Here is a 56,428-nt window from a genome sequence, read left to right as displayed (position 1 = left end):
GTGGGCCTGCGGTTCGCAAGCGGACAACAGATTAAGGATGACAACAACCAACAAGCAACAATCAACAACTAACAAGCACCACCCCATGCAATCCGAATTCTATAACGTGGAGCTGGACCGGCTGCGCTATTCGCTGGTGTGGGAAGGCAGCGCTACGCTCTACCAGGCCCTGCAGCTCCAGCCTACCGACCACGCCCTGATTATCTGCGGGGCCGGCTGCAACGTGCTCAATACCCTGCTGCAGGCCCCGGCCAGCGTCACGGCCATTGACCTGAACCCGGCTCAGAGTCGCCTGCTCCAGCTGAAGCAGCACGTTATTCAGCACCATGCCCACCCGGTTTTTCGCGGACTGATAGGCTTTGATGGCCCCGACGCCGCCCGGCAGGCCTGGGCGGAGGTGCGCGCTACGCTGGGGGCCGAAGAGCAGCCGTACTGGGAGTCGTTTTTCGCCAGCCACCCGGGCGGCATCCTCACTGCGGGCCGGCTGGAAAGCTTTATTACTAACTTCTTTGCTACTCTCGACGCCGCCGCTCAGGCCCGGCTTCGCCACCTGCTGTCGTTCGACAACGAGGAGGCTCAGCACCGCTACTTTGTCTCTGAGGTGGAGCCCACCGACTTCCGCCGGCAGTTCATCGATTACTTCGACGAGGCTAACCTGAGCAAGGGCCGGGACCCGAAGCTGTTCAAGTACGCGGAAGAATCGGGCGGGGAAGCCTTCTTTGCCCGCCTGCGCCGCCACCTGGGCACTCAGCTGGCCCGGGACAACTTCTTTCTGCGCTTCTTCTTCTTCGGCCCCGAACTGCCCGACCACGTACTGCCACCCTGCTACCAGGCTGCCCACTACGAAACGCTCCGCCGCCAGCTGCCGACGCTCCGGATTGAAACCGGCGAAGCCATCGACTTCCTGCTCTCGGAGGAAGGCCGGATCATTACCAAGGCCAGCCTGTCCAACATCTTTGAGTACGTGAGTCCAGCCGAATTTGAGCGGGTCTGCCAGGCCCTGGGCCAGCGCGGGGTTCCACTCCGGGTGGTATTCTGGAACCTGCTCCTGAGCCAGGCCGAGGCGCGCACTGCAACTATTCCGCTGCTGGCCGCCGAGTCCGCAAAGCTGTCGGCTCACGAGGCCTGCTTTTACTTCCGCAACGTGCGGGTGCTGAGCTGGGAGCCCAGCGGCGACTAACGCCCGCCTACCGGGCTGCTTCGCCTGCTGCGGACAGTCGGCATCAACGAAAAAATACTGCTCAATAGGCGAATAAGCCTGTGTTTTTTTCGGCTTGAAAAGTCTGATTTTCTGGTAGGTGAATGAGGGTATAAACGCACGCAGAAACTTTATTTCGGTTTGCTGGCAACGAATCCAGGCCAGTTGATATCCTCTCTGAAAAGTCCCTGAAAATCAGAAATTGGTATCGACAGTGGCGGACCGAAGCACTAATCTTCGGAAAGTTTCAACGGCTACCCTTTCCAACCCTACTGCCATGTTCCTTTCCGACTACCTCAGCCCCGCCTTCCTCGAAACCATTATGCAGGAGCACGCCCCTCACCGCCGCATCCGGGTGGAGCAGGTGGAGCTGCTGCCCGTCGACAACTCCTCCAGCATCCTGACCATCCTGACTGCCGGGCAAACCGAAAAGCCGGTCGGCCACTTCGGGCTGTCGGTGACCATGCAGGTGGACGGCACCCGCCATACCAAGCGGCTGGTGCTGAAGCTCAAACCCAACGGCCGGGAAATCTCGGCCATGCTCGGCGGTCTGGCCCAGGCCTGCGGCGGCGTGGTAGCCGCTACGTATCCGGCGTACGAGGCCCTGACCGGCTTTGAGCACACCCATTGGCGGGAGCTGCGGGCCTATGAGGAAACCAGCGCCCTGCTGCCCGAGGTGTGGGCCACTCACGCCAACGAAGCCGACCAGACCTACGTGGTGCTGATGGAGTACTTAGAAGACGTGGAGCTGCTGAACTCGGTAATGGCTCCCGAGCAGTGGACCGACGAGCATATCCGCACGGCCCTCACTCAGCTGGCCGACTGGCACGCCGACCATCTGGTAGCCGGCTACCTTCGCCTCAAGTACTACGGTGAGGATGTTCCGTCCGGGGAGTTTATGCAGCGCATGGCCCCGCTCTGGACGGCCTTGCTCACCAACGCCGCTACCCACCTGCCCACCCAGTACGGCCCCGAGCGGGAAATCCTGCTGCGCCGGGCCATTGCGGGTATCCCCACGTACTGGTCGGAGCTGGAAGACATGCCCAAGACGCTTATTCACAACGATCTGAACCCCCGCAACACTTGCTTTAAGCGCAACGCCGCCGGGGAGCTGCAGTTCTGCGCCTATGACTGGGAGCTGGCCACCTACCACGTACCCCAGTACGACGTAGCGGAGCTGCTGTGCTTTGTGCTGGACGCCGACCGGTACCACCTGCGCCCGGTGTACCTGGAGCACTACCGCCAGGCCCTGCACGCCCGCACCGGCCAGTTTGCCGACCAGGCCGCTTTCCGCCGCGGCTTCGACCTGGCTACCGTTGACTTTGGCCTGCACCGCCTGGGCATGTACCTGATGGCCCACTCCCTGAGCCCCTATCCCTACCTGCCCCGGGTAATTGAAAGCTTCTTTAACTCCCTGGAGCAGGGGCAGGCCGAGCAAAGCTTTCAGCCCAAAGAATACCAGATGGCCGGCTAACGGTGGCTGCAAATAAGGTGAGTGAGTTAGAGCTATCCGAATCTATAGACTACCTGGATATTCGATTTAGAAGCGAATCATTACCTGCGAATAGCTATGCATTATGCGGAAAAGCAGCCCCTTGGTGAGAGAGGGGCTGCTTTTTTAGTTAGCCGGCGCGGGAATTCGCGCGGTGAACACTGGATAGCGACAGGAGCCTAAGCAGCTCCAGTTTTATCAGCACTGCCTGCAACGCTTTTTCACTTGTATAACTCTGTCAGCAGATGAACTATCGATATGTGATTATCTGCCCGGCGCTGCTGGCACTACCCGGGTGCGTTGCGCTAAACTCTCACCAGACGGGCCGGACGCTGGGAAAAGACGCGTACCTGGCCACCGCCAGCCTGAATGCCGGCAAGCTGGATGCACATGCTTACAGCTTATCGTCCGATTCGTCAAAGACTTCCTATTTCGTCGTGGGTGAAGCGTCGGCAAAGTATGGCGTAAATGAAAGGGTGGATGTCGGGGTCCGGGTGAATACTTCTACCCAGCTCACCCTGACAGGCAAAGCGCAGATAGCGGGAACCCAGCACTCCCGGTTTGCTTCGAGCGTTGGCCTAGAGGCAGGGGCCAGCCCGGTTGCCCTGTTAATGCTGCAGACCTTGAGCTATAGCGGGTCCGTTGCATCTTTTTCTTCCGTGCACATGAATGAGAAGCTGACGTTTACCTTTTCTCCCCGCTATACCTTTTTGAGGTTTTCCAATCTTACCCGGCAGTATGGATTCACCGAATCCAGCCATATCTATGGCTACTCAGTAGGCGTAATTTGGGGGCGGCAGCATCAGTTCAGTGCCGAATTCTCGCAATACACCAGCAACCAACGCTTCTCGTTTGCGCAGCACCCTCAGATCAGCATTGCGTACCTGCTCAACGGCACCGACTAGGCGGAGCGTCCGCTGACGCACGAGGCTAAGGCTACATCAGCTCTTTCCTAAACAGCGCATAATGCGCCTTTTCCACCGGCAGGCTCTGGGTGAAGTGCAGGGAAAAGTTGTCGGAGCGCATCAGACAGAACAGTACGTCCTGGTAGTAGTCGCGGAAGGCCTGCATGGCATACGCCGCGAGCAGCGACATCAGGCCCTGCTGCCGAAAGTTGGGGTGGACGCCCACCGTCTTGGCCAGCAGGGTCTGGTGAGTTAGCTGCGGGTAGTCGCGCTCGAAGACCGGGTGCTGATGGGCCGCAAGATTCAGGGCCGTGTAGTTGGGGTGGCAAAGGCTGAGGGCAGCCAGCCGCCCAGTTTTCTGGTCGCGAAACAGCACCGAGGAGTGAGGGCACAGCCGTTCGGCGTACTGCCGGTTATACAGCAGCCGGAACTGGGGTTTGGTGACCGGCTTGTAAGCAGGGTTAGCCCCGAAGATCTGCTCAATCAGCTCGAACAGCTCGTCTTCCAGCACGTCCCAGTTGTGGTGGGTGACGGGGATGAAGTCGAACGGAATGCTGTGGAGGGCTTCGAGGATCTGATTTTTCTGCTCGTAGGTCAGCTCCACGTCCCGGGAGCGAAGCAGGCGGCTTTCGAAGGTGATGCTCGGCCGGAAGCCCAGCCCGTGCAGCAGCGCTTCGTAGTAAGTCGGGTTGACCGGCTCCCGGTCGAACTGCTGCCAGGAGGGTGCCGGGCCCAGGCGCAGGCGGTAGCGGTGGTAGGTGTTGAAGTGGTAGGGGCCGGTGAGGCTGGTCTTGCCCAGGCGGCGGGCTTCTTCTTCCAGCAGACGAAAGGCCGCGGCGTTATCGACGGCGTTATCGGCCGTTTCCCAGAATCCAAAATAGGCCTCGGTGCCGGCGTACGGAAAGATGCCCACCAGTCGCACCGTGCGGTGGTTGGTGTACAGCACGATGACGTGGCTGCCGGCCTGCTGGCGCAGCAGCTCCTGGATTAGCTCGGCGCTTTCCTCCGGCCGGTAAGGCAGCCCCTCATATACAGCGGCGGGCAGCGTGAAAAACGAGTCGGGCAATTCGCTGGGGTAGGCAATACGCTCCATTGCTTGAGGTTCTGATTGGTACGTTAACGTTCTACCGGCGTGACTGGGGCCGGCTTATTGTACAACCTCACTGTTTCACTACCTCGCCGGTAGCGCCGTCCATCATGACCTGGTCGCCGGAATGGAGCTGGGTGGGAAGGCCGGGGATGTTGATGATGGTGGGAATGCCCAGCTCCCGCAGCAAAATAACCGAGTGCGACAGCGCCGAGCCCCGCTCGATAAGCACGCCGCGGCAGGAGGGAAACAGGCCCGCCCAGCCCGGGTCGGTGCGGGGCGCCACCACGATCTTGCCGGTTACGGCCAAGCTGTCGTCGGGGCCGTTGATAACCAGCACCTCCCCGGTTACCCGGCCCGGAAAGCAGCCGGTGCCTTTCCAGTGCCCTGGAATGGCCAAGCTGGGCGCGGCGGCCGGCGGCCGGCTTGGTACCATCAGGCGGGAAGGCGCGTCTTCGCGCTGATACTGCTCGAACTCCGCCCGGCGGCTGGCTGCCAGCTCAACCCAGTTGCCTGGGCAGCCAGGCTTCCCGACGGCCTGGGCTATTTCGTTTTCAGTCAGGTAAAACACGTCCTCTGGGGATTGTAACACCTGAGTGCCTGCCAGGCGCTGGCCGAGCTGCCGGTACAGCGCCCGGTACATGCCAAACAGGCGGGTGCGCTCCAGCCGCAGCTCTTCCCGCCGGCTCACGGCCTGCTGGAGCCGCTGCAGCCGACGGTGGGTGCTCCTTTTAAACCAGACTGGCCGGCTTTTCAGATGATCTGCCAGCTCGGCTTCGGCCGATTCGCGCAGGCTGGTGCCCAAAGGCTTAGCAGTGGTTGCCGCGGTTCCTTCGGCCGGCAGGTAATTCGCCAGGTAGCGGTAAAACAGCTGGGGGTCCGTACGCAGGGTAGCCGTTTCCAGCTTCAGCTCCCCGATGCTCCGGTCCCCATACGCATCGAGGTAGCGGGCCACGGCCTGAGCAAAGGCGGGCGCCTCGCTGGCAACCAGGGCCGGCAGCTCGGGCGTGGGCCGGCGCAGCAGGGGCAGCAGGGCCGGAAACTCCTGAATAACCCGCTGGGCCAGGGCCTGGAGCTCGTAGGCCGGCCGGGCGCTGGCCAGCTGCTGGTCGCCGGACAGGTAGCGGCTCAGAAACTCCTCGGGGTCGTTAATTCCGATACTTTTCAGCCGGCGCTGAGCCGCGCCATTCGTCATCATTACCCGAAAGTCGTTGATGATGGGTGTGGTCCAGTTGAGCAGCAGGCCCTGGTCAAGCCGTTCCTTTTCGGCCAGCAGCTCAACGGCGCTGAGTTGGTCCAGGGGCAGCTGGTAAAACCGGGTGTAGTGCTGGCGAAAGTGCGCGTGAAAGGCGGCGGTGCGGCGCGGCAGCTGCCCGAACGCCCAGAGCAGGCGGCTCAGGTTAAGCACGAGGCGGGGCAGTAGCCGGACTTTCTGGGCAAGGCTCGTTTCGGTGCTCTGCACGAAGTCGACCGGCTCTTCCAGGCCCATCATCCGCTCCATATCGGCTTTGTTCTGCCGAAACGAGGGAAGCAGCTGCAGGCCCTGGTACCAGTGGTTGATGTGGTAGTAGACGCGGCCGCGCACGAGGCCCAGCAGCTGCGTCACCACCGGCTCGTGCGTGGCTACAGTGGCCGCCGGCAAACCCAGCACCTGCATGGTCTGCCGGTACACGGTGGCGTAGGCGCGCTGGGCAAAGCTGAACGTGAGCGGCGTCGTGACCCCGCAGTAGCTTTCCTGGATGTTGGCGTTGTCGTATACTACTACCTCAGGAATAGCCTGGGTGATGGGCCGGGTCTGCACCACCCAGAGTTTATCCGGAGTAGCTACGAATTCCACGTCCTGGGGCGTGCCGGTAGCCTGTTCCAGCTCTCCGGCCAGGTGGACCAGCTCAGTAAGCTGGTCAGCTGTCAGGCAGGGCTGGCTTTGCTGCGCGGCCGGCACGGCTCCGGTTCCGGTGCCACCTTCCGTCAGGGCCATGATCTGCCGGGGCTTGTCGGCTACTTTGTGGTGGGTGGACGCGCCGGTTTTCTTATCAAAGTAAAACTCATCGGGCTCCAGGAACCCGCTCACGAGTCCTTCCCCGAAACCCCAGACGGCGTGAATAGCCAGCTCCTGCGGAAACTCGGGAAACGTAGTGAACAGCACCCCGGCCGCGGTGGGCGTTACCTGGCGCTGCACCACGATGGCGGGGCGGGCGGCCAGGGTCAGGCCGTGCTGGCGGCGGTACGCCAGGGCCCGGTCGGAGTAGGCGCTGGCGGCACATTCGGCAATGGCGGCCAGCACGGCGGGCAGGGACGTCAGATGCAGCCGGGAGTCCATCAGTCCGGGGAAAGCGGCCCGCTGCCCGTCCTCATCGGCCACCGACGAGCGCACCACCACCGGTAGCCTCGGAAAGTCCCAGGCGGCGAGCTGCTGGCTGAGCTGCCCGGTCAGGCTTTCGGATAAGGTAAACTGCCGCAGCTGAGTCCGGCGCTGGTTGAGTCCGGCTTCGGTGACCGGCCGGCCCGTCAGTACGGCGTCGAACACTTCGGCGGGAATTACCACGAAGTCAGGGACGGGCAGGCGCAGGGCGCGCAGGCGGAACAGGCCGGCAGCCTTGCCGCCGACGGTTGCGCCGGCGGGTGCCGGGACCGCGCCGGAAACAAGCTGGCTAGCGGCCGGAAGTGAGCTGGATTTCGACAAGGAGAAAAAGGTAGCTGCTCAGAATGAAAAGGGAAACCAGTAGTTCAGCCCGGCGCAGGGTTGCTTCCCGGGGCTTGCTCAGGCCCAAGCCATACACGGCGACGGTGGCCAGGTACAGGGCGGTCAGCACCCCAAAGGCCCAGGCCCCGGCCTGTACGCGGGTCAGCAGCCAGCCCTGCACGAGGCAGCCGGTCAGCAGCACGAGCAGAATCACCAGGATGGCGCGGCGGAAGCCCATGACAGAGGAGTAGGACGGCCACCCGGCGCGCTCGGCCTCGGGCACGTGAATCTTGCGGGCCAGCTCAAACGCAAAGCCGCCCAGCAAGCTCAGCAGCATCAGCAATAAAAGCAGGGGAGAGCCCAGGGGCTGGTAGGCCAGCCAGATCCACAAAATAATCAGAGGCATGATGAGCAGGTGGGACACGGCGTAGAGCACGAGGCGGGGCGTCAGGAAGGCCGGCACGTAGAACTCGTGCCGCATCAGCCAGCTGTACAGCAGCGCCCCGGCCCAGCCCGCCACCGCCGGCCAGCCCATCAGCATCGACCAGCCCAGCTCCACCAGGGCACCCGCCCCGGCCAGCACCTGCAGCTGCCCCAGCGTCACCCGGCCCGACTGCAGCACCCGGTGGGGGTGAAACTGACTGTCGATGGCGAAGTCCTTGAGCTCGTCGAACACCCGCAGGCGAAAGAAAAAGGAAATGGCGGCTACCGTGCCCAGGGCTTCGCGCCAGCCGAGCCGGGCCAGGGGACGGGCTTCGCCGTGGGCGAAGTGGGCTACGGCAAAAACCGTCAGAAACAGAATGGCAAATAGGCCCATGTTCACGGGCGGAAACCGTTCGCGCAGGTAAGCCCCGAGGTGACGTAGATTCATGGGTCCAAAGTACTGGCTAGTCGCAGGCCCGGGACAACCAGAATTCCCGATTTTCAGACTTTTCATTCCGGCCGGCGAATCAGCAATATAGCGGCTTTATCAATTCAGTGCCGGGGCCACCGGCTGTTTTTCAAATGCGCAGATCAGACTTTTGATGCGGAGGGCAATTCTGCCGGACGGTGGCGGATACCCGCCGGTCAGCCCCTACCTTGCTTCCCGACGCGCCCAGCCTACTGCCTGAGCTGCTTTCCGTGCTTATGATTGCTATTCTCTACAAGCTTCGCTACGGCCTGCTGGCCCTTACCCTGGTGGCCGTTGCCATGCTCGGGCCCGGGGTGAAGTCGGCTCTGGTGGTGGACAACAGCCTGGCGGTGTGGTTTCTGCCCGGCGACCCGGCCCTGAACGCCTACCAGGAGTTTCAGCGCCACTTCGGCAACGACGAAGTGGTGGTCGTGGTGGTAAAGGGGCAGCCCTCGGTGCTGAGCCCCGCGGACCTGCGGGGCTTCCAGGCCCTGAGCCGGGAGCTGGAAGCCTTGCCCGCGGTGCAGAGCGTGTTTGGGCCCGGCAACGCCACCGTGCCCCGGCGTGGGCCCACCGGCACCTACGCCGCCCCGCTGCTTGCTCCAACGACGGATGCCGCGACGGTGCAGGGAGTGCTGGCTCCGCTGCCCACCCTGCGGGAAGAACTTTTCACCCCGGATTACACGGCGGCCCGGTTTGTCATTGTGCTCCGGCAGGCCGGCAACTTCGACGAGCAGCGCGGGGCTATTCTCGACGGCATCCGCAACACGGTGTACCGGCACTTCCCGGCTTCGCGGGCTTCGCTGGGCGGCATTGGCGTCATCTACGCCGGCCTGAACGCTTTGTCGCAGCAGGACTTCGGCTTTTTCCTGGGCGTAGGCTACCTGCTGATGATTGTCGCCTTTGTGCTGATCTACCGGAACTTCGTGCTGCTGGCGTACGCGCTGGGCATCGTGGGCTTATCGACCTACCTGACGCTGGGCGTGTACGGAGCGCTGGGCTACCGCATCAATATCATGACGGTGCTGCTGCCGGTAGTCATCATCCTGCTCGGCCTGATGGATGCCCTGCACGTGGTAAACGAGCGAAACCAGCTCGAGGCGGCGGGCAGGGGCGACAGACGGGACTCGGCACTAAAGGCGCTGCGCGACACACTGTATCCCTGCGCCTACACCTCGTTTACCACGGCCGCCGGCTTTCTGTCTTTGCTTACCAGTCCGATGGCTATCCTGAAAAACTTCGGCCTGTTTGCGGCGTTGGGCATTGGGCTCTGTTTGGTGTACACCTACGTGCTGGGCGTGCTGCTGCTGCCGCTCGCCCAACCCAACGCACGCTCCACCCGGCAGGCCAGCACCGGCGTGGTGCGCTTCTACACCTGGGTGCTCCGCCACAAGGGCGTGTTGAGCGTGGCTTCGTTGCTTCTGATGCTGGGGCTGGCCGCCGGCGTGCCCCGCCTGCGCTCCGATACCTACACGTTGGGCTACTTCCCACCAGACCATCCGGTGGTGCGCGACCATGCTGCCATGCAGGCTGCCTGGGGGCCGTATCTGCCGCTGGAGCTGCTGGTGCGCCCCCGGCCCGGGCAGAGCCTGCATAGTGCGTCGGTAGTGCAGGCCGCCACGGCCTTTTCCGACTCGGTGCGTCAGGTGCCCGGCGTGGGAAAGGTGTTCGGGTTCCATTCGCTTTACCAGGCCGGGCTCGAAGCCGAGCTGGGAGCGAAAGGCCGGAAAGCCCTGGGCAGCCAGTCGGCGCTGAACCGGGCCGATAAGACGCTGCGGACGGAGTACCCAGCCTTGGCCGGGCAGTTTATGGCTGACTCGGGCCGGCTTGGGCGCATCACCGTGTCGGGCGCCATGCTCTCGGCCAGCCAGCTCACGGCCAAGACGGATTCCCTGCTCGGCATTGCCCGGGCCACGCTGGGGGCGGTGGCCACCGTAACGCCGGCCGGCTACCAGCCCATGTACGCGGGCATCGTCAGCTACGTCACCTCGTCCCAGACCAACAGCCTGCTGCTTTCCTTTATCCTGGTGTTTGCGCTGGTGTGGCTATTTATCCGCGACTTCCGCCTGGCGCTGCTCACCGTGATTCCCAACCTGTTTCCGGTGCTGGTGGTCCTGGGCGTGATGGGCTGGCTGGGCATTACGCTCGACACCGCCTCGGCCAGTATTGCCGCCATCGTGCTCAGCATCAGTGTCGACGATACGATGCATTTCGTGTATCAGTACCGGCAAAACCGCCGGGCCGGGCAGTCGCCCGAGCAGGCACGGCTGCACACCATTGCCCACGTGGGCCCGGCCATCGTACTAACCAGCGCCATTCTGTTTCTGGGCTATGCCTTTATGATGCTGGGCTCGCTCAAGACCGTGCAGCTGTTCGGCTCGCTCACCGCCGTAGCCATTGCCGGCGCGCTGCTGGGCGAGCTAATCATCTTCCCGATCGTGCTGGAGCGGTTTGATCGGAGGAAGTAGGAGTTGCTCCGCAGGAGCTAGTAGTCAGAAGGCCGATATAGAAAAAGGCGGTCATTCCGAGCGAAGTCGAGGAATCTCGCGTGCTTCGTTGGATTAGCAATCCAACGAAGCGGTAGAGATGCTTCGACTTCGCTCAGCATGACCGCCTTGACCGTAACAACGGCAGCACGCGAGATGCCTCGGCTTCGCTCGGCATGACGTGCTCTTCCGGGTGCTTTCCACTACCCCCGGCGCAATACCGCAGCGGCTTCCTTGGCGAAGTAAGTGAGAATGGCATCGGCGCCGGCACGCTTGATGCTGGTCAGCACTTCCATCATGGTCTTTTCGCCGTCGAGCCAGCCGTTCTGGGCCGCAGCCTTTACCATGGCGTACTCCCCGCTCACGTTATAGGCCGTGACAGGCAGGTTGGTGTGGTTTTTTACCTCGTGAATCACGTCAAGGTAACTCAGGGCGGGCTTCACCATCACCATATCGGCGCCTTCCTGCTCGTCGAGGGCCAGCTCACGCAGGGCCTCGCGGCGGTTGGCCGGGTTCATCTGGTAGCTTTTCTTGTCACCCTTCTTCGGGGCCGAGTCCAGCGCGTCGCGGAACGGGCCGTAGAACGCCGAGGCGTACTTGGCGGTGTAGCTCATGATGCTCACGTGCGAAAACGCGTTCTGGTCAAGCACGTCCCGGATCCAGGCCACGCGGCCGTCCATCATGTCGGACGGGCCAATGATGTCGGCTCCCGCCCGGGCCTGGGCCAAGGCCATCTGCCCCAGCACTTCCAGCGAGGCATCGTTCAGAATCTCGCCCGACTCGGCATCCACCACGCCGTCGTGTCCGTCGGAAGAATAGGGGTCCATGGCCACGTCGGTCATCAGCACCACGTCGGGAAACTGCCGCTTGATATCGGACACGGTTTTCAGGTACAGCCCTTCGGGGTTGGCTGATTCGCGGGCCAGACGGTCTTTAAGATTGTCGTTGATGCTGGGGAAGGGGGCAAACGCCTTTACGCCCAGCTCCACGCACCGCCCGATTTCGTCGATGAGCAGGTCGGCGGAAAAGCGGCTGATGCCCGGCATGGACAGCACCGGCACGTTCTGGTTCTGGCCCTCAATCAGGAACAGCGGGTAGATAAAGTCGTGGGTGGTCAGGCGGGTTTCCTGCACCATGTCGCGAATCACTTCGGACTTGCGGTTGCGGCGGGGGCGGTGGGTGGGAAGAATGGGCATCGGTTCAGTTTCAGGGTAAGCAACGGGGCAGAACAGCCGGGGCAAAGGTAAGGTTGCGGGGCGGCTTCCGGAATCCGGCCCTCATCGGCTGTCATAGCCGTTGGCACAACCGGCTCCGAGGTGATGAGTACGGCTTGGGGGAAGACGCTGAAATTGAAACGCCACCCGCTCGCTCCGGCAGCCTACCAGCGCAGCCAGCAGCTGAAAGGCACTGACAGCCCTCATCCGGGCGACTACAGGTTGAAGAATTCCTGGTAAATCTCAAGCCAGGCGTGCCGGCCCCCAATGCCAAAGGTGGCCACGACGTAGCCGAGGAGTACAATGGCCGCTGCTACGCCTAGCCCCAGCCAGCCTCCGAGCCCAATGCCTATGGCTACCCCGGCCGCTACCACCGCCAGGCCCAGTACGAAAATGCCCACGTGGACAATGCCTTCCCCATCGTCGTGCGGCCGTTTTTGGGGCTTCTTATCAACCGCTGCCACCGATTGGGCTGCCGAAGCCAGGGCCAGCCGGCCCCGGTTGATATGGGTGGGCCTGGCCGGGCGCGCAGCAACTCGTTGAACCAATTGCAGTCGACGGACCGAGGGCTGTGCCTGCCGGGGCAGAGCAGGAAGAGTGGCTGGCGCACCTGCCCGGACACTAGCAGCGCCTGAGGCAGCTGGTAGTGATGGCTGACCAAAGTCAAACGCCACTTTCTCGCTGCGGCAGCTGGTGATTACTAGAATGGTTGCCACAAGTAAGTAGCGCAGGAGAATAGACATGACCAAAGGTAAGCGGACTTGGATAGGGTGATTCAGAGCAGCTACCGCTGCTCGTAGCGCCAGAAATAGTACACCGCCCCGGCCAGCAACAGCATCAGGACCCCTATCAGCGGGATGTAGGAGCCCGGGATGCCAACGGCCGTAGCCGAAAGCAGCAGGATGGCCAACGTTGCCAGCAGGATAGCCAGCACCAGGGGCGAATAGTCGCGGGCAAGCCGGGGCGGCATTTTCTGGGTCAGGGGCCGGAGCAGGTGCTGCGGCAGCCGGGTCGGGCGGCCGGCCAGCAGCGCCTGCCTTGGTCGTAGCGGTAGCCGAGTAAGCGGAGCAGGGCGGGCAGAAATCGCAGGAGCTGCCCGGCGGCGTAGGGGAGATGGGGAAGACCGCACGTGCGGTATGACGGTCCCGGGCTGGTTGGCGTCGCTAGGCTGACCGGACGCAGCTACCGGGGTAGCGCGCAGCGGTACCGTAAAGGACTGCTGGCCCGTTCGGCAACCGGCCATTGTGGTCAGCAGAACGAGGAATCGTAAGATGAAGCCGCTACGCATCCGGATACAAAAAAGGCAGGTCGTTCCTGCTAGAACGACCTGCCTTCCTATCGGTTCAGAAAACCATTAAAAAGCGAGTATTACCTTTTCAATGATGTCGCAGGCCTCGTGCATCTGCTCCTCGTTGATGACCAGGGGCGGCGCAAAGCGGATGATGTCGCCGTGGGTAGGCTTGGCCAGCAGGCCGTTTTCCATCAAACTCACGCATACGTCCCAGGCCGTGCGGCCGTCGACGCTGGGCCGGATGATGACGGCGTTCAGCAGGCCTTTGCCGCGCACCAGCTCTACTACTTCGGGGCGGCGGGCCTGGATGCGGCGCATCCGCTCCCGGAATACTTCGCCCAGGGCCTTGGCATTGCTGATCAGGTGCTCGTCCTGGAGCACATCGAGGGCAGCGCGCAGCACGGCGCAGGCCACGGGGTTGCCCCCAAAGGTGGACCCGTGCTGGCCGGGCTTGATGGTGAGCATGATTTCGTTGCGGGCCAGCACCGCCGACACCGGCAGCACGCCCCCGCTCAGGGCCTTACCCAGGATCAGCACGTCGGCGTGCACGCCCTCGTAGCAGGTTGCCAGCAGCTCGCCCGTCCGGCCCAGGCCGGTCTGGATTTCGTCGGCAATGAACAGCACCTTGTGGCTTTTGCACAGCGCAAAGGCTTTGGCGAGGTAGCCTTCCGACGGCACTACTACGCCAGCCTCGCCCTGGATGGGCTCCACCATGAAAGCGCACACATGCGGATCCTGCAGCGCCTCTTCCAGCGCGGCCAGGTCGTCGTAGGGCACTACCTGGTAGCCGGGCATATAAGGGCCGAACCCGCCGGTGGAGTCGGGGTCGGTGCTGAAGGAGATGATGCCGGTGGTGCGGCCGTGGAAGTTATGCTCGGCGACGAGGATACGGGCCTGGTTGGGAGCAATGCCTTTTTCCTGGTAGCCCCACTTGCGGGCCAGCTTCAGGGCAGTTTCCACGGCTTCGGCCCCGGAGTTCATCAGCAGCGCCTTGTCATAGCCGAACAGCTCGCACAGCTGCTTTTCGGCGGGACCCAGCTGGTCGTTGAAAAAGGCGCGGGAAGTAAGGGTCAGCCGCTGGGCCTGCTCGATCATGGCCCCGATGATGCGGGGGTGGCAGTGGCCCTGGTTGACGGCCGAGTAAGCGGAGAGAAAGTCGAAGTAGTGCTTGCCTTCCACGTCCCAGACGTGCACGCCCTCGCCCCGGCTCAGCACCACCGGGAGCGGGTGATAGTTGTGGGCGCCGTACTGGTCTTCAAGCTGCATCAGCTCCTGGCTGCGGGAGGCGGTGGCGGATGTGGTCTGCATAAGTCGGAATGATAAAGAAGGTGGGAAACTGCCGGGGTGGGGCCGGACTCAAAACTACGCAAAACGGCCGGAAGCGGCTAAATCAGGCAATTTCACCAGCCTAACCGTCAACCCTGGCCCTGGGTTTTCGCGTACGCCTGATAAATGCCTGTAAGTCAATAGCATACTGTTGAGCTTGTTGATTTTCGCCCGATTTCACCTAACCCGCTGATGGCTACCACTTCCAACCGTGAATCCCACCCCGTACGCTGGACGCTGCTGGTCCTGCTGTTGCTGCTTGGGGCCGGCGGCTACTACTTCTACCAGAAAACCGACCAGGGCAAAGAGCTGCTCCCGACGCTGGAAAACGTGACCATGTCGGTCAACAATATCACGCCCGACGCCCTGCAGGCCCAGCTGAAAATCGACCTGCGCAACAACATGCCCGTTACCCTCAAAATTGACTCCTTCACCTACGAAACCCGCGTCGACGGCACCATGCTGGCCCGCGGCGCCAAGGACGAGCCCACCGTGCTGCACGGCGACAGCGTGAGCCACCTGCGGGTGCCGATGTCGGTGGACCTGGGCAACGTGAAAAAGAAGCTCAAAACCAGTCAGCAGGACTGCGTGGACGTGCAGATTGCCATGACCTTGTTTACCCGCCTGCCGGTGGCGGGGCCCCGGCGCATTCCCGTCACCGTAACCCGGCGGGTATATGTGCCCAAGCTGCCCAAGGTGGAGGTAGCCGACGTCGACATCAAAGACCTGGGCCTGAAAAACGGCGAGGCTGTCGTCACGCTCAAGGTCACCAACTACAACCCCTTTCCGGTTACGATCCGCCGGGTCAACTACACCTTCCGCGTCAGCGACGATATGGCCGTGCAGGGCACCGAGGAAAAAGACGTCTCGTTCCGCACCAAAGGCACCGAGCTGATGCCCATCCGGATCCACTTCGAGCCCAAGGGCTTGCCCAAGGTGGCGTTCAAAACGCTGTTCAAAGCCGAAAAGACGCCTTACAAGCTCACCGGCTCGGTAGTGGTAGCGGCCGGCAAAGGCAGCCCCAGGGACATGACCCTGAACTTCAACAGCAGCGGCAGCCTGCAGGACCTGAAGAATATTCCCCGCAAAGGCGACCAGTAGCGCTGAGGACTTCTTCGATATCAGATAGCAGAACGTAGCGCTTAGCCGGGTCTTATTGCCGAAACGACTCTGATGTCTCAACTCCAGGCCCGCAGTTCTGGCTTCACCGGCTACCTTTGCCGGGCCGGGTTTTCGCCGGCGCAACCGTATGGAAATTGTACATCATAGTGAGGCGCCCCGGGCCGTGGGGCCCTATTCCCAGGGAATCGTAGCCGGCGGGCTGGTGTTTTGCTCGGGGCAGACGCCCCTGAACCCCCTTTCAATGCAGATCGAGGCCCTCACCATTGAGGATCAGACCCGGCAGGCCCTGGCCAACCTGGGCACGGTGTTGTCGGCCGCCGGCCTGGGCCTGGCCGACATTGTGAAGACGACCGTGTTCCTGAAGAACTTCGCCGAGTTCGGGCGCATGAATGCCGTGTACGAAGACGTATTCGGCACCCACCGCCCGGCCCGCACCACCGTGGAGGTGTCGCGGCTACCGCTCGACGCGCTGGTGGAAATCGAGTGCGTGGCCGCCCTGCGGGGCTAGTTGTCAGTTATCAGTTGTCCGTTGTCAGGCTGTGCTGATAAAGCGCCCGGCAGACCAATTCTGACAACGAACAACGGACAACGCACAACGACCAACTCCGATGCCCCCCAAGCCCCAGCCCCTGCAACCCGGTGATTTCTACTTCACGCCCGACGGCCTGATGGTGTTTACCGAGCAGTATCACCGCCGGCGTGGTAGTTGCTGCCAAAGCGGCTGCCGGCACTGCCCGTGGGGTTTTTCCCGCGCAACGGGCAAGGATGCAGGCGGTTCGGCCAGAGGCTAACTCACTATTTTTCAGGGCGCCGGTTTGTCGGTATCAGACTTTTACCGATATTTGCGTCCCTTTTCCCGCATTGAACCTCATAAGTACCTGATATCATGGCCCGAGTTTGTGATTTGACCGGCAAGCGTACCCGCGTAGGCAACAACGTGTCGCACGCCAACAACAAGACCAAGCGCAAGTTCTTCCCCAACCTGCAGAAGAAGCGTTTCTACATCCCCGAGGAGGATGCCTGGGTAACCCTGAAAGTGGCTACCTCGACCATCCGCACCATCAACAAGAATGGCATCATGGCCACCTTGAAGAAGGCGAAGGCTCAGGGCTTCATCGTTTACTAGCTTTTTCGAAAGCTGGAAGCAACAACCTGGGCGAAAACCGCGACGTTTAGGCTGAACTCTTTGTTTGGCCTACCTTCCGGCCCTCGTCCCCGCCTATGCTGTCTGGCTTTCTGAAGAAAATATCCCCGTTGGTCCAAGCCGTCGTCCTGATGGCCTTGCTGACCGGACCGGTTACCGTCGTGCAGGCCCAGCGGCCCGCCGGCCCCGACCGCCCGGCCGATTTTCTGGACCCCGCCTTTCATCGGCAACGGCGTGAGCTGCTGCGGCAAAAGCTGCCAGCTCGCGCCGTTGCCGTTTTTTTTGCCGCCGCCGTCCGCAACCGGGCCAACGACGTCAGCTACCTCTACCACCCGAACCCGGACCTTTACTACCTGACCGGGTACGACGAGCCCAATGCGGTGCTGGTCTTGTTCAAGGAGCCCCAGAATATTGGCGGCAAGGGCGGCATCACGGAGGCCCTGTACGTGCAGCCCCGCGACCCCGCCCGGGAGCTGTGGACCGGCCGCCGCCTTGGTGAGGAGGGCGCCCGCCAGCAGCTAGGGCTGGCATATGTGGCGCTCAACAAGGATTTCGCCGCGGCCCCCATTGCGTGGAGCGCGTTCAGTCAGATTCTGTTTCTGGACCTGCCCACCGATGTCCGCGACGACCCCCGCGACCCCGCCGACCTGGCTAACCTGGTTTCCGCGTTCCGGCGCAAAGCCGTCATTCCGGCCGACTACAACGCGGCCCGGGCTGCCGTCTACGCGACTATTCGCAGCCAGGGCGCGGCCAACGGGGTAGCGGTGCAGACCTACCTGGAGCAGCTGGCCAAGCAGGACCCCACGCTGGCCGCCGACAGCCGGATCAGTGCCTTCCGCAAGGCCACCACCGAAACCGACCGTCGCAAAGCCGCGGCGGCTATTCCTGCTACCCGCCTGAACAGCCATTCCTTGGATGAGTGGCTGAACCAGCTGCGGGAAGTTAAGACGCCGGAAGAGCTGGCGTTGCTGCGCCGGGCTATCCGGATATCGACCGTGGCCCAGCAGGAAGTGCTGAAAGCGCTGCGGCCGGATATGTCGGAAATGGAGGTGCAGGGCCTGCATGAGTTCGTGTACAAAAAATACGGGGCCGAGTTTGAGGGCTACCCCAGTATCGTGGGAGCGGGTGCCAACGGCTGCATCCTGCACTACGAAACCAACGACAAGCCCCGCCTCGGCAACGACCTGATTCTGATGGACTGCGGGGCCGAGTACCACGGCTACACCGCCGACGTGACGCGCACGGCCCCGGCCTCGGGCAAATTCACGCCCGAGCAGCGGCAGATCTACGACCTGGTGTACCAGGCCCAGCAGGCGGCGTTTGAGAAGTGCAAGCCTGGCAACGACTTCTTCGCTCCCAACAAGGCGGCGCAGAAAGTCGTTATCGACGGCCTCATTGCCCTGGGCATCATCAAGGACGCCACCGAGATGCGCCGCTACTTTCCGCACGGCACCAGCCACTACCTCGGCCTCGACGTGCACGACCGGGGTACCTTCGGCCCGCTTAAGGCCGGCAACGTCATTACCGTGGAGCCCGGCATCTACATTCCCGAAGGCAGCCCCTGCGACAAAAAGTGGTGGAACATCGGGGTGCGTATCGAAGACGATATTCTGATAACTGCTACCGGTTGGGAAAACCTATCAGTGGAGGCCCCGCGAACGGCCAGCGCCATCGAGGCCCTGATGGCCCAGCCCAGCGTGCTTGATAATTTTAAGCTGCCCGAGCTCAAGTAAAAAGCCGGCAGCAGGGGCCTACGGGCCGACGGAACTTTCCGACCGCTTCCCCAATTAGTAAAACTTGGGTTTACATTGACTTAACTGTTTGTCAATTCCAAAAACCCTCGTACCTTTGCAGTCCTTAATCCAAAACCCCCAGTCGAGATGGCTAAGAAAGGAAACCGGGTGCAGGTAATCCTCGAGTGCACCGAGCACAAGAACTCGGGTCAGCCGGGCACCTCGCGCTACGTCACCACAAAGAACCGCAAGAACACCCCTGAGCGCATTGAGTTGAAGAAGTTCAACCCCGTCCTCAAGAAAATGACCGTCCACAAGGAAATCAAGTAATTGAGCGATGGCTAAGAAAGTAGTAGCAACCCTGAAAGTAGCAGGCGGCAAAGACTGGGCAAAGGTCATCCGCGCTGTAAAGTCGCCCAAGACCGGCGCTTACACCTTCCGCGAGGAAATGGTGCCCGTTGATAAAGTCCAGGAGTTTATCAGCACCGGCGTTAAGTAGGCTTTCGCCTTTGGTGGCGTACCGACCCTAGTGAAGAAGTCCCGCCTGCGTGGGACTTTTTTGCGTGTTGGGGTATTTGGGAGCTTGGGGTCTTAGGGTCTTGGGGTCTTGGATTTTTTGCCGTCGGCCGCGTTGCCGGGCAGAACCCTAACTTGCTAACCGTTTACCCGGCGGATGCCGGATTGGGGGCTGAACAGCCTGTTCGACCAAGTCCCCGGCACCCTAATACCCCAAGACCCCCATGGGACTTTTCGATTTTTTCAAGAAGGACAAGGAAAGCAAGGAACAGCAGCAGGCCCTCGACGAAGGCCTCCAGAAAACCAAGACCAGCTTCTTCGACCAGCTTAGCAAGGCCGTCGTCGGCAAGGCTACTGTGGATGAGTCGGTGCTCGACGACCTGGAAAGCCTATTGGTGCACTCCGACGTGGGTATCGATACCACCGTCAAGGTGATTGACCGCATCGAGAAGCGCGTGGCCCGCGACAAGTACGTGAGCACCGCGGAGCTGGACCGCATCCTGCGCGAGGAAATCGTGGAGCTGCTTGACGCCAACAGCGGCGCCACCGGCTCCCGCGCCATCCTCGACCGCGCCGACAGCCCCGGGCAGCCCTTCGTGATTATGGTGGTGGGCGTGAACGGAGTCGGCAAAACCACGACCATCGGCAAGCTGGCTCACCGCTTCCACTCGGCTGGCAAGAAAGTCGTGCTCGGTGCCGCCGATACCTTTCGCGCCGCCGCCGTCGACCAGCTCATCGTGTGGGGACAGCGCGTGGGCGTGCCCGTCATTTCCCACGGCATGAACACCGACCCGGCTTCCGTGGCGTACGACGCGGTGCAGAAAGGCGTGGAGATGGGCGCCGACGTGGTCATCATCGACACCGCCGGCCGCCTGCACAACAAGGTGAACCTGATGAACGAGCTGAGCAAGATCAAGCGCGTGATGCAGAAGGTGATTCCCGATGCGCCCCACGAGGTGCTGCTCGTGCTCGACGGCAGCACCGGGCAGAACGCCTTCCTGCAGGCCAAGGAGTTCACCAAGGCCACCGAGGTATCGGCTCTGGCCATCACCAAGCTCGACGGCACGGCCAAGGGCGGCGTGGTTATCGGCATTTCCGACCAGTTCAGCATCCCCGTGCGCTACATCGGGGTAGGAGAGAAGATGACCGACCTGCAGCTGTTCGACCGCCACACCTTCGTGAACTCCCTGTTCAAGAAGTAGAAGCCACCCAGACAACTAGTTCCCCTCCTTATCCAAGCAGGGAAGTTTACGGTGTGATTTCCCCGGTTTATTTACAAGCCCTGCCCGCGTTCAGCCGGTGGGGCTTGTGGCTTTTGGGGTAAGGAACGATCGGGGTGTGGAAAGCTGTTCGGCAATGCGTACTTTTGCACCCTCATTTTAGCGTCGCTCCGTCCGGGGCAAGTTGCTTGTCCTGAAGCCCTTTACTGCTTTGGTTGCCGAGCCGCCCCGCGCCCACATTCCCGTTTTATGAAAGTAAGAAGCCAGCAGGCCAATAAAGTCAACGTCATCACCCTGGGCTGCTCGAAAAACCTGGTCGACTCGGAAGTGCTGATGGGCCAGCTCAAGGCCAACAGCTTCGAGGTAACCCACGAGGCCGAGAAGTCCGACGCCAACATCGTGATCATCAACACCTGCGGCTTTATCGACAACGCCAAGCAGGAAAGCATCGACACCATCCTGCGCTACGCCGACGAGAAGGAAGCCGGCCGCCTCGATAAGCTCTACGTGACGGGCTGCCTGTCGCAGCGCTACAAGGACGATCTGGAAATCGAGATTCCGCAGGTTGACGCCTACTTCGGCACCCTGGAGATGCCCCAGCTGCTCAAGACCCTGGAGGCCGACTACAAGCACGAGCTGGTGGGCGAGCGGCTGATTACCACGCCCAAGCACTACGCCTACTTCAAGATTGCCGAGGGCTGCAACCGCCCCTGCTCGTTCTGCGCCATCCCGCTGATGCGCGGGCAGCACGTCGACCGGCCCATTGAAGACCTGGTGAAGGAAGCCAAGCGCCTGGCCTCAATGGGCACCAAGGAGCTGATTCTGATTGCCCAGGATCTGACCTATTACGGCCTGCAGGCCTACGGCGAGCGGAAGCTGGCCGACCTGCTCCGCAACCTGTCCGATGTAAACGGCATCGACTGGATCCGCCTGCAGTACGCGTACCCCTCGCAGTTCCCGCTCGACGCGCTGGACGTGATGAACGAGCGCAGCAACATCTGCAAGTACCTCGACATGCCGCTGCAGCACATTTCCGACAACATGCTCAAGACCATGCGCCGGGGCATTTCGCGCCGCCGCACCGTGGAGCTGGTCGACACCATCCGGCAGCGGGTGCCCGGCATTGCCCTGCGCACCACGCTGATTGCCGGCCACCCCGGCGAAACCGAGCAGGACTTCCAGGACCTCTACCAGTTTGTGGAAGAAACCCGCTTCGACCGCCTGGGCATCTTCACCTACTCGCACGAGGAAACCACCCATTCCTACACCCTGGAAGACAACGTACCGGCCGAGGTTAAGCAGGAGCGGGCCGACCTGATCATGGAGCTGCAGCAGGGCATTTCGATGGAGCTGAACGAAGCCAAGGTAGGCCAGACCTACAAGGTGCTGTTCGACCGCAAGGAAAGCGGCTACTTCGTGGGCCGAACCGAGTTCGACTCGCCGGAGGTCGACAACGAAGTGCTGGTGCCCGCCACGCCCGACACCCACGTGCGCCTCGGCGACTTCGCCACCGTCAAAATCAACGATGCCTCCGACTTCGACCTCTACGGCACCCTGGTCCGCTAGTCTGTCGCGCTGAAAACCAAAAAGGCCACCCGCAACGGTGGCCTTTTTATCTTGCCGTCGAGGACGAAAAAGCTAACCGCCATCAGCTAACAGCTAATCAGAATGAAAGCCAGAATCAACGAGCGGGACGTAGACTACCGGATTGAAGGCGAATCGGGCCGCCCCGACGACCAGGTGATGCTGGCCTCCGCCATCGACCTGACGGCCGGGCAGCCCTGGGCCGCCGAGGGCCACAGCGTGGCCCAATTCCTCGCTCCCGACGAGCAGCAGGCGCTACGGGAGGGACTGACCGAACTGGTGCGGGAGTTTATGCGCAACGCCGGGCTCAGCGTAGGAGCTGACTTTGACATCAGCCAGTACCACCACGCCGTGGGCGACAGCAAGGAGCTGCACCTGGCGGTGGTCAACCAGATCAAGGAAATCCGGCAGGAGCGGCTACCGCTGCCGGCGGCCCTGCTCGAGGCCCGGGTCGGGGAACTGTGCGGCCGGACGGTGCAGGCCCTGAACCCCTGGGACGGGGAGCGGTTTTTCCACCTGCGCATCGTGCGGCCCAACTGCGCCGACAACAATCCTCTGCACCGGGACGTGTGGCTGCCCGACTACCGCGACTGCGTCAACATCTACGTACCACTGGCCGGCAGCACCGCCGACTCTTCGCTAACGTTGGTGCCCGGCAGCCACTGGTGGCCCGAAAGCCGGACGGAGCGCACCCAGGGCGGAGCCGTGTACAACGGCGTCAGCTTCACGGTGCCGGCCGTAAAGGGTGCGGCCGAGCCCCTGCGCATTATTCGCCCTAACCCCGGTCCGGATGAAGTGCTGCTGTTCTCGCCCTACCTGCTCCACGGCGGGGCCGTCAACCTGAACCCCGACCAAACCCGCGTATCCCTGGAAATGCGCTTCTGGCCGGCGTAAGCCCTGACGCAGCTTGGCTTCGTTGACGGCGCTGGGACCGGGAGAAAAAGCAGTCATTAGGTTTCGAGGAAACGAAAACAGGTGTGCCATCAGGGTCACGGGAAATTCCTTCCAGTCCCTAATCCTGGCTCCGCCGGCTGCGGCGTCTTTTCGCGCCCCGGCTCCAGTACAGGAAGATTCCCACCACGGGTACGGCCAGCACGGTGTTAAACCAGCGTCGCTTTTCCCAGCGGCCCGGAAAGTGGCCCCGGTGAATGTGCAGCATGGTATAAATCCAGGGCAGCGGCGTCACGAGCAGCAGCCATAAGCTAAATAGTGGAAACAGATCCATAGTTGGCTGGTTTGACAGCTACTTTATAAGGGTAATACAACCGGCCGCACGGGCTGGCGCGGAGAGCCGGCGGCGGCTTTGCAACTCTCCCGTTGTTTTTGCCGAACCTTGCACCCGCAAACCCGCCCAGCAATTGCCATGCCCCTGCACTTTCTCGACTACGCCGCCACCGGCGCCTTCAGCCAGTTGGTTACCGATTACCTCCGTCAGGAACCTGGGCTGAGTCCGTTCTACCACCGGTTTCCGACCCTGGCTGGTTTTAAAGAGCAACTGGAAAAAAAGCAGGAGACCTTTACTGACCAGGACCGGCAGCGGCTGGTGACGGCGTTGCGCGAGCAGTACAGCGAGCTGGCGGATGGGCAGACAGCCGTACAGGCAAACATCGAACTGCTGGCGAAAAGCTCCACGTTCACCGTCGTAACCGGTCATCAGCTCAACCTTTTTACCGGGCCGCTTTATTTTATCTATAAGATCGTGACGGCCATCAAGCTGTGCCAGCAGCTGAAGGCCGAGTACCCCGCCCATGACTTCGTGCCAGTGTACTGGATGGCCACCGAGGACCACGACTTTGCCGAAATCAACCACTTCCACCTGTTTGGCAAGCGCTACGAGTGGCAGGCGCCCGCGGTGGGCGGCCCGGTAGGCCGCCTCCAACTCGACGGGCTCACCGACCAGGTTCTAAACCAGCTGCCCGCCGAGGTGCCCGCGTCCTTTACTGACGCCTACCGCAAGGCCGGCACCCTGGCCGAAGCCACCCGGCGGCTGGCCCATGAGCTGTTTGGCAAGTACGGCCTGGTAAGCCTTGATGCCGACACCCGGGCCCTGAAAAAAGCCCTGGTGCCGGTGCTGGAGCGCGAAATCCGGGAGCAGGCTTCCTTTAAGGCCGTGCAGTCGGTAAACGGCCAGCTCGAAGCGGCCGGCTACCACTCCCAGGTGTATGCCCGCCCGCTCAACCTGTTTTTCCTGACTTCGGACGGCAAGCGGGAGCGGCTCGAGCCGGAGGGCGACTGTGTGGCCGTGCGCAATACCAGCCTGTGCTACAGCCAGGATGAGCTGCTGGCCCTGGCCCGGGAGCAGCCCGAGCTTTTCAGCCCCAACGTGGTGCTGCGCCCGCTCTACCAGGAGCTGCTGCTGCCTAACCTGTGCTACGTGGGTGGCGGGGCCGAGGTAGCCTACTGGTTTCAGCTACGTCAGGTGTTTGCCGACTACAACGTACCCTTCCCGATGCTGCTGCTTCGCAACTCGGGCCTCTACGTGGGCAAGGCCAACGCCGGCAAAGCCCGCAAGCTGGGCCTGTCGTCGGCTGACCTGTTTCGCCCCCTGCCCGAACTGAAAAAGCAGGTGGGCGCCGCGCTGGGACAGGAGGAAGTCAGCCTGAAAGCCCAGCAGCAGGCCCTGGCCGCTACGTTTGAGGAAGTCAGCAGCCTCGCCCAGCGCCTAGACCCCACGCTGGTGAAGGCGGTGGCGGCGGAAGCGCAGAAAGCCGCCGGCGCCCTGGCCGGACTTGAAAAGCGCCTGAGCAAAGCCGCTGAGGCCAAGCACGAAACTGCTTATTCCCAGCTGTCGGCCCTCAAGGAAAAGCTTTTCCCCGGTGGCAGCCTGCAGGAGCGCACCGACAACGTGCTGTCCATCCTGATCAACAACCCCGGCTTTATCGACCAGCTTATCGCCGGCTTTGACCCGCTGGCCGGGCAGTTTACCATTCTGGAAGAAGAATAACGGCCGTGACGAAAGCCGAGCTGCGGCGCGACATGCTGGCCTGGCGCCGGGCGCTGCCCGCTGCCGAGCTGGCCGCGCGCAGCGCCGCCGTGGCCGACCGCCTGTTCGCCGGGTTCAATGTGGCGGACTTAGGCGCGGTGCACGTATTCCTGCCCATTCTCCGCCAGCAGGAGCTGGATACCTGGCCCATTATCCACCGGCTCTGGGCCGATTTTCCGGCTACACGCGTGGTCGTGCCCGTCACCCAGCCCGACGGCTCCCTGCAGCACCGGCAGCTCACGCCGCAAACCAGGCTCCTGGAGAATAAGTGGGGAATTCCGGAGCCGGCGGACGGTGCGCTGGTAAGCCCGGCCGAGCTGGACGCCGTGCTGGTGCCCCTGCTGGCGTTTGACGAAGTCGGGCACCGGGTGGGCTACGGCAAGGGCTTCTACGACCGGTTTCTGGCCTGGTGCCGCCCCGACGTGCTGCGCATCGGGCTGGCGCTGACCGGGCCGCTGCCACTTATCACGGACGTGTTTTCCGGCGACGCGCAGCTGACGGCGTGCGTCACGCCCGAGCAGGTGTATCAGTTTTGAAGCAAGACCAGGCCGTCTACAGCGGCTTGCGGGCCCGGGTCATCTCACGCTTGCCCTGGGGGCCGGCAATCTTCTCGATCTGCCAGCCAGCCGCTTTCAGGCTGCGGCGGAAGCTGCCCTTGGCGCAGTAGCTCACCAGTACCCCCCCGGGGGCCGTAGCCTCGTAAAGCCGGGCGAAAACCTCATCAGTCCACATCTCCGGCTGCTTCTCGGGCGCAAAGGCATCGAAGTAGATGACGTGGTAGGTGTCTTCCGATAAAGGCGTGTTCTGCAGGGCGCCGGCAATCTTGTAAAGCGCAAACTGCGGCGTCAGGGCCACGGGCGTGCCCCACGAAGCCGCGTGCAGCTGCTGGTGATAGTCCTGCAGCTCGGGGTTCAGCAGGTAGCGTTCCACTTCCAGCTGCCCGATTACCGACAGCGGCAGCGGGTATTTCTCAATCGTGTCGTAGAAGATGGGGTGGGTGCTGGTCAGGCTGCGCTGCAACGTCAGCAGGGTGTTCAGGCCGGTCCCAAAGCCGATTTCCAGCACCCAGACCATCCCGGTAGACTTCGTCAGTACGGGTTCCAGGCCCGCCTGCAGGTACACGTGCTGCGCTTCCTGCACGGCACCGTGCATGGAATGGTAGTGCTCGTTGAGGGATGGAACGTATAGCGTGCTCGAACCATCGGCAGTGGTCCGGACTTCTACTTTGGGTGCTGACATGGGAACAGAAGAGGAAGTGGTGGGAGAGGGAGCGTGGCGAGCAGGTCGGGAAGCGGCTGGAACTAGCATCTTTGCTGCCCGGGCCGGTGGCGCCCGCAGTTGGCAGCTGATGTATTTCCTTCCAATCTAATCCTAATCTAGGACATGGCCCGGATAAAAATAGTCCTCCCCGCAACATTCCGGCTGACGGTCGTTATTCCCGTGCGCATCACCGACCTGAATTACGGGGCGCACCTGGGCAATGATGCCCTGCTCAGTATCTTACACGAGGCCCGGGTGCAGTTTTTCCGGGAGCTGGGACTGCGGGAAGTGGACCCGGCCAGCGGCCTGGGAACCATCATGGCCGACGTGGCCATCGAGTACAAGGGCGAAGCCTTTCACGGCGACGTGCTCCACATCCAGCTGGCCGCCACCGACCTCAACAAGTACGGGTTTGATGTGGTGTACTGGGTGAAAAACCAGGACGGGCGGGAAATTGCGCGGGCCAAAACCGGCATGCTGTGCTTCGACTACAACACCCGCAAGCTCCGCCCCCTGCCGCCCGCGGTAGCTGCACAGGCGGCCATGCCGTAGCCGCCCCGGTTTACGGCTCTAGTCAATCAGCCGGCTGCCGACTGGAACCCAACGACTTTCCTATTTGTATCTTTGTACTATGATTACTCTGCCCGTCATCTCCAAGCGTGATATTCGTAAGCTCTCAGCCGATGAGCTCAAGGCCTTTATGGTGGAGCACGGCGAGAAGCCCTTCCGCGCCAAGCAGGTAAGTGAGTGGCTGTGGAAGAACACGGCCTCCTCGTTTGAGGAAATGAACAACATTTCCCTTGCTACCCGGGAGCTGCTGGCGCAGCACTTCGTTATCAACGGCGTAGCCGTGCAAAACCAGCAGCTCAGCAACGACGGCACCATTAAGTCGGCCTTCCGGCTGTTCGACGGCAACATTGTGGAAGGCGTGCTTATTCCGCACGACACCCGGATGACGGCCTGTATTTCGTCGCAGGTGGGCTGCTCGCTTACCTGTAAGTTCTGCGCCACCGGCTACATGGACCGCAAGCGCAACCTCGACGCCGCCGAAATCTACGACCAGGTAGTGCGCATCCGGGAGCAGTGCGAAAGCCAGTACGGCACCCCGCTCACCAACATCGTGTACATGGGCATGGGGGAGCCCCTGCTCAACTACGCCAACGTGGTGGAGAGTGTGCGCCGCATCACGGCTCCCGACGGGCTGAACATGGCCCCGCGCCGCATCACCATCAGCACGGCCGGCATTGCCAAGATGATCAAAAAGCTGGCCGACGACGACGTGAAGGCCAACCTGGCTTTGAGCCTGCACGCGCCCAACGACACCAAGCGCAACGAAATCATGCCCATCAACGAAGCCAACTCCCTGGCCGCGCTGAAGGACGCCCTGCAGTACTATCACCAGAAGACCGGCCGCAAAGTCACTTACGAGTACATTGTGTTCGAGAACTTCAACGACACCACCCAGGATGCCGAGGAGCTGTTCCAGATCAGCAAGTGGCTGCCCTGCAAGGTGAACCTGATTGAGTACAACCCCATTTCTAACGCCGACTACCGCAACACCGGCGACGATAAGCTGGTAGCTTTCCACAAGTACCTGGCCGACCGGGGCGTGCAAACCAACGTGCGCCGCAGCCGGGGCAAGGACATCGACGCCGCCTGCGGACAGCTGGCCGTCAAGGAAAAAGCCGAGGTGGCTGCCTAAGCGCCAACGGGTTCAGAAGCAAAAAGAGAAGCCCGGCTGCAGCAGCCGGGCTTCTCTTTTTGCTGGAAATGAAAAGGCTACCTGGCCTGCCCGAAATGAAAGGACAGGTCGCCGTAAACCGGAATAAAGTACAGGAACGTCAGCGCGTCCTGGTTGGCGGCGTAGTCGTAGTAGTAAGCCGAGCCCAGGGCGAGGCTGACGCGCGACCAGTGAAAGCGCGCCCCGTAGAGGCCGCCGGCGAAGGTGTCTTTCGTAGTCAGGAAATAGTTTTCGGAAATCAGGGAGGTGCGGCGGCTGATGCGGGCCATGCCGCCCACTACCACCACGGGCGACTTATTGATGCCGTCCTTGCCGGAGATGCCATAGCCCAGGCCAAAGGTCAGATTGCGGTCGGCGGTGCCGTAGGTAGCCAGGCCGTAGCCGATGCCGAAGCCTTCGCCCTCGCCGTTGGAGCCCACCGGAGCCCGGGCGTAAAGTACGCCCCCCCCGAGATTCACGTTTTCGGAAACCGGGAAGCTGGCCTTGGGCGTTACCGAAAACACCTGCTGGGAAAGCGGCACCCCGGGCAGAGCCGTCGTCAGCACGCCTACGGAGATGTTGTCGGTGATGCCGTAGTTGACTCCGAGCAGCACGACGTTGACAAGCTGCGCGTAACCCTCGCCCTTGCGCAGGTTGCGGGCGGTAGGCGAGAAAAGCATGCGGTTGCCGTTGCCGATGCTGGGCCAGTTTGCCCGGCGGCTGCTCTGGACTGCGGCCTGGTTGCCGGCTACCTCTGCCATGCTGCGCACGTCGGTTCGCTGCACGGTTACGCGCCCCAGGTCCTTTGTGTCGAACTCATACGTGGTCAGGCTGAGCGTGACCAGAGTGCCGGTGAAGACGGTGCCTTTCAGCAGCTCCACCTTGTAGTCGCGGCCGAGGGTGGGGTCGGGGCCCGTGGCGGCAGGAGAGGCGGCCGAAGCCGCGCGGCCGGGAGCCGGGGCGGCCGAAGCCGCAGTGCCCAGCTCTTTGGCCCGGTTCTCAATCGACTGGCGCACCGCCCGGTACTGGTCTTTGGTAAAGGGCAACTGGGCCGTGCGGCCGTCGCGCAGCACGCTCCACAGGGTAATGGCGCTGTCGGCCTGGAGCTTCTGGTAAAAGCGGGCTTCCTCGAAATTATCGGCCGGGTACTGCGGGAACAAGCCGTAAGTGGCCTTTTCCCGGGCGTCGATGACGTCGCCCACCAGCGGACTTACCGTGAGCTGGCGGGAGTTATCGGGAGCCTGCTGGGCCCGGGCAGGCAACGCCAGGACGGCGCTGAGTGTGAGCAGTAAGACAGGAAGCAGCGTGCGCATAGCAGTTTGGAGGAATAAATCTTCCAAACTTACCCTTTTAGCTGCAAATGATGCTACACTAGACCTTCCAGGCCAAACCAACTACTTGGCAAACCGCCCGGTGGAGCGGGGCCGGCCGGTGGAAACTTCCTGGTGGGTTTCTCCTTCGGGTACTTCCCGGATTTCGATGCGTACCGCGTGGGCCTTGGGATGCACCTGCTGCCCGTAGGCATCGGCATATTCCTGGGTGAACTCCGCGCCGAAGAAGATAATCAGGGAGGAGTAGTAAATCCAGATCAGCAGGATGATGAGGGAGCCGGCCGCCCCAAAGGCCGATCCCGGGTCGGAGGTGGAGATGTAGAGCGCAATCAGGAACTTGCCCAGCACGAACAGGGCGGCGGTAATCAGGGCCCCGATCCAGACGTCGCGCCAGCGGATGACGGCATCGGGCAGAAACTTGTAGATCATGGCAAACAGCACCGTCGTTACGCCGATGGACAGCAGGAAGTCGATGGCGCGGATGAAGACAACGGCCAGTTCCGGCAGCAGCCGTTGCAGGTAGTCGGTGAAAAACGTAAGCATGGCGCTGATAACGAAAGAGATGAGCAGGAGCAGCGCCACGCTCAGAATCAGGCCAAAGGAAAGCAGCCGGTCACGCACAAACTGCCAGATGCCGTTGCGGGGCTTCACCTTCAGGTTCCAGATGCTGTTGATGCTTTCCTGCAGGGTCACGAAGAAGGTGGTAGCGGCAAAAATCAGCGTGCCAATGCCCACCAGGGCCGCCATCCCGCTTTTCTCCTGCTTATGAAAGTTGCTGATCGACTCCTGGATGGTTTTGGCCGCCTCGGGCCCTACAAAGTTGTCGAGCTGCTGAAAGAGCTTACCCGACACGGCCTCTTCCCCGAACAGGGCCCCGGCTGCCGCAATGACGATGAGCAGCAGTGGGGGCAGCGAGAAGATGGCGTTGTACGCCAGGGCCGCAGCCAAACGCAGGGAGTTGTTCTCCATGAACTCGTTGGCCGTGGTTTTAAGAATGGTAACGATATTGCCGGGAGAGAATTGGGTTGCCATACGGAAGCAGTGGAAAAGGAAAGCTGCCGGTAGTACGGGCTATATAGCGGTTACGTTCTGTCAACTGGTCCGTATAGACCCTCATTCCCCTGCTGCGGCACTCCGTCCGCCGGCTAATTTTCTCTTGTTGATGAAAAATCTGCTTTCCCTTATTGCGCTGCTGGGCCTGCTGGCCGGCTGCCGTACCTCCGGTCCCGGCCGTAGCACCGCCATTGCCTACCCGCCCGCCGCCGGCTTCGACCTGACCGGTTCCGACCCCCGGGCCGTAGCCGTGGCTGATACCGTGATGCTGCGCATGGGCGGCTACCCCGCCTGGGAAAAGGCGCGGGTGTTTGCCTGGAGCTTTTTCGGGGGGCAGTACCAGGTATGGGACAAGTATACCGGGGACTTTCACTGGGAAAAAGACACCCTGGTGGCCAACTACAACCTGAACAGCCGGGAGGGCAAGGTGTACAGCCGGGGGCAGGACATCAGCGCTACCCCGGCCGGCAAAAAAGTGCTGGACCGGATGTACCCCATCTGGATCAACAACTCCTACTGGCTGCTGATGCCCTTCAAGCTCAAGGATTCGGGCGTAACGCTGGGTTACAAGGGCCTGGGGCAGACCCAGGCCGGTGCGCCGGCGCACGTGCTGCAGCTCACCTTTAAAAACGTGGGCGTGACGCCTGACAACCGCTACGAGGTACTGGTAGGCCGCAAAAGCGGGCTGGTGGAGGAATGGGCCTACTTCGACAAAGCCACCAATACGGAGCCGGCTTTCCGGAGCAAGTGGGGCGACTACCAGCCCCACGGCACCCTGCTGCTGGCCGCCGACCGCAGCCGGGCCAGCCGCGCCGCCCGCCTCGACGACATTGCCGTGCTCGATGCCCCGCCGGCCGGCGTGATGACCAGCACCACCCCGGTCAACAGGCTGAAGTAGCTTTTATTCCTGCCGGAACTCCCAGCGCAGAATCCGGATCGGGGCATCCTTCAGGGCGGCGGCCAGCTCTTTGTCGGTGCTGAACTGCAGCTGGTGCAGCTCACTGGCTTCCACGCTGACGGTAAACGAGGGGAAGGCGAAGGGCCAGGGGGCCACCGTAACCGGGGCATCCGGGGTGACCCGCACCACGTCGTAGCGCCGCCCGTCGGGTCCGGCGCTGATTTCCAGGGCCCGACCCATTTCGGGCAGCTCCTGCCGGCACAGAATCAGGGAAAGCCGGTCGCACCACTGCATCAGGTCGTAGGCCTGCCGGGCTTCCTTTTTCGACAGCCCCAGCGCCTTGCGCCATTTCTCCTGTCCGGCCAGCTGCTCGTCGAGGAAGGCGTCGGTTTGCTTTTTCTGGCCCCGTAGGCTTTCGTACAGAAAGCTCATGTGCATGCTCGTGAGGAGGCTGCGCCACTGCCCCTGAAACCGGGCGGCCTTCATTACGCCGGTAGCCTGCTCCAGCGAGAATTCCTTCATGGTGAAGTTGGCCGGCGCCCCGGCGGGCGTGAGACCATAGTGCCCGTCCCACTGCCGCTGCTCGTCGTCGTGCTGGGCAATGGCGGCCAGCAGGCCCACCCACCGGTCGGTGGGGCCAAAGGGGAGCCAGTGCCAAGCCAGCTGGGCCGCCAGCAGGGCGTGGGCCTGCTGGTAGATTACCTGCCAGCCGTCGGGAGTCGGGTTTACAATCATGGGTCGGGGTTCGGAATCAGGTACGCATTGAGTTGGGCCGGGTTAGCTCTCCAGGCATAACCAAAAAGAGCCCCGCGGTAGGGCGGGGCTCCGTTTGACTGAGTAAGATTTTATCCGGTGCTACACCGAAACCGTCAGCTGCTGCTTCAGGTTTACCAGCATATCATCGGTCATGCGGTCCAGGTCGTAGTCGGGCTGCCAGCTCCACTGCTGCCGGGCCGCGGTGTCGTCGATGCTGGCGGGCCAGGAGTCGGCAATCTGCTGGCGGGAGTCGGGCTGGTAGGAAACCTGAAAATCGGGGTAGTGGCGCCGGATGCTGGCCGTCACCTCGGCCGGGCTAAAGCTCATGGCGCCCAGGTTGTAGGACGAGCGGATGTTGATCTGGTCGGCCGGGGCGTGCATCAGGTCCAGGGTGGCCTTGAGCGCGTCGGGCATGTACATCATGGGCAGGTAAGTGTTTTCCTGCAGGAAACACTCGTAGCGCTGCCCGGTCACGGCCTTGTGGTAAATGTCGACGGCGTAGTCGGTGGTGCCGCCCCCGGGCAGGCTCTTGTAGCCGATCAGGCCGGGATAGCGCAGGCTGCGCACGTCGAGGCCGTGCTTGCGGAAGTACCACTCGCACCACTGCTCCCCGGCCAGCTTGCTGATGCCGTACACTGTGTTGGGGTTCATCACCGTAAGCTGGGGCGTGTTGGCGCGGGGCGTGTCGGGGCCGAAAACGGCAATGGAGCTGGGCCAGTACACCTGCTGCACGCCCAGGTCCACGGCCGCATCGAGCACGTGAAACAGGCCATCCATGTTGAGCTGCCAGCCAAACTTGGGATTCTTCTCAGCCGTGGCCGAGAGCAAAGCGGCCAGGTGATAGATCTGCTTGGGCTTGTAGCGGCGCACGACTTCTTCCAGGCGGTTCTTGTCCAGCACGTCGAGCAGCTCAAACGGGCCGGATTCCTGCGTGGCCTCGTCTTTCGGAGGCCGCACGTCGGCCGCCACCACGTTGGAAGCGCCGTAGCGCTGGCGCAGTTCGTGGGTGAGTTCCAGGCCAAGCTGGCCGCCGGCGCCGATGACGAGAATAGTGTCGCTGGGAGTTGTCTGCATGTTGTGGGAAAGGGAAGGACGGGTGGGAATGGGAAGGTAAAGATACCGGACGAACCTTTACCGGCGTTGGCGGCTGCCTGGCTTCCCGCGTACGCAAACAACCCGGTTTTGGCTGTTCGCTACGGGTTGCCGACGGATAGCGGCGAACCTGCAACCTTTACGGGCCGGCGGTTATCGAGAAAGCCAACGGCCACCAGCTATCTGCCCTTCGCCTCATGAGTAAACTTCGCTTTCTGACTTGCCTGCTTTTGCTGCTGCCCCTGCTGAGCCGGGCCCAGCCGCCGGTGCGCTACCGCAACCTCGTGATGGAAGGCGGGGGCATCCGGGGCATTGCTTACGGCGGCGCGCTGCAGGAACTGGAGCAGCAAGGGGTGCTGGCCGGCATCCAGCGCGTGGGCGGCACCTCGGCGGGCGCCATTCAGGCGGCCCTGCTGGCGGTGGGCTACTCCGCCAGCGAGATTATCAGCATCGTGAACAGCACGCCGGTGCAGCGCCTCAACGATGGCCGCTTCATCTTCGTGGGCGGCAGCACCCGGGTGCTCAAGCAGTACGGCTGGTACCGGGGCGACGAGTTTGCCCGCTACCTGAGCGAGCTGGTGGGCCGCAAGACCGGCAACCCCAACCTCACCCTGGCCGAACTGCACGCCCGGGCCGGGAAAGGGCAAGGGCGCGACCTGTACGTCACGGGCACCAACCTCACCAAGCAGCGCCTCGAAGTTATCAGCTACGAAACCCACCCCCGGCTGCGCGTGGCTGATGCCGTGCGCATCTCGATGAGCATCCCGCTGTACTTCCGGGCCGTGCTGCTCGACGAGCAGGGGCAGGTCGTGAAAAAGCCGGCGAAGAATCAGGCGGTGGATGTGCTGGTCGATGGCGGCCTGCTGGCTAACTACCCGATCGACCTGTTCGACCAGCCGCGCTTTCTGCCCGCGGGCACGGCCCCGGCCGGCGGCCATTGGAGCAACCCGGAAACCCTGGGTTTGCGCCTCGACCGGCCCGAGCAGATTGCCTACGACGTGCGGCCGGGCGGGCGGCAGCAGCTGGCTCCCTACACCATCACCAACTTCCCGTCCTACGTGGGGGCACTCTACACCGTGGCCATCGAAAATCTGAATCCGCCCCGGCCCGAAGACTGGGCGCGGACCATCAGCATCAGCACCAAAGGCTTCAACCCCCGCATCAAGCGCGTATCCGACGCCCAGAAGCAGCAGCTCATGGACAGCGGCCAGCAGGGCGTGCAGGAATTCTTCAGGCGCCCCTGAGGCGTTGGGCCTCAAGCTAGCTTTTGGTCCCGTATTTACAAATCCAAGACCTAAGGCCCTAAGTTCTAAGACCTAAAAATTATACGTGATGCCGGCCGAGTAGCCCGTGGACTTGCCCACGTTGCGGCCCGAAACGTAGGACGTCGCGCCCAGCGAAAGGCCGATGCCCTTTGCCAACGGGCGGAACACGCTGGCTCCCAGGCGCACGTAATCGACGCGGGTGGCGGGAAAGAAGTCGTTGAAGCCCGGGCGCAGGATGTCGGTGCCCGAGCTGCTTGACTCCTGAAACGAGGCATAGGCGTCGGCGTAGATCTTGCGGCCGGCATAGCCCACCTTGGTTTCGGCAATAAACGCATCCGGCACCGGGCCGGTGCGGTAGCTGTAGCCGGCCTGCCCGGTCAGAAACACGCCCGAGGTGGTTTTGAGGTGAGCCACGCCCACGGTGCTGAGCTTGGTGGCCCGGTTGCCGATGGCAATGATGTAGTCCAGCCCCTGCTCGTTCTTGTAGTTGCTCAGCGGCGTGCTCACGCTGACCACGCCCAGCAGATCCAGGATGCTGTTGCCGACCTGGGTGGAGTAGGACTTGAACTTAAGCAGGCCGGTGATATCCTGCAGGTCGGCGCGGCTCTTGGTAAAGCCCACGGCGTTGAACTGCCCCTCCGAGCGGATATACGGCACGCTCACCACCAGGTCGATCTGGTCAGTGACGCCGTAGGTGCTGTAGAGGTTAAGCGACGAAACCCGGATTTCCTTAAAGATCGGGACTTCCTCGGCATTGGCCGGCACCAGGAAAACCTTCCGGTAGCCTTCCACGGTGCCGGAAATTACGGCGGTGCCGTGGCCCTTGCCCATCATGAAGCCCGACACCAGGCTCTGTGCCTGCGTACGGCCGGCCGCAAGGCCCAGCAAAGACGAAAGAAGTGCAAGTGTGTAGGCGTGTTTCATGCAGGCAAGGCGTTGAGCAACAGTTAAGGCGATAAATCAGGCAGTCAGCGGCCAACCTACGGGAGCCCTTGCGAAGCGGATTTATTTTTCTAACCTAAATCCGGATTTATTGTTGAATCGTTTGTCAGGTTCCAGGAAAAATCCCCTTTGATCAAGACCGCCCGGCTCCAATCCCCGAACCATGAAAAGAAGTTTACCCCTGCTGCTGGCCCTGGCCCTGACCATAAGCAGCTGCGACAAGCGCGACGAGCTGGACGCTTCCATTGCCGGCATTGCCGTCGCCAACCCCGACTTCAGCGTGCTGGAAGACGCCGCCGTCCGGGGTGGCCTGGTCGGTACGCTGACCGAGAAAAACCGCAATGACCCCAGTGGCAACTTCACTGTGTTTGCCCCGAACAACGCGGCTTTTGCCCGGCTGGGCCTGCGTAGCGCATCGGACCTGCTGGTTTTGCAGCAGCCCTTCCTGACCCAGACCCTGCTGTATCATACCTCGAACGGCAGCTTGGTGGGCGACTACCTCACCCCGGGCACCACGGCACCCTCTCTGCTGGGCCCCCCGCGGCGGTTTATCACCCGCAACAACGTGCTGTACGTGAACGGCTCCCGGGTTCTGGCGACGGATATCAAAGCAGCCAACGGCACCGTTCATGCCATCGACAAGGTGATGCTGGCCACCGGAGCCGACATCGTGCAGTCGGCGCTGGCGCTGCAGACTTCCAAAGTGTTCGTGCAGCCCGAACTGACTTACCTGGTGGAGGCCCTGGTCTACTGCGACCTGGTTCCGGCCCTGACCGCCTCAACCGGCAGCCCCTCCTTCACGGTGTACGCGCCCACCGATGCGGCCTTCAAAAACCTGTTCCGGGCCCTGAGCACGCCCACGATGACGCTGGAAACGCCCGCCGACATCCGCAAGCTGTCCAAGGCCACCGTGACGAACATTCTGCTCAACCACGTGGTAGCCGACGGCGGCAGGTTCACCTCGGAACTGCCCGAAAATACGTCGGTTGCCTCTCTGGGCGGTCCGGCGCAGCCGGTTCGGATTGGCCCGTTCACCGACGGCACCCTGACGTTGCGGGGCGTGAACAACACCATCCCGGCCAACATGGTCATCCCCGATATCCTCTGCACCAACGGGGTTGTTCACCTGATCGACCAGGTTTTGCTGCCCTAGCTTATATTCGGGGGGCGGCTTTCACACCGGGCCGGCTTCGCTTTTCCGATTATGCGTACGTTCTTCCGACTGTTCTTACTGGGTAGCCTGCTGCTGACGGGCTGTCCGGCTGACGTGCTCGCCCAGTCTTCGGGAAGCCGGCCCGCCGGGTACCGGGAAGAAGTGGTCTTCTTCACCAACACCGTTGACAACATTCGGTTTTCGGCCAAGCTGACGATTCCGACGGGCAAAGGCCCCTTTCCGGCGGTGGTTCTGCTTTCGGACATGGGCGCCCAGGACTGGGATGCCAGCCTCGGGGCCTACCGCCCGTTTGCCGCCATTGCCGACTACATGACCCTGGAAGGCATTGCGGTGCTGCGCTTCGACGACCGGGGCGTGGGCCGCTCAGGCGGGGACAATACAACCGCCACCACGGCCGACCGGGTAAAGGATGTCCAGGCTGCGGTGAACTACATGCGGACCAGATCAGAAATCGATGCAAACCGGGTGGGCCTCCTGGGACATGGCGAAGGCGGCAATGTAGCCCTGCTGACCGCGGCCCAGGCATTGTCGCCGGCTTTTGTGATTACGATGGCAGCCTCCGGCGTGGTAGGCCGGGAGTTGCTGGCGCGGCAGCAGCTTAGCCTGCGCCGGGCCGGAGAAGCCGACACGACCCGGGAGGGCTACGCCCGCCGCCAGCAGCTGGCCGAGCTGGAGCTGCGGAAGGAGGCCGAGAGAATGCGTGCCGAGGGCGCCAACTCCGCTCAGATTCAAACCGCCATTGCCCAGCAGCAGATTCGGGCGCGTAATGCCGCTCAGAAGCGCATCGAAGCTGCTTCCCGCCGCCAGCTGGCCATGTTTGAGATTATCCGTCAGATGCCTGACAACAGCCAGGCGGAGCCCATTGTCGTAAATATGCTGCGGCAGTCAAATCCCGACCTGCCCCTGGAGCGTCTGCAGACCACTGCCGGCCTGCTGCTTACGCCCTGGTACCGGTCCTACCTCGACTTCGACCCAACCCCGGAGCTGGCCAAGGTGAAGTGCCCCGTGCTGCTGCTGCACGGCGAACAGGACGTTGAAGTGGCCCTGGCGGCCAACCTGCCCCCGCTGGAGAAGGCGCTGAAGGCCAACAAAAAGGTACAGGTGCGGAAGCTGCCGGGCGTAAACCATCAGTTTCAGGCCCCCTCCTCCGACTGGCCGCTGGTAACCGGTCAGCTCCAGCCTATTATTTCGCCCCTGGCCCTGGAAACCATCCGGGACTGGATCCGGCTGCAGGTGAAGTAGGCGGGGTGAGGGTGCCATTCAAATTCAACTGCCTGATTTGGATTGAGTTGGTCGACGGTGCTGCTGGTCCGCGCCGACAATATCTTTTGGGGACCGTACCTTGTAGCTCTACTCATTTCCCGGCCCCTCATCTTTCCCGCTATGTACACCACCCTTCAGCCTGACCTGGAAAAACAGCTTCAGGAAATCAAAGACAATGGCCTGTTCAAGAAAGAGCGGGTAATTACCTCGCCCCAGGGCGCCGAAATCGAAACCTCGGAGGCCGGGGAGGTGCTGAACTTCTGCGCCAACAACTACCTGGGTCTCTCGTCCCACCCCGAGGTGATCAAAGCAGCTAAGAACGCCATCGATACCCACGGCTATGGCATGTCGAGCGTGCGCTTTATCTGCGGCACCCAGGACATTCACAAAGAGCTGGAGCGCAAACTGGCCGAGTTTCTGGGCACCGAGGACACTATCCTCTATGCTGCTGCCTTCGATGCCAACGGCGGCGTGTTCGAGCCCTTGTTCAACGAGCAGGACGCCATCATCTCCGACGCGCTTAACCACGCCTCCATCATCGACGGCGTGCGCCTGTGCAAGGCCCAGCGCTACCGCTACAACCACAACGACATGGCCGACCTGGAGCAGCAGCTGCAGGACGCCCAGGCCAAGGGCACCCGCCACCGCATCATCGTGACGGACGGCTCATTCTCCATGGATGGCACCATCGCCCAGCTCGACAAGATCTGCGACCTGGCCGAGCAGTACGCGGCGCTGGTCATGATTGACGAGTGCCACTCGATGGGCTTCCTGGGCAAAACCGGCCGGGGCACCCACGAATACCGGAACGTGATGGGCCGGGTCGACATCATCACCGGCACCCTGGGCAAGGCCCTGGGTGGCGCCATGGGCGGCTTTACGTCGGGCCGCAAGGAAATCATTGAGATGCTGCGGCAGCGCAGCCGCCCTTACCTGTTCTCCAACACCCTGGCCCCGGCCATCGTGGGCGCCTCCATCCGCGTGCTCGACCTGCTGACCGAAAGCACGAAGCTGCGCGACCAGCTTGAGGAAAACACCAAGTACTTCCGGGAAAAGATGACCGACGCCGGCTTCGACATCAAGCCCGGGGAGCACCCCATCGTGCCTGTAATGCTCTACGACGCGCGCCTGGCCCAGGAGTTTGCCGCCAGGATGCTCGACAAAGGCATTTACGTAGTGGGTTTCTACTTCCCCGTGGTTCCCAAAGGTCAGGCCCGCATCCGGGTGCAGCTTTCCGCGGCCCACACCCGCGCCCACCTCGACAAGGCCATCAAGGCGTTTATCGAAGTCGGCCGGGAACTGGGCACGCTCAAGGACCGCTCGGCCCAGCAGCCCGAAGCCGGGCAGGTCGTGACGAATACCCCGTAGGTTTGAGCTGGAAGAATTTAGCGTCAAAAAGCCCCGGCGGACCTGATCCGCCGGGGCTTTTGCGTTGGTTAGAACGTCTTGCCGAGCGGACTATCTTGCCTGCTGTTGATGACTGCCCGCCCTGGTTAAGCTGCCACGATGCTCTCCGCGGAGGTGGCCGACGAGGCCGGCGCCGCCGTGCGGATTGTGTCGGACAGCATCTCGTTGAGCCGGGTCCGCAGGTCCGACGACGACAGGTTGCGGAAAACCTCGCCGCCCCGAACCAGGGAAATCTGCCCGGTTTCCTCGCTTACCACCAGCACCACCGCGTCGGTGACTTCGGTGAGGCCGATGGCGGCGCGGTGACGCAGGCCAAGCGAGGCCGGCACGTCGGGGTTTTCGCTTACGGGCAGAATGCAGCGGGCGGCCTTGATGCGGTTGTCGACGATGATAACGGCACCGTCGTGCAGGGGGCTGGTTTTATTGAAGATGGACATCAGCAGCCGCTTGCTGACGACGGCGTCAATCAGGTCGCCGGACTCGGCATAAAAGCTCAGGTCGGTGCTTTGGGCAAAGGCAATGAGAGCCCCGGTATTCTTGCCGGCCAGGCTTTTCGCCGCTTCCACGAAGGGCGTGACGCTCAGCCGGGAAGCCGGGGCTTCGCGCCGCCAGTTGAACACCCGCATCCGGTCGAAGGCCGTGGCTTTGCCGATGGTAAGCAGAAAGCGACGGATTTCCTGCTGAAACAAGATGATGCTGGCCAGCACGCCCACGCTCATGAACTGCCCCAGGATGGTGGTCAGCAGCTCCATGCCGGCAGCCTTTACCACCAGGTAGAGCAGGTACACCGACATCAGCCCCAAAAAAATCTTCAGCGCTACGCTGCCCGTCAGCAGCTTATAGAGCTGATAGAAGAGCACCGTGACCAGCACGACGTCTATCACATCGATCCAGCCGATGCGCAGGAAGCCGATGGAGAAGAAGCCGGTCACGGAGAAGGAGCTGAAAAGGGTGGATGCACCAGCCGGATGGTCTGCACGGCTTCGGCAACGTCGTGTACGCGCAAAATTGCGGCCCCGTTGAGCAGCGCCATCGTATTGACGGCCACCGTGCCGGTCAGGGCGGCGTCCGGAGTCAGGCCCAGGGGCTTGTACACCATCGACTTCCGGGACAGGCCGGCCAGGATGGGCAAGCCCAGCACCCGGAGCTCGGGCAGGCGCCGTAGCAGCTCGTGGCTCTGGGCTGCGGTTTTAGCAAAGCCGAAGCCCGGGTCCAGCACCACGTCGACCACGCCCGCGGCCCGCAGCAACGCCAGCTTGTCGCGGAAGTAGCGCACTAGCTCCAGCACGATGTCGTCGGCGTAGTCGGTGTGCTTGGTCATGTTCTGGGGCGTGCCGCGCATGTGCATCAGCACGTAGGGCACCCGCAGCCGGCCCACGGTGGCGAACATAGACTCGTCCAGGGTGCCCCCGCTAATGTCGTTAACCAGGTCGGCACCGGCGGCTACGGCCTCGGCAGCAACGGTAGCCCGGAAGGTGTCGGCGGAAAGAAAGGCATGCGGAAAGGCGCGGCGCACGGCTTCCACGGCCGGCAGCAGGCGGCGCTTTTCCTCGTCTTCGCTGATGTGCTCGGCGCCCGGACGAGACGAGTAGGCCCCTAGGTCGAGGAGGGCGGCCCCGGCGGTGAGCATGGCTTCGGCCCGGCGCAGCAGCTCGTCAGCAGTGCCGATGCGGCTGCCCGCGAAAAAGGAATCGGGGGTCAGGTTAAGGATGCCCATGACCTGCGGCCGGCGCAGATCCAGGACGCGGCCACCTGGACAAAGCAGGGTTTGCGTCGGGAAAAAGCACGTATCTTGCGTTTTCATGGGGCCTGAATTATAGAGGTCTTGGATTTTGGATAACCCAACGGCTTCGGTGTTAGATTTACCGGCTCAGCTCGTCCTTGCCGCTCGTGCGCCTGGAAGGACAAAGAAACAGGGTGGTAGTTGCCAGTCGTTTTTTTGTCGTCTTATGATTTTAAAATTTAAGCTCCCGGAAACCCACTCTTCCGGAATCTAAAATCCAAGACCCCAACTATCCAGGACCCCAAGCCCCAACAAAATAGCCTCAAAATCTTGCGAAACCAAACCCAGCACGAATACGACCACATCCTGGGCCAGTGCCGGCAGCTGTTTCTGGCCAAAACCCACGACTACGGCACGGCCTGGCGCATCCTGCGGCTGCCGTCCGTTACCGACCAGATCTACATCAAGGCCCAGCGCATCCGCTCGATTCAGGAAAAAGGCCGGCAGCTCGTCGCCGATGGCGTGGACGAGGAGTTTGTGGCCATCATCAACTACTGCGTGATTGCGCTGATGCAGGCCCGCCTGCCCGCCAATACGCCCCTGGAGCTGCCCGCCGAGGAGGTAGCCGCCGCCTACGACGCCGAAGTGGCCGCCAACCGGGAGCTGCTGTTTGCGAAAAACCACGACTACGGCGAAGCCTGGCGGCAGATGCGGGTCGAAAGCATTACCGACATCATCCTGATGAAGCTGCACCGCACCAAGCAGATCGAAGACCTGGGCGGACAAACCACCGTGTCGGAAGGCGTGGAGGCCAACTACCGCGACATGCTCAACTACGCGGTGTTTGCCCTGATAAAGCGCGGCGCCGCGCAGACCATGCCGCAACCTGATTCTGAATCCGCTGTTTAAAGGCCGTATGAGAACCTTCACCCGCATCTGCTGGGCCCTGCTGGGCATCGTCTTTATCTTTTCCGGGCTGGTCAAGCTCAACGACCCCATCGGCACGGCGCTCAAGCTGGAAGAGTATTTCGAGGTCTTCTCCCAGGACTTCGGCTCGTTCTTCATGGTTTTCCACAGCAGCGCCCGCCTGATTTCCATCCTGCTCAGCTCCCTGGAGGTGATTCTGGGGGTGGCTTTGCTGCTGCGCTGGCACCTGCGCAAGACGCTCTGGACCCTGCTGGCCCTGCTCGTGTTTTTTGCCTTCCTCACGTTCTACTCGGCCTTCTTCAACAAGGTCACCGACTGCGGATGCTTCGGCGACTTTATCAAGCTCACGCCCTGGCAGTCGTTCAGCAAAGACCTGGTGCTGCTGGGTTTGTGGCTGGTCGTATTCCTGAATCAGCGCTACCTGCGCCGGGTGTTTGCCAAGGGCACGCTGGGCGTGATGTACATGACCGTGGCTACCGCCGTGGCCATTGGCATCGGGGTGTACGCCCTGGGCCACCTGCCGTACTTCGACTTCCTGCCCTACAAGGTCGGCAACGACATCGGCAAGCTGATGAAGCCGGTCGCCCCGCTGCGGTTCAAGTACGTGATGGAAAAGAACGGGGAAAGCAAGGAGTTCACCGAGTACCCCACCGACACCACCTGGAAGTACAAGCAGATGGTGGCCCTGAATCCCGAGGACGGCCCCAAAATCACCGATTTCCGGATCTGGAACGACACGGGGGACTTCACCCAGGAAATCCTGAAGGGCAACCGCCTCGTGCTCATCGTGCAGAACACCGACAAAACCGACCGGGACCGGTTCGACAAAATCAACGCCCTGTTCCAGTCGGCCGACTCGTCGCGCAAAAAGATTACCCCGGTAGTCGTGACCAGCAGCAGCCCCAATGAGTTTGATGCGTTCCGGCACGAGGTCAACCTGTCGGCCCCGTTCTACTACGCCGATGCCACGGTGCTCAAGTCCATGATTCGCTCCAACCCGGGCTTTATCCTGCTCAAAGACGGCGTGGTGAAAGGCAAGTTCCATTACCACGACATTCCCGACCGCGCCAAGCTGGAGGAGTTATTATAGGTCTCAGGGACTTAGGGCTTAGGTCTTAGTCGTCCAACCTAGCCTGCACGGCCGGATTTGTCCGATTACCTTGCTAACCTGTCGTTCAGAACGAAGCCTAAGCCCTAAGTCCCGAAGATCCTAAGAACTAAAACCCATGCTTTCTTTTCTGCTGCGCCGCCTGCTGCAGGGTGTGCTGGTGCTGATGGGGGTGGCCCTCACGGTATTCTTTCTGTTCAACGTGCTGCCCGGCGACCCAGTGGCGCTGCTGGCCGGTCAACGCTCCGACCTGGCTACCCGCGCCGCCATTGCCGCCGACCTGGGCCTCGACCAGCCCCTGCCCGTGCAGCTGGCCAGCTACCTGAACGACGTGTCGCCCCTGGGTCTGCACGCCCGCGACTCGGCCGGAACGGCCAAGTACGGCGGCCTCACGGTGCTGCCGCTGGGCGAAAAGGCCCTGGTGCTGAAGACGCCCTATCTGCGCCGCTCGTTTCAAAGCAACAAGGACGTGCTCAGCATCCTGATGGACCATTTCACCGGCACGCTGTGGCTGGCACTGGCCGCTATGCTGCTGGCCGCTACCCTCGGCATTCTGTTCGGCATCGTGGCGGCCCTGAAGCCTCATTCCTGGCTTGACCGCACCCTGATTACGACCTCCGTGCTGGGTATTTCGGTACCGTCGTTCGTGGCCGGCATCCTCATTGCCATGACGTTTGGCTTCTACTGGAGCCGGTGGACCGGCCTGAACCTGACCGGGCAGCTGTTTGAAACCGACCCGTTCAGCGGCCGCCACCTGGTGCTGCGCAACCTGCTGCTGCCGGCTTTTGCCCTCGGCATCCGTCCCCTGGCCGTCATCACCCAGCTTACCCGCAGCTCCATGCTCGACGTGCTCAGCCAGGACTACATCCGCACGGCTAGGGCCAAGGGGCTGTCGGGCTACCGCACGGTAGTGGGGCACGCGCTGAAAAACGCGCTAAACCCGGTTATTACGGCGGTATCGGGCTGGCTGGCGTCGCTGATGGCCGGCGCCTTCTTTATCGAGTACATCTTCAATTGGAAGGGCCTGGGCACCGTCACGCTCAAGGCCGTGGAAAACCTCGACTTTCCGGTCGTGATGGGCGCCACTATCTTTATTGCCTTTCTGTTTGTGCTGGTCAACATCGTCGTGGACGTACTTTACGCCATGCTGGACCCGCGGGTGAAGTTGGGCTAACAGCAGATCCGACCGCCACTCAGCGCCACTGGGGGCCATTTTCAGCTTATCCGCTCCTGATCCTATGACAACCGGCCGCCTGTTTTTAATCGGAATGCCCGGGGCCGGCAAAACCACGCTCGGCCGGGACCTGGCGGCGCACCTGGGCTGGCCTTTCCGCGACCTTGACGAGGAGATTATCCGGGAGGAAGGCCGGACGGTAGCCGCTATTTTTGCCGAGGAGGGAGAGGCTTACTTCCGGCAGCGGGAAGCCGACGTGCTACGCCGGCTGGTTGCCGAACTGCCCGATCTGGTGCTGGCTACCGGCGGTGGCACTCCCTGCTTTCATCAGAACCTGGAGGTGCTGCTGCGCGAGGGCACGGCGTTATACCTGGAGGTACCGGTGGCGGAGCTAACCCGGCGGGTTAGCCTGAGCGCGGGCAGCCGGCCGTTACTGAATGCCGCCAACCCGGAAGACCGGCTCCGTGAAACCTTCGCTGCCCGGCGGCAGTTTTATGAGCGGGCTCCCCTGCGGTGCTCCTTCCCCGTATGCAGCGTTGAAGCAGTCGAGAGGCTGTTGTTACGCTACCGGACCACCGGCTAACCATTGGGCGGCAGGTCTTTTGGTACAGGGTTTGCGCGCTTGTACCTACTTTTGTTTCTGACCAGACGTCCTTTGCATGAATCCAGTCTCCACTGCCCCTTCGCCTTCCGCCCCCACCAGCCCTTCGCCCAGTGTAGCGCCCGTGAAGCCTAAGCACAAAGGGTCGGCCCAGCTTTTTCAGAACCCGGTGCTGGAGCGGCTCACGCATACCCACATTGCCCTCCCGGTTTCCATCTTCCTGCTGACGGCCGTCATCAGCCTGTACTACGGGCTTACCCGGGGCTTTATCGTTGGCTTTTCGGCCTTTGGGCTGTTCGTGGGCGGGCTCCTGCTGTTCACGCTGGCCGAGTACCTGGCTCACCGCTACATCTACCACATTGCCCCCACCACGCCGGCCCGGGCTAAGTTTCAGTACACCATGCACGGCGTGCACCACGAATACCCGAAAGACAAAACCCGGCTGGCCATGCCGCCTATCCTGACGGTTTTCGTTACGTCCGTGCTGTTCTTCATCTTCCGCTTCACCTTTGGGCACGCCGCTTTCGGGGTGCTGGCCGGCTTTGTATTCGGCTACGCCATCTACCTGTTCGTGCATTACATCATGCACATGTACGCCCCGCCCAAAAACTTCCTGAAGCTGCTCTGGCACCACCATGCCATGCACCACTACAGCCAGGAAGGAGCCGCTTACGGCGTGTCGAGCACCATCTGGGACCACGTATTTGGCACAATGCCCCGCCGTCGGGCTTAACCGGTACATTCCGCTACAGTCAATAAAAAAGGCCCTGCTTGCAGGGCCTTTTTTATTGACTGACCAGCAGCCACAGAAGGATTCACGAGGGACTAGCGGCGCATCTTGCGCACCAGGAAGTAGAGTAGGAGCACCAGCACGAACACGCCGATCAAGGCCGTATAAGCTCCTGCTTTGAAAATGCCGCCCACGACGTCGCAGCTGCTGACGCTGAACGTGAGGAGAATCAGAAGGAAGGGCAGCAGGTACAGACGAAGATTTTTCATGGCTTTGAGAAAGAAGGGTAGGGTGCGGGCCGGCTACGCGGCCGGTTTTGCTGTTACTGCCGCCGGCTGCAAAAGGTTGAGCTAAGTGCCCGCAGAAGGGTTGTTCAGGCCAGCTGGCAGGTAAGCCCCGGCGTAAGTAGGGTGGGTCAGCTGTGGGCTTCAGCAGGAATAGTACAATTGAATGCCGGGCCCTTTTATCTGGACCCGGCGGAGCCGTTCAGCTCCCGGTTGCCGGCAGCGTATATCGGAAGAAGTTAAAAACGATTAATAGTGGGGTTTGACATCGTTCCCGGTAACGTTTGCATAGAAAAACGGGCAGAATTGGCCGGAATTACGGAGCTTACTAGTGGTTTAACCCAAGTCAGCAGGCATGTTGCCCAAGGCCGGAATCCCGTGAAAATCAAATTCCCTACGTTTCGTAGCAAGGAAAGTGAGCTTCCCGGAAAGCTGGCCGCGGTTTTGCCCTGACCTCCGCTCATTCGTCCCACCCGACGCCGCTTCCTTCCTTTGCTTATGAAACGATTTGCTTCCCTGGCCGGCCTGACCCTCGGGGCCCTGCTCACCCAGCTGCCGGCCCTGGCCGCCGCCCCGGCCCTGCCGGTGGTGAAAACCCCCTCGTTCCGGAAAGACACGATTTCCATCGTCAAGTTCGGGGCCGTGGCCGACGGCCTAACCAAAAACACCACCGCCATTCAGCAGGCCATCGACGCCAGCAGCAAAGCCGGCGGGGGCGTGGTGCTGGTGCCCCGCGGCCACTGGCTGACCGGCCCCATCGAGATGCGCTCCAACGTGAACCTGCACGTGACCAAGGGTGCCTTCGTGCAGTTCACCAGGAACTTTGCCGACTACCACCTGATCAAAACCAGCTGGGAAGGCGTGGCGGCTGTGCGCAACCAGGCCCTGATCTACGGTAAGGACCTCCAGAACATTGCCATCACCGGTCCGGGCGTATTCGACGGCAACGGTGCCGCCTGGCGGCCGGTCAAGAAAAGCAAGCTCACCGAAACCCAGTGGAAGCGCCTGATCGAAACCGGCGTTACCAACGAGAAGAAAGACACCTGGTATCCCTCGGCCCAGGCCCTGAAAGGCTCCACTATTCCGGAGGCATTTTACCTCAAGCCGGGTCAGGATACCAAGGACTTCGAGCACATCAAGGACTTCCTGCGGCCCGATATGCTGGTTCTGGACCACTGCCAGCGCCTGCTGCTGGAAGGCCCGACCTTCCAGAACTCCCCCGCCTGGAGCCTGCACCCGCTGATGAGCGAGGATATCACCGTGCGCAACGTGACGGTGCTCAACCCCGAGTACGGGCAGAATACCGACGCCCTGGACCTGGAGTCCTGCAAGAACGGCATCGTGGAAGGCTGCACGTTTGACGTGGGCGACGACGCCATCTGCATCAAGAGCGGCCGCGACGAGCAGGGCCGCAAGCGGGGCATGCCCACCGAGAACTTCATCATCCGCGACAGCAAGGTGTACCACGGCCACGGCGGCTTTGTCATTGGCTCGGAAATGTCGGGCGGGGCCCGCAACATCTACGTTTCCAACGTCTCCTTTATGGGCACCGACGTGGGCCTGCGCTTCAAGGCGGCCCGGGGCCGGGGCGGCGTGGTCGAGAACATCTTCATCGACAACATCACCATGAAGGACATCGTGGGCCAGGCCATTATCTTCGACCTGTACTACATGGCCAAGGACCCCGTGCCGCTGGCCGGCGAGTCGACGGCCCCGCCCGTCATCAGGGCTGAGCCCAAGAACGAGGGCACGCCCCAGTTCCGCAGCATCAGCATCAAGAACGTGACCTGCGACGGCGCCGAAACGGCCATCATGCTGCGCGGCCTGCCCGAGATGCCCGTGAAGGACATCACCATCGAAAACGCCGTGCTGCAAAGCAAGAAAGGCCTCGTGTGCATCGAAGCCGACGGCATCCGCCTCAAGAACGTGACCCTGCTCAGCCAGGAAACCATGCCGGTTATGGAAGTGCAGAACAGCCAGAACATCACCCTCGACGGCATCAAGTACACGCCCGGCGCTACGCTGCTGATGCGCGTGACCGGCGACCGGGCCAAGGACGTGAAGCTGAGCAACACCGACACCAAAGCCGCCAAGAAGGACGTCGAGTTTGGCGACAAAGTCTCGAAGAAAACCGTAACCATTTCCCAGCGCTAAGAGCCGTGAAGAAAATCCTCCGACTGCTGCTGGGCCTGGTGCTGCTGGCTCCGGCCACCCAGGCCCAGACCGCCCCGCCGGCCCGCCCTCTGTCGCAGCGCATGGCCGATGCCTTTATCAGCTGGCATCCCGACTCCATCCTGATCGGCAACCGCAAAACCGCCCGCTGGGACTACGAGCAGGGCCTGATGCTGAAAGCCCTGGAGCGGGTGTGGCAGCGCACCGGCGACGCCAAGTACTACACCTACATCCAGCAGGACCTCGACCAGTTCGTGCGGCCCGACGGCACTATCCGAACCTACAAGATCGAGGACTACAACCTCGACAACCTCACGACCGGCCATTCCCTGCTGCTGATGAGTCAGCTTTCGTTGGGCAGCGCCAATGCCCAGCAGAAGTACGTAAAGGCCGCCCAACTTCTGCGCAAGCAGCTCGAAGGGCAGCCCCGTACCAAGGCCGGGGGCTTCTGGCACAAGAAGGTGTACCCGAACCAGATGTGGCTCGACGGCCTGTACATGGCCGAGCCCTTCTATGCTGAGTACAGCGCCGTGATGAACCAGCCCGCCGGCTTCGACGACATTGCCAAGCAGTTCGCGCTGATTGAGAAAAACCTCGTTGATCCGAAAACGGGGCTGATGTACCACGGCTATGACGAAAGCCGGGAGCAGCAGTGGGCCAACAAAACCACCGGCCAGAGCCCCAACTTCTGGGACCGGGGCATGGGCTGGTACGCCATGGCGCTGGTCGATGTGCTCGACTATTTCCCGCAGAATCATCCTGAGCGCAAGAACCTGATCAAGTACGTGCAGCGCCTGGCGCCCGTGCTGGCCAAGTACCAGGACGCCAAAACCGGCAACTGGTTTCTGGTAGTTGACCAGGCCAGCCGCAAGGGCAACTACGCCGAGGCGTCGGGGTCCAGCATGTTCGTGTACTTCCTCCAGAAGGGCGTCCGCATGGGCTACCTCGACCAGAAATACGCCGCCACCGCCCGCAAAGGCTACGACGGCCTGGTAAAGAGCTTCGTGGAAACCAAGCCCGACGGCGCCCTGGCCTTTAATGGGACCGTGAGCGTAGGCGGCCTGGGCGGCAAGCCCTACCGCGACGGCAGCTTCGAGTACTACCTGACCGAGCCTCTGCGGGTAAACGACCTGAAAGGGGTAGGCCCCTTCATCATGGCCAGCCTGGAAATGGAAATTGCCGCCGGGCAGCTGCCGGGCAAAGCAAAAACCGTGGGCCTCGACTACTACTTCAACCACGAGCTGCGCAAAAACAGCATCACGGGGCAGGAAGAGCAGTGGCACTACACCTGGGAAGACCGCACCCACGGCGGCTTCTGGCTGTGGGGCACCCAGTTCCGCGACCTGGGTGCCAAAACGGTAGCCGTACCCACCGCGCCCACCAAAGCTTCGCTGAAGGGAATCGACGTGCTCATCATCGTGGATCCGGACACCAAAAAGGAAACCCCGAAGCCCAACTACGTGCAGGCCGCCGACATCAAGGCGCTGACGGAGTGGGTAAAGGATGGCGGGGTGCTGATGCTGATGGCCAACGACACCTCGAACTGCGAGATTCCGCGCTTCAACGAGCTGGCCAAGGCCTTCGGTCTGCAGTACCAGAGCGTGAACCTGAACATGGTGAAGGGCAGTCAGTTCGAGCAGGGCCGGGTGGCGCTGCCCGTCGGTAATGAGGTGTTCAAAACCGCGAAAGCCGCTTACATCAAGGAGCTGGCCCCGCTTACCCTGAAAGCCCCGGCCAAAGCTGTGGTTTCGCAGGGACAAAACGTAATCATGGCTTCGGCGAAATTCGGCAAGGGCACCGTGTTTGCGGTGGGCGACCCGTGGCTGTACAACGAGTACACCGACGGCCGCAAGATTCCGGCGGAGTACGAGAATTTTCAGGCCGGAAAAGAGCTGGCGACCTGGCTGCTGCAACAGGCAGGACGCTAATCAGTAGTGCAAACCCGACCCCGGTCTTAGGGTGAGGATGGTCCGCGCGATGTGCTTGGTTTGGGCACTGCGGACCGGCCGGGGAAGGGTTTGCGCTACCCGTTTACGTGGCTGACCACCAAGACCTGCTCCGGCAGGGTGGGAAAAAGCTAAAACAGAAAATGCCGGGCTGCAACCCGGCATTTTCTGTTTCTGAGCGGAAGGAGAGGAAGAACGATGAGAGATGAAGGATAAGGGATGATAGAAAAATGAAATGGTCCTTTATCCCTTATCCTTCATCCGAACTACGGCAGGGTAGGGGAGCGGGTAGAGGAAGCACGTACCACCATTTTGGTTGGAATGCGCACCACGTCGGCGGGGCTGGCCTTGAGCTTGCGCTCAATGAGCTCAATCAGCCGCTCGGCAGCCATCTGCCCGATTTCCTGGGCGGGCTGCACCACGGTACTCATGGCGGGTGAAAGCAGCTCGGCTACGTTGGTGTTGGTAAAGCCAATCAGCGACACTTCCTCGGGAATAGCCAGGTTGCGCTGCTGCAACGCCGCCAGGCAGCCTAAAGCCAGCCGGTCACTGGCCGTGAAGAAGGCATCGGGCCGGGGTGAGAGGGCCATCAGGTCGTCGACCATGGCGCCGGCCTCGTCGGGGCCGAAGGTGCCGTAGCGGACCAGGTTTTCGTCGTAGGGAATGCCGTACTGCTCCAGGGCGGCCCGGTAGCCGGCCAGGCGCTCCTGGGTGATGGACAGATAAGGCGGAATGGTAAGGTGAGCAATGCGGCGGCGCCCGGTCTGAATCAGGTGAGAGGTGGCGGCAAAAGCGCCCCCGAAGTTGTCGGCTACAATCTGGGTGGTGCTTTCCATTTCGGCCGAAACCCGGTCGAACAGCACGATGGGCATACCCTGCTTCTGCAGCTCCTTAAGGTGGGTGACGTCGGACGTTTCGCTCGACATCGAAATCAGCAGCCCGTCGACGCGGCGCGACACGGCCTGCTGCATGTTGGCCACTTCCCGCTCGTAGGACTCGTGGGTCTGAAAGATAATGACGTGGTAGCCCCGGTTGTAGGCAATGGCCTCGATGCCGTTGATGGCCTGGGAAAAGTAGTAGTTGGCAATCTGGGGCACGATGACGCCGATGGCCCGGCTGCGGTTTTCCTTCAGGCTAAGCGCAATCGGGTTGGGCCGGTAGTTGAGCCGCTCGGCATACTCCATCACCAGCCGCTTGGTTTCGGGGTTGATTTCGTAGCTGCCCCGCAGCGCCCGCGAAACCGTTGACGTTGAGAGGTTCAGCGCCCGGGCAATATCCTTTATGGTAACGGTATCCAATGTGACGGGAGGTTAAAGTGCAATATAAGGCAGAGCGGGGAAAGCGGGTTTTGCAAGCCAATAGTAAGCGCATATTTCTGAATTCGGCGTATGAAGCCCCGCAAAATGTTGCCGGGGCGGCTTTTGGCAACGTTCCCGATAACGTTTGCGCGAATAAAAATTATGATATTCTTCCTTTTGGGGGAGCCAGGTTGTAATCTTATCAAAGGCAATTCTGCTTGCTGAGCAGCTTCAGCCCGGGATTTTTCTTGAAAAAAGTACACTAATACCCTCCCCTATGTCGCTTGCTCCCCTGTTCAGCTTAGCCGGTAAGATTGCCCTCGTCACGGGCTGCAACCGCGGTATCGGGCAAGCCATTGCCGTGGGACTGGCCGAGGCCGGCGCCGACATCATCGGCGTATCGGCCACGTTGGCGCTGAGCGGCAGCAAAACCGAGGAGCTGGTCCGCGCCACCGGCCGCGCCTTCTCCGCCTACCAGGCCGACTTCAGCCAGCGCGAGCAGGTCGATGCGTTTATCCGGCGCGTGCAGCAGGACTTTCCCCGCATCGACATCCTGATCAACAACGCCGGCACCATCCGCCGCCAGCCCGCCGCCGAGCACTCCGACGAGTTCTGGGACGAGGTGCTGACTATCAACCTGGACGCGCCCTTCCGCCTGGCCCGCGAAATCGGCCGCCAGATGCTAACCCAGGGCTCGGGCAAGATCATCTTCACGGCTTCCCTGCTTACGTTTCAGGGTGGCATCACCGTACCGGGCTACGCGGCCAGCAAGGGCGCCATCGGCTCTCTGGTGAAAGCCCTGGCCAACGAGTGGGCCAGCAAGGGCGTGAACGTGAACGCCATTGCCCCCGGCTACATCGCCACCGACAACACCGAGGCCCTGCGCAACGACCCCGACCGCAGCAGCAGCATCCTGGGCCGCATCCCGGCCGGGCGCTGGGGCCAGCCCGACGACTTCAAGGGCCCGGCCGTATTCCTGGCCTCCGAAGCCGGCAGCTACGTGCACGGCACCATCCTCACCGTCGACGGCGGCTGGATGGGCCGGTAAAGGTGAAGCAGGGCCCCGTTGAGCCGACATTTTGATCTGCTACCCTGCCGCTCTTCACGAATTCACAACCACACGACTTCACCTACATGGAACAACGATATGCCTGCAGCCCCCGCGAGACGGCGGCTATGAACTCCGAGCAGCTGCGGGAAAACTACCTGATTGAGCGCCTGTTCGTGGCCGGCGAAATCCGCCTGACTTACACGCACTACGACCGCATGATCGTGGGCGGCGCCGCCCCGGCTGCGGAGGCGCTGACCTTGCCCTGCCCCACCTCGCTGAAAGCCGACTACTTCCTGGAGCGCCGGGAGCTGGGCGTGCTCAACGTGGGCGGCGCGGGCCAGGTGGTAGCCGACGGCACGACTTACGAGCTCGGCAACCAGGACTGCCTGTACGTCGGTCAGGGCACTAAAACCGTGGAGTTCCGAAGCGTGGACGCCAACAGCCCGGCCCGGTTCTACCTGCTCTCGGCTCCGGCTCACCGCAACTATCCCACCACCCGGCGCACCCAGGCCGAGGCCACGCCGGTGGAGATGGGCACGATGGAAACGGCCAACGAGCGGACCATCTACAAGTACATCTACTCCGAGGGTATTCAGAGCTGTCAGCTCGTGATGGGCCTGACCCAGCTCAAGCCCGGCAACGTGTGGAACACCATGCCCAGCCACACCCATGACCGGCGCATGGAAGCCTACCTGTACTTCAACCTGCCTGAAAACCAGCGGGTGCTGCACATGATGGGCGAGCCCAATGAAACCCGCCCGCTGTGGGTGAGCAACGAGCAGGCTATCCTCTCGCCCCCGTGGTCGATTCACACCGGCTGCGGCACCGCCAACTACGCCTTTATCTGGGGCATGGCCGGCGAAAACAAGGAGTACACCGACATGGATGCCGTGGGTATCTACGAGCTGCGCTAGCAGCATTCAGCAGGAATAAGCGGCGGCTCAATGACTTCCCAGGAGCCGTCGGTCAAGCATGAGGGGGAGCAGGAAGCACGATTTTTCAAGGTTCATACGATGAGCTACTTATCCAAAGAGGTTGTAACCAAGTCAGCAAGCCCCGCCGTGTCGATGCCCGATGCCGCGCTGCTGGCCCTGCCCGAGAAGGTGCTGCAGTTCGGCACCGGCGTGCTGCTGCGCGGCCTGCCCGACTACCTGATCGACAAAGCCAACCGTCAGGGAGTCTTCAACGGCCGCATCGTGGTGGTAAAAAGTACCGACGGGGGCGACGCCACGGCATTCGACCGGCAGGACGGCCTCTACACGCTCTGCATCCGCGGGGTGGAAGACGGGCAGCCGGTCGAGGAAAACGTTGTATGCGCCGCTATCAGCCGGGTGCTGTCGGCCAAAAGCCAGTGGCAGCAGGTGCTCGACTTCGCCGCCAGCCCCGACCTGCAGGTGGTCGTTTCCAACACCACCGAAGTCGGCATTCAGCTCGTCAACGAGTCGATTGAGCTGACTCCGCCTCAGTCGTTTCCGGGCAAGCTGCTGGCCGTGCTCTACGCCCGCTTCCACGCCTTCGACGGCGACCAGACCAAGGGCCTCGTGATTGTGCCCACCGAGCTGCTGCCCGACAACGGCTCCAAGCTCGAGGCCATTGTGCTGGAGCTGGCCCACCGCAACAACCTCGGTGCGGCCTTTATCGACTGGCTCGAAGCCGCCAACCACTTCTGCAACTCCCTGGTCGACCGCATCGTGCCGGGCCGCCCCGACGCTGCCACCTACGCCAGCCTGCAAACCCAGCTTGGCTACACCGACGACCTGCTGACCGTGGCCGAGGCCTACCGCCTGTGGGCCATTGAGGGCGACGAGCACGTGCGCAAGGTGCTGAGCTTCCACCAGGCCGACCCCGGCATCTTTATTCAGCCCGACATCAACCTGTTCCGGGAGCTGAAGCTGCGTCTGCTCAACGGCACCCACACGCTCAGCTTTGCCCTGGCTTACCTGGCCGGCTGCGAGACCGTGCGCCAGGCCATGGAAAACGAGCAGCTGGCCGGCTTTATCGAGAATCTGATGCTGACCGATCTGCTGCCCGGCATTCCGTATCCGGTAGAGGAGGGAGTAGGACAGCGGTTCGGCGGGCAGGTGCTCGACCGGTTCCGCAACCCCTTCCTGGAGCACCGCTGGCTGGCCATCAGCATGCAGGCAACCATGAAGATGCAGATGCGCACCATTCCGACCCTGCTCCACTACTGCGAGCAGCACGGCACGGTGCCCCAGTACTTCGCCCTGGGCTTTGCCGCCTACCTGCGGTTCATGCGGGGCACTTCGCAGCCCGACGAAACGTTTCAGGGCGAGGTCGACGGCAAGGTTTACCTGATTCAGGACGACAAGGCTGGCTACTTCGCCGAGCTCTGGAGCCGCCTGAGCCCGGAGGAGCTGACCCAGACGGTGCTGCAGAATACGGCGCTGTGGGGCCACGACCTGACCCGCCTGCCGGGCTTTGCCGCGCAGGTCACGACCTGCCTGCAGCAGCTTCTTGACCAGGGCGCCCCGGCCACCCTAGCCGGAATTATCAACAAGAACGTTTCGCTGGTAAAATGAAACACTTAGTAGCCAAGATTCACCCCCAGGACAACGTCCTCGTTGCCCTGACCGACCTGCCCGCCGGCACGCCCGTGACCCACGACGGCGTGACGGTGACGACCACGGAGAAGATTCCGGCCAAGCACAAGCTGGCCCTGCAGTTTCTGGCTCCCGGCGACCCGGTGCACATGTATGGGGTGCTGGTCGGCAAGGCCCGCCTGCCCATCAGCGTGGGCGGCCTGCTCACCACGGCCAACATGCAGCACGCCACCGACTCGTACGACGAGCACAGCGAGCGGCGCGCCTCCTGGACCGCGCCCGACGTGACGCAGTGGAAAGAGCGAACCTTCATGGGCTACCACCGCTCCGACGGCAAAGTGGGCACCGCCAACTACTGGCTGGTGATTCCACTGGTGTTTTGCGAAAACCGCAACATCCAGGTGCTCGAAGAGGCCCTGGTAAATGACCTGGGCTACGCCCGCCGCAAAAGCTACCAGCCCCAGACCCAGGAGCTGCTTCAGCTGATGCAGGCCGGCAAGACCGTGGAAGAGATTCTGCAGACCGACCTGCACAGCTCCGAAACCAGCCAGCAGCGGCCCAAGCCTTTCCCCAACGTGGACGGCATCCGCTTCCTGAGCCACGAAGGCGGCTGCGGCGGTATTCGCCAGGACGCCCAGACCCTATGCGGCCTGCTCGCGGGCTACATCACCCACCCCAACGTGGCCGGCGCCACGGTGCTGAGCCTGGGCTGCCAGAACGCGCAGGTAAGCATGCTGCAGGACGAAATCAACAAGCGCAGCCCCAACTTCGACAAGCCCCTGTTTATCCTCGAGCAGCAGAAGATCGGGACCGAGGAAGCGCTGGTGAGCACGGCCCTGCGCCAGACGTTTGCCGGCCTGATGCTGGCCAACCAGCAGCAGCGTCAGCCCGCCCCCCTGAGCAAGCTGACCATCGGCCTGGAGTGCGGCGGCTCGGACGGCTTCTCCGGTATCTCGGCCAACCCGGCCCTGGGTCACGTGTCCGACATTATGGTGGCCCTCGGCGGCTCCGTGATTCTGGCTGAGTTCCCGGAGCTGTGCGGCGTGGAGCAGGAGCTGGTGGAACGCTCGGTAGACACCGCCACGGCGGAGCGGTTCAGCTCGCTGATGAAAGCTTACGGCGACAGCGCAGTGGCAGTAGGCTCGGGCTTCGACATGAATCCCTCGCCCGGCAACATCCGCGACGGTCTGATTACCGATGCCATGAAGTCGGCCGGCGCGGCCCGCAAAGGCGGCTCGTCGCCGGTAGTAGAGGTGCTCGACTACCCGGAGCCCGTTACCAAGCCCGGCCTGAACCTGCTCTGCACTCCCGGCAACGACGTGGAGTCGACGACGGCGGAGGTGGGTTCGGGCGCCAACGTGGTCTTGTTCACGACCGGCCTGGGCACGCCTACGGGCAACCCCATTGCTCCGGTGGTGAAGATTTCCAGCAACACAGCCCTGGCCCAGCGCATGCCCGACATCATTGACGTGAACACCGGCACTGTCATCGACGGGGAAGAAACCATTGAGCAGGCCGCCGAGCGGATTCTCGACTACGTGGTGCGTGTGGCCAGCGGCGAGGAAGTAGCCGCCGTCCGTCACGGTCAGACCGACTTTATTCCCTGGAAGCGGGGCGTTTCTCTCTAGTTGTCAGCTGCTCGTTGTCCGTTGTCAGGTCGTTCTAACGGCTAGCAACGGACCACTAACAACTAACAACGGACAACTATTCTTATGAAGCCCTTCCTCAACGAAGATTTCCTGTTGCAGAGCGAGACGGCGCGGGTGCTCTACCATGAGTACGCGTCGTCGATGCCGATTATCGACTACCACTGCCA

Annotated in this window: 53 protein-coding genes; 35 read left to right on the top strand and 18 right to left on the bottom strand. The window is 62.1% G+C overall.

Annotated features, from left to right (window positions below):
- Positions 1-85: 85 nt before the first annotated feature.
- From LJY25_RS20605 to LJY25_RS20595, 3 genes are all read left to right on the top strand, one after another.
- A complete protein-coding gene (locus LJY25_RS20605; RefSeq protein WP_227610358.1) occupies positions 86-1,180 on the top strand; it encodes a DUF3419 family protein in 1,095 nt (364 codons plus the stop codon).
- A gap of 295 nt (positions 1,181-1,475) precedes the next feature.
- Positions 1,476-2,672 (top strand): phosphotransferase, encoded by a 1,197-nt coding sequence (locus LJY25_RS20600; protein WP_227610357.1) that lies wholly within the window; start codon positions 1,476-1,478, stop codon positions 2,670-2,672.
- Positions 2,673-2,935: 263 nt separating this feature from the next.
- Positions 2,936-3,595, top strand: coding sequence for a hypothetical protein (locus tag LJY25_RS20595; protein WP_227610356.1), 660 nt, complete (start codon positions 2,936-2,938; stop codon positions 3,593-3,595).
- 31 nt (positions 3,596-3,626) lie between these two features.
- Here LJY25_RS20595 and LJY25_RS20590 read toward each other — a convergent pair whose 3' ends face one another.
- The 3 genes from LJY25_RS20590 to LJY25_RS20580 form a co-directional block, all read right to left on the bottom strand.
- Complete coding sequence (locus tag LJY25_RS20590; protein WP_227610355.1) at positions 3,627-4,688, bottom strand: hypothetical protein; 1,062 nt, start codon at positions 4,686-4,688, stop codon at positions 3,627-3,629.
- A gap of 67 nt (positions 4,689-4,755) precedes the next feature.
- A complete protein-coding gene (locus LJY25_RS20585) occupies positions 4,756-7,365 on the bottom strand; it encodes a PEP/pyruvate-binding domain-containing protein (protein ID WP_227610354.1) in 2,610 nt (869 codons plus the stop codon).
- On the bottom strand, positions 7,334-8,236 hold the full coding sequence (locus LJY25_RS20580; RefSeq protein WP_227610353.1) for a UbiA family prenyltransferase: 903 nt from the start codon (positions 8,234-8,236) through the stop codon (positions 7,334-7,336). Before LJY25_RS20580 ends, LJY25_RS20585 begins: the two co-directional genes overlap by 32 nt.
- A 257-nt stretch (positions 8,237-8,493) precedes the next feature.
- On the opposite strand from LJY25_RS20580, the gene LJY25_RS20575 reads away from it, so the two are divergent.
- A complete protein-coding gene (locus tag LJY25_RS20575) occupies positions 8,494-10,725 on the top strand; it encodes an efflux RND transporter permease subunit (protein ID WP_227610352.1) in 2,232 nt (743 codons plus the stop codon).
- Positions 10,726-10,946: 221 nt separating this feature from the next.
- Here LJY25_RS20575 and hemB read toward each other — a convergent pair whose 3' ends face one another.
- From hemB to rocD, 4 genes are all read right to left on the bottom strand, one after another.
- Positions 10,947-11,939: a porphobilinogen synthase gene (gene hemB / locus LJY25_RS20570; protein ID WP_227610351.1), complete on the bottom strand. Its 993-nt coding sequence runs from the start codon at positions 11,937-11,939 to the stop codon at positions 10,947-10,949.
- Positions 11,940-12,172: 233 nt separating this feature from the next.
- Positions 12,173-12,505, bottom strand: a complete 333-nt coding sequence (locus LJY25_RS20565; RefSeq protein WP_227610350.1) for a hypothetical protein — start codon at positions 12,503-12,505, stop codon at positions 12,173-12,175.
- Positions 12,506-12,741: 236 nt separating this feature from the next.
- On the bottom strand, positions 12,742-12,927 hold the full coding sequence (locus tag LJY25_RS20560) for a hypothetical protein (protein WP_227610349.1): 186 nt from the start codon (positions 12,925-12,927) through the stop codon (positions 12,742-12,744).
- Between the two features lie 384 nt (positions 12,928-13,311).
- On the bottom strand, positions 13,312-14,556 hold the full coding sequence (rocD, locus tag LJY25_RS20555) for an ornithine--oxo-acid transaminase (RefSeq protein ID WP_227610348.1): 1,245 nt from the start codon (positions 14,554-14,556) through the stop codon (positions 13,312-13,314).
- Positions 14,557-14,766: 210 nt separating this feature from the next.
- Between rocD and LJY25_RS20550 the strand changes: the two genes are divergently transcribed.
- From LJY25_RS20550 to LJY25_RS20505, 10 genes are all read left to right on the top strand, one after another.
- The gene (locus LJY25_RS20550; protein ID WP_227610347.1) at positions 14,767-15,675 is read left to right on the top strand and encodes an LEA type 2 family protein; all 909 of its coding nucleotides are present in this window, start codon (positions 14,767-14,769) and stop codon (positions 15,673-15,675) included.
- Positions 15,676-15,823: 148 nt separating this feature from the next.
- On the top strand, positions 15,824-16,204 hold the full coding sequence (locus LJY25_RS20545; protein WP_227610346.1) for a RidA family protein: 381 nt from the start codon (positions 15,824-15,826) through the stop codon (positions 16,202-16,204).
- 100 nt (positions 16,205-16,304) lie between these two features.
- Positions 16,305-16,487, top strand: coding sequence for a DUF5522 domain-containing protein (locus LJY25_RS20540; protein ID WP_227610345.1), 183 nt, complete (start codon positions 16,305-16,307; stop codon positions 16,485-16,487).
- A gap of 95 nt (positions 16,488-16,582) precedes the next feature.
- Entirely contained in the window at positions 16,583-16,822 is a 240-nt protein-coding gene (rpmB, locus tag LJY25_RS20535; protein ID WP_227610344.1) for a 50S ribosomal protein L28, read from the top strand.
- Positions 16,823-16,971: 149 nt separating this feature from the next.
- Complete coding sequence (locus LJY25_RS20530) at positions 16,972-18,573, top strand: aminopeptidase P family protein (protein WP_227610343.1); 1,602 nt, start codon at positions 16,972-16,974, stop codon at positions 18,571-18,573.
- Between the two features lie 147 nt (positions 18,574-18,720).
- Complete coding sequence (rpmG, locus tag LJY25_RS20525; RefSeq protein WP_227610342.1) at positions 18,721-18,903, top strand: 50S ribosomal protein L33; 183 nt, start codon at positions 18,721-18,723, stop codon at positions 18,901-18,903.
- A gap of 7 nt (positions 18,904-18,910) precedes the next feature.
- Positions 18,911-19,072: a DUF4295 domain-containing protein gene (locus LJY25_RS20520; protein ID WP_227610341.1), complete on the top strand. Its 162-nt coding sequence runs from the start codon at positions 18,911-18,913 to the stop codon at positions 19,070-19,072.
- Positions 19,073-19,313: 241 nt separating this feature from the next.
- Positions 19,314-20,291: a signal recognition particle-docking protein FtsY gene (gene ftsY, locus LJY25_RS20515; protein ID WP_227610340.1), complete on the top strand. Its 978-nt coding sequence runs from the start codon at positions 19,314-19,316 to the stop codon at positions 20,289-20,291.
- Positions 20,292-20,558: 267 nt separating this feature from the next.
- Positions 20,559-21,875: a 30S ribosomal protein S12 methylthiotransferase RimO gene (gene rimO / locus LJY25_RS20510; RefSeq protein ID WP_227610339.1), complete on the top strand. Its 1,317-nt coding sequence runs from the start codon at positions 20,559-20,561 to the stop codon at positions 21,873-21,875.
- A gap of 102 nt (positions 21,876-21,977) precedes the next feature.
- Entirely contained in the window at positions 21,978-22,787 is an 810-nt protein-coding gene (locus LJY25_RS20505) for a phytanoyl-CoA dioxygenase family protein (RefSeq protein WP_227610338.1), read from the top strand.
- 118 nt (positions 22,788-22,905) lie between these two features.
- Here the strand turns inward: LJY25_RS20505 and LJY25_RS20500 are convergent, their stop codons facing one another.
- Positions 22,906-23,118 (bottom strand): hypothetical protein, encoded by a 213-nt coding sequence (locus tag LJY25_RS20500; protein WP_227610337.1) that lies wholly within the window; start codon positions 23,116-23,118, stop codon positions 22,906-22,908.
- A gap of 138 nt (positions 23,119-23,256) precedes the next feature.
- Here LJY25_RS20500 and bshC point away from each other — a divergent pair, with 138 nt between their 5' ends.
- Both bshC and LJY25_RS20490 read left to right on the top strand, forming a co-directional pair.
- Positions 23,257-24,837, top strand: coding sequence for a bacillithiol biosynthesis cysteine-adding enzyme BshC (gene bshC / locus LJY25_RS20495; RefSeq protein ID WP_227610336.1), 1,581 nt, complete (start codon positions 23,257-23,259; stop codon positions 24,835-24,837).
- A 5-nt stretch (positions 24,838-24,842) separates the two neighbouring features.
- On the top strand, positions 24,843-25,412 hold the full coding sequence (locus LJY25_RS20490; RefSeq protein ID WP_227610335.1) for a 5-formyltetrahydrofolate cyclo-ligase: 570 nt from the start codon (positions 24,843-24,845) through the stop codon (positions 25,410-25,412).
- 16 nt (positions 25,413-25,428) lie between these two features.
- On the opposite strand, the gene mnmD is transcribed toward LJY25_RS20490, so the two are convergent.
- The gene (gene mnmD / locus LJY25_RS20485) at positions 25,429-26,115 is read right to left on the bottom strand and encodes a tRNA (5-methylaminomethyl-2-thiouridine)(34)-methyltransferase MnmD (RefSeq protein WP_227610334.1); all 687 of its coding nucleotides are present in this window, start codon (positions 26,113-26,115) and stop codon (positions 25,429-25,431) included.
- A gap of 144 nt (positions 26,116-26,259) precedes the next feature.
- Between mnmD and LJY25_RS20480 the strand changes: the two genes are divergently transcribed.
- The gene (locus LJY25_RS20480) at positions 26,260-26,688 is read left to right on the top strand and encodes a thioesterase family protein (protein WP_227610333.1); all 429 of its coding nucleotides are present in this window, start codon (positions 26,260-26,262) and stop codon (positions 26,686-26,688) included.
- 79 nt (positions 26,689-26,767) lie between these two features.
- On the top strand, positions 26,768-27,838 hold the full coding sequence (gene rlmN, locus LJY25_RS20475; protein ID WP_227610332.1) for a 23S rRNA (adenine(2503)-C(2))-methyltransferase RlmN: 1,071 nt from the start codon (positions 26,768-26,770) through the stop codon (positions 27,836-27,838).
- Positions 27,839-27,915: 77 nt separating this feature from the next.
- On the opposite strand, the gene LJY25_RS20470 is transcribed toward rlmN, so the two are convergent.
- Positions 27,916-29,169 carry a hypothetical protein gene (locus LJY25_RS20470; RefSeq protein ID WP_227610331.1) on the bottom strand — a complete coding sequence of 418 codons (1,254 nt, stop codon included), beginning with the start codon at positions 29,167-29,169 and terminating at the stop codon, positions 27,916-27,918.
- Between the two features lie 81 nt (positions 29,170-29,250).
- A complete protein-coding gene (locus tag LJY25_RS20465; RefSeq protein WP_227610330.1) occupies positions 29,251-30,219 on the bottom strand; it encodes a YihY/virulence factor BrkB family protein in 969 nt (322 codons plus the stop codon).
- Positions 30,220-30,349: 130 nt separating this feature from the next.
- Here LJY25_RS20465 and LJY25_RS20460 point away from each other — a divergent pair, with 130 nt between their 5' ends.
- Positions 30,350-31,138: a hypothetical protein gene (locus LJY25_RS20460; protein ID WP_227610329.1), complete on the top strand. Its 789-nt coding sequence runs from the start codon at positions 30,350-30,352 to the stop codon at positions 31,136-31,138.
- 3 nt (positions 31,139-31,141) lie between these two features.
- On the opposite strand, the gene LJY25_RS20455 is transcribed toward LJY25_RS20460, so the two are convergent.
- On the bottom strand, positions 31,142-31,873 hold the full coding sequence (locus LJY25_RS20455) for a DUF3891 family protein (protein ID WP_227610328.1): 732 nt from the start codon (positions 31,871-31,873) through the stop codon (positions 31,142-31,144).
- A gap of 120 nt (positions 31,874-31,993) precedes the next feature.
- A complete protein-coding gene (locus LJY25_RS20450) occupies positions 31,994-32,968 on the bottom strand; it encodes an NAD-dependent epimerase/dehydratase family protein (protein WP_227610327.1) in 975 nt (324 codons plus the stop codon).
- A gap of 215 nt (positions 32,969-33,183) precedes the next feature.
- Here LJY25_RS20450 and LJY25_RS20445 point away from each other — a divergent pair, with 215 nt between their 5' ends.
- A complete protein-coding gene (locus tag LJY25_RS20445) occupies positions 33,184-34,230 on the top strand; it encodes a patatin-like phospholipase family protein (protein WP_317206621.1) in 1,047 nt (348 codons plus the stop codon).
- Positions 34,231-34,302: 72 nt separating this feature from the next.
- Here the strand turns inward: LJY25_RS20445 and LJY25_RS20440 are convergent, their stop codons facing one another.
- Positions 34,303-35,175: a hypothetical protein gene (locus LJY25_RS20440; RefSeq protein WP_227610326.1), complete on the bottom strand. Its 873-nt coding sequence runs from the start codon at positions 35,173-35,175 to the stop codon at positions 34,303-34,305.
- Positions 35,176-35,356: 181 nt separating this feature from the next.
- Between LJY25_RS20440 and LJY25_RS20435 the strand changes: the two genes are divergently transcribed.
- The 3 genes from LJY25_RS20435 to kbl all read left to right on the top strand — a co-directional run bounded on the left by LJY25_RS20435 (position 35,357) and on the right by kbl (position 38,998).
- Entirely contained in the window at positions 35,357-36,346 is a 990-nt protein-coding gene (locus LJY25_RS20435) for a fasciclin domain-containing protein (RefSeq protein WP_227610325.1), read from the top strand.
- 51 nt (positions 36,347-36,397) lie between these two features.
- Positions 36,398-37,609 carry an alpha/beta hydrolase gene (locus LJY25_RS20430; protein WP_227610324.1) on the top strand — a complete coding sequence of 404 codons (1,212 nt, stop codon included), beginning with the start codon at positions 36,398-36,400 and terminating at the stop codon, positions 37,607-37,609.
- Between the two features lie 141 nt (positions 37,610-37,750).
- Complete coding sequence (gene kbl / locus LJY25_RS20425) at positions 37,751-38,998, top strand: glycine C-acetyltransferase (protein WP_227610323.1); 1,248 nt, start codon at positions 37,751-37,753, stop codon at positions 38,996-38,998.
- Between the two features lie 125 nt (positions 38,999-39,123).
- Here kbl and cdaA read toward each other — a convergent pair whose 3' ends face one another.
- Both cdaA and folP read right to left on the bottom strand, forming a co-directional pair.
- Entirely contained in the window at positions 39,124-39,969 is an 846-nt protein-coding gene (cdaA, locus tag LJY25_RS20420) for a diadenylate cyclase CdaA (RefSeq protein WP_227610322.1), read from the bottom strand.
- Complete coding sequence (gene folP, locus LJY25_RS20415) at positions 39,966-40,841, bottom strand: dihydropteroate synthase (protein WP_227610321.1); 876 nt, start codon at positions 40,839-40,841, stop codon at positions 39,966-39,968. Before folP ends, cdaA begins: the two co-directional genes overlap by 4 nt.
- A gap of 249 nt (positions 40,842-41,090) precedes the next feature.
- On the opposite strand from folP, the gene LJY25_RS20410 reads away from it, so the two are divergent.
- The 5 genes from LJY25_RS20410 to LJY25_RS20390 all read left to right on the top strand — a co-directional run bounded on the left by LJY25_RS20410 (position 41,091) and on the right by LJY25_RS20390 (position 45,303).
- Positions 41,091-41,669, top strand: a complete 579-nt coding sequence (locus LJY25_RS20410) for a DUF1599 domain-containing protein (protein ID WP_227610320.1) — start codon at positions 41,091-41,093, stop codon at positions 41,667-41,669.
- A 7-nt stretch (positions 41,670-41,676) separates the two neighbouring features.
- Positions 41,677-42,777: a BT_3928 family protein gene (locus tag LJY25_RS20405; RefSeq protein WP_227610319.1), complete on the top strand. Its 1,101-nt coding sequence runs from the start codon at positions 41,677-41,679 to the stop codon at positions 42,775-42,777.
- A gap of 136 nt (positions 42,778-42,913) precedes the next feature.
- Positions 42,914-43,969: an ABC transporter permease gene (locus LJY25_RS20400; protein WP_227610318.1), complete on the top strand. Its 1,056-nt coding sequence runs from the start codon at positions 42,914-42,916 to the stop codon at positions 43,967-43,969.
- Between the two features lie 64 nt (positions 43,970-44,033).
- Positions 44,034-44,552 (top strand): shikimate kinase, encoded by a 519-nt coding sequence (locus LJY25_RS20395; protein WP_227610317.1) that lies wholly within the window; start codon positions 44,034-44,036, stop codon positions 44,550-44,552.
- Positions 44,553-44,628: 76 nt separating this feature from the next.
- A complete protein-coding gene (locus tag LJY25_RS20390) occupies positions 44,629-45,303 on the top strand; it encodes a sterol desaturase family protein (protein ID WP_227610316.1) in 675 nt (224 codons plus the stop codon).
- 92 nt (positions 45,304-45,395) lie between these two features.
- Here the strand turns inward: LJY25_RS20390 and LJY25_RS20385 are convergent, their stop codons facing one another.
- Complete coding sequence (locus LJY25_RS20385; protein ID WP_227610315.1) at positions 45,396-45,569, bottom strand: hypothetical protein; 174 nt, start codon at positions 45,567-45,569, stop codon at positions 45,396-45,398.
- A 513-nt stretch (positions 45,570-46,082) separates the two neighbouring features.
- Here LJY25_RS20385 and LJY25_RS20380 point away from each other — a divergent pair.
- A complete protein-coding gene (locus LJY25_RS20380) occupies positions 46,083-47,738 on the top strand; it encodes a glycoside hydrolase family 28 protein (protein WP_227610314.1) in 1,656 nt (551 codons plus the stop codon).
- A 101-nt stretch (positions 47,739-47,839) separates the two neighbouring features.
- Complete coding sequence (locus tag LJY25_RS20375) at positions 47,840-49,684, top strand: glycoside hydrolase family 88 protein (RefSeq protein WP_227610389.1); 1,845 nt, start codon at positions 47,840-47,842, stop codon at positions 49,682-49,684.
- 284 nt (positions 49,685-49,968) lie between these two features.
- Here the strand turns inward: LJY25_RS20375 and LJY25_RS20370 are convergent, their stop codons facing one another.
- On the bottom strand, positions 49,969-51,000 hold the full coding sequence (locus tag LJY25_RS20370) for a LacI family DNA-binding transcriptional regulator (RefSeq protein ID WP_227610313.1): 1,032 nt from the start codon (positions 50,998-51,000) through the stop codon (positions 49,969-49,971).
- A gap of 277 nt (positions 51,001-51,277) precedes the next feature.
- On the opposite strand from LJY25_RS20370, the gene kduD reads away from it, so the two are divergent.
- The 5 genes from kduD to LJY25_RS20345 form a co-directional block, all read left to right on the top strand.
- Positions 51,278-52,048: a 2-dehydro-3-deoxy-D-gluconate 5-dehydrogenase KduD gene (gene kduD / locus LJY25_RS20365; protein WP_227610312.1), complete on the top strand. Its 771-nt coding sequence runs from the start codon at positions 51,278-51,280 to the stop codon at positions 52,046-52,048.
- Positions 52,049-52,134: 86 nt separating this feature from the next.
- Positions 52,135-52,965 (top strand): 5-dehydro-4-deoxy-D-glucuronate isomerase, encoded by an 831-nt coding sequence (gene kduI, locus LJY25_RS20360; RefSeq protein WP_227610311.1) that lies wholly within the window; start codon positions 52,135-52,137, stop codon positions 52,963-52,965.
- Positions 52,966-53,064: 99 nt separating this feature from the next.
- Positions 53,065-54,591, top strand: coding sequence for a tagaturonate reductase (locus LJY25_RS20355; RefSeq protein ID WP_227610310.1), 1,527 nt, complete (start codon positions 53,065-53,067; stop codon positions 54,589-54,591).
- Positions 54,588-56,240: a UxaA family hydrolase gene (locus LJY25_RS20350; protein ID WP_227610309.1), complete on the top strand. Its 1,653-nt coding sequence runs from the start codon at positions 54,588-54,590 to the stop codon at positions 56,238-56,240. The genes LJY25_RS20355 and LJY25_RS20350 overlap by 4 nt, the downstream gene beginning before the upstream one ends.
- A gap of 84 nt (positions 56,241-56,324) precedes the next feature.
- On the top strand, positions 56,325-56,428 hold a 104-nt coding region (locus LJY25_RS20345), incomplete at its 3' end, for a glucuronate isomerase (RefSeq protein ID WP_227610388.1).

Source organism: Hymenobacter translucens (assembly GCF_020685205.1).
GTDB lineage: Bacteria > Bacteroidota > Bacteroidia > Cytophagales > Hymenobacteraceae > Hymenobacter > Hymenobacter translucens.
This window is presented reverse-complemented; position numbering and strand designations above follow the sequence as displayed.

Excerpts from the sequence above, each read along its gene's own strand:
- LJY25_RS20605 (WP_227610358.1), top strand. The coding sequence starts at position 86 with ATGCAATCCGAATTCTATAACGTGGAGCTGGACCGGCTGCGCTATTCG.
- LJY25_RS20600 (WP_227610357.1), top strand. The coding sequence starts at position 1,476 with ATGTTCCTTTCCGACTACCTCAGCCCCGCCTTCCTCGAAACCATTATG.
- LJY25_RS20595 (WP_227610356.1), top strand. The coding sequence starts at position 2,936 with ATGAACTATCGATATGTGATTATCTGCCCGGCGCTGCTGGCACTACCC.
- LJY25_RS20590 (WP_227610355.1), bottom strand. The coding sequence starts at position 4,688 with ATGGAGCGTATTGCCTACCCCAGCGAATTGCCCGACTCGTTTTTCACG.
- LJY25_RS20580 (WP_227610353.1), bottom strand. The coding sequence starts at position 8,236 with ATGAATCTACGTCACCTCGGGGCTTACCTGCGCGAACGGTTTCCGCCC.
- LJY25_RS20575 (WP_227610352.1), top strand. The coding sequence starts at position 8,494 with ATGATTGCTATTCTCTACAAGCTTCGCTACGGCCTGCTGGCCCTTACC.
- hemB (WP_227610351.1), bottom strand. The coding sequence starts at position 11,939 with ATGCCCATTCTTCCCACCCACCGCCCCCGCCGCAACCGCAAGTCCGAA.
- LJY25_RS20560 (WP_227610349.1), bottom strand. The coding sequence starts at position 12,927 with ATGCCGCCCCGGCTTGCCCGCGACTATTCGCCCCTGGTGCTGGCTATC.
- rocD (WP_227610348.1), bottom strand. The coding sequence starts at position 14,556 with ATGCAGACCACATCCGCCACCGCCTCCCGCAGCCAGGAGCTGATGCAG.
- LJY25_RS20550 (WP_227610347.1), top strand. The coding sequence starts at position 14,767 with ATGGCTACCACTTCCAACCGTGAATCCCACCCCGTACGCTGGACGCTG.
- LJY25_RS20545 (WP_227610346.1), top strand. The coding sequence starts at position 15,824 with ATGGAAATTGTACATCATAGTGAGGCGCCCCGGGCCGTGGGGCCCTAT.
- LJY25_RS20540 (WP_227610345.1), top strand. The coding sequence starts at position 16,305 with ATGCCCCCCAAGCCCCAGCCCCTGCAACCCGGTGATTTCTACTTCACG.
- rpmB (WP_227610344.1), top strand. The coding sequence starts at position 16,583 with ATGGCCCGAGTTTGTGATTTGACCGGCAAGCGTACCCGCGTAGGCAAC.
- LJY25_RS20530 (WP_227610343.1), top strand. The coding sequence starts at position 16,972 with ATGGCCTTGCTGACCGGACCGGTTACCGTCGTGCAGGCCCAGCGGCCC.
- rpmG (WP_227610342.1), top strand. The coding sequence starts at position 18,721 with ATGGCTAAGAAAGGAAACCGGGTGCAGGTAATCCTCGAGTGCACCGAG.
- LJY25_RS20520 (WP_227610341.1), top strand. The coding sequence starts at position 18,911 with ATGGCTAAGAAAGTAGTAGCAACCCTGAAAGTAGCAGGCGGCAAAGAC.
- ftsY (WP_227610340.1), top strand. The coding sequence starts at position 19,314 with ATGGGACTTTTCGATTTTTTCAAGAAGGACAAGGAAAGCAAGGAACAG.
- rimO (WP_227610339.1), top strand. The coding sequence starts at position 20,559 with ATGAAAGTAAGAAGCCAGCAGGCCAATAAAGTCAACGTCATCACCCTG.
- LJY25_RS20505 (WP_227610338.1), top strand. The coding sequence starts at position 21,978 with ATGAAAGCCAGAATCAACGAGCGGGACGTAGACTACCGGATTGAAGGC.
- LJY25_RS20500 (WP_227610337.1), bottom strand. The coding sequence starts at position 23,118 with ATGGATCTGTTTCCACTATTTAGCTTATGGCTGCTGCTCGTGACGCCG.
- bshC (WP_227610336.1), top strand. The coding sequence starts at position 23,257 with ATGCCCCTGCACTTTCTCGACTACGCCGCCACCGGCGCCTTCAGCCAG.
- mnmD (WP_227610334.1), bottom strand. The coding sequence starts at position 26,115 with ATGTCAGCACCCAAAGTAGAAGTCCGGACCACTGCCGATGGTTCGAGC.
- LJY25_RS20480 (WP_227610333.1), top strand. The coding sequence starts at position 26,260 with ATGGCCCGGATAAAAATAGTCCTCCCCGCAACATTCCGGCTGACGGTC.
- rlmN (WP_227610332.1), top strand. The coding sequence starts at position 26,768 with ATGATTACTCTGCCCGTCATCTCCAAGCGTGATATTCGTAAGCTCTCA.
- LJY25_RS20470 (WP_227610331.1), bottom strand. The coding sequence starts at position 29,169 with ATGCGCACGCTGCTTCCTGTCTTACTGCTCACACTCAGCGCCGTCCTG.
- LJY25_RS20465 (WP_227610330.1), bottom strand. The coding sequence starts at position 30,219 with ATGGCAACCCAATTCTCTCCCGGCAATATCGTTACCATTCTTAAAACC.
- LJY25_RS20460 (WP_227610329.1), top strand. The coding sequence starts at position 30,350 with ATGAAAAATCTGCTTTCCCTTATTGCGCTGCTGGGCCTGCTGGCCGGC.
- LJY25_RS20455 (WP_227610328.1), bottom strand. The coding sequence starts at position 31,873 with ATGATTGTAAACCCGACTCCCGACGGCTGGCAGGTAATCTACCAGCAG.
- LJY25_RS20450 (WP_227610327.1), bottom strand. The coding sequence starts at position 32,968 with ATGCAGACAACTCCCAGCGACACTATTCTCGTCATCGGCGCCGGCGGC.
- LJY25_RS20445 (WP_317206621.1), top strand. The coding sequence starts at position 33,184 with ATGAGTAAACTTCGCTTTCTGACTTGCCTGCTTTTGCTGCTGCCCCTG.
- LJY25_RS20440 (WP_227610326.1), bottom strand. The coding sequence starts at position 35,175 with ATGAAACACGCCTACACACTTGCACTTCTTTCGTCTTTGCTGGGCCTT.
- LJY25_RS20435 (WP_227610325.1), top strand. The coding sequence starts at position 35,357 with ATGAAAAGAAGTTTACCCCTGCTGCTGGCCCTGGCCCTGACCATAAGC.
- LJY25_RS20430 (WP_227610324.1), top strand. The coding sequence starts at position 36,398 with ATGCGTACGTTCTTCCGACTGTTCTTACTGGGTAGCCTGCTGCTGACG.
- kbl (WP_227610323.1), top strand. The coding sequence starts at position 37,751 with ATGTACACCACCCTTCAGCCTGACCTGGAAAAACAGCTTCAGGAAATC.
- folP (WP_227610321.1), bottom strand. The coding sequence starts at position 40,841 with ATGAAAACGCAAGATACGTGCTTTTTCCCGACGCAAACCCTGCTTTGT.
- LJY25_RS20405 (WP_227610319.1), top strand. The coding sequence starts at position 41,677 with ATGAGAACCTTCACCCGCATCTGCTGGGCCCTGCTGGGCATCGTCTTT.
- LJY25_RS20400 (WP_227610318.1), top strand. The coding sequence starts at position 42,914 with ATGCTTTCTTTTCTGCTGCGCCGCCTGCTGCAGGGTGTGCTGGTGCTG.
- LJY25_RS20395 (WP_227610317.1), top strand. The coding sequence starts at position 44,034 with ATGACAACCGGCCGCCTGTTTTTAATCGGAATGCCCGGGGCCGGCAAA.
- LJY25_RS20390 (WP_227610316.1), top strand. The coding sequence starts at position 44,629 with ATGAATCCAGTCTCCACTGCCCCTTCGCCTTCCGCCCCCACCAGCCCT.
- LJY25_RS20385 (WP_227610315.1), bottom strand. The coding sequence starts at position 45,569 with ATGAAAAATCTTCGTCTGTACCTGCTGCCCTTCCTTCTGATTCTCCTC.
- LJY25_RS20380 (WP_227610314.1), top strand. The coding sequence starts at position 46,083 with ATGAAACGATTTGCTTCCCTGGCCGGCCTGACCCTCGGGGCCCTGCTC.
- LJY25_RS20375 (WP_227610389.1), top strand. The coding sequence starts at position 47,840 with ATGGCCGATGCCTTTATCAGCTGGCATCCCGACTCCATCCTGATCGGC.
- kduD (WP_227610312.1), top strand. The coding sequence starts at position 51,278 with ATGTCGCTTGCTCCCCTGTTCAGCTTAGCCGGTAAGATTGCCCTCGTC.
- kduI (WP_227610311.1), top strand. The coding sequence starts at position 52,135 with ATGGAACAACGATATGCCTGCAGCCCCCGCGAGACGGCGGCTATGAAC.
- LJY25_RS20355 (WP_227610310.1), top strand. The coding sequence starts at position 53,065 with ATGAGCTACTTATCCAAAGAGGTTGTAACCAAGTCAGCAAGCCCCGCC.
- LJY25_RS20350 (WP_227610309.1), top strand. The coding sequence starts at position 54,588 with ATGAAACACTTAGTAGCCAAGATTCACCCCCAGGACAACGTCCTCGTT.